Origin of the sequence: Bacillus cereus group sp. BfR-BA-01356, assembly GCF_022663635.1 — a bacterium.
Lineage (GTDB): Bacteria > Bacillota > Bacilli > Bacillales > Bacillaceae_G > Bacillus_A > Bacillus_A cereus.
In genome coordinates, this window is the sequence record NZ_JAKUFX010000009.1 from 1 (window position 1) to 57,671 (window position 57,671).

Here is a 57,671-nt window from a genome sequence, read left to right on the forward strand (position 1 = left end):
TTAGGGTTTATTTGAGATGCTTATTTTTAAGAGTATGCTTTTATTTTAGGAATGTTTTGATCCGATGAGTCGAAAGCTCAGGTTGTGCTCACTCTTAAGTTGATGGGCATGTTCCTAGATCCCTATTTTCATATTTTCCAAATTGGAGGTATAATAGTATCTGGATTGACAAGTTCATTTTGTGGAATTGTCATTGTTTCTATAGTTTACAAAGCAAGGGACTAATTTTATATTCATGAATGATAGCGTTAGGAGAAATGAAATGATGAAAGCATGGAAAAGTATTTTTGTTTTATGTAGTTTTCTTCTTATGTTAAGTGGTTGCTTCCATCAAGAAGAAAAGAAAGCTGAACCGAAGAAGAAAGAATCTATTCCTGAAACGAAAGAATATGGTGGGCGTGAGCTGAAAAAAGTAGGACAAAAAGTGAAAGAAACAGGATGGGGTACTTTCAAGTTAGAGCAGATGCATTCTGTGAATCAAATATTTGAAGTAGCGCCAATGAAAATTCACGTACAAGATGTGAAAGTAATCTCTTTATCACAAATGAGTGAAAAGGCAAAAAATACATTGAAAGTATACACGGCACTAACTCCTGAAGAAGTAAAACGTAGATTAGGGGATAAAGTAAGCCAAGAAGATGCAGAATTATATGCATCGCTAAGTGGAACAGAGATTAGTAATACAATTCGTTACGTTGAGATTACATATAAAGTGGAGAATAGCGGAAATAAAAATATGCAATTTTTCTCTATGAATGATGTTATGATTAATGGTAAGCAACATTTTAAAGTAGCCACTCAAAACTTTTTATATGACGAAGATACGTTAGTTGGTACAAAAAATGTATCAAGAGAAGACTATAAGCCTGGTGAAATAAGAGATGGTATTATTGGTTTAATACTTGACGATGGAAAAGACAAGGTAAAGGATATTCAGTTTACAACTGATGATTTACTTGCAGGAGATTCAGAAACACAAGATGTTGTAAAAGAGCCACAAACGTTTAACATCTCACTAAAATAATGTAAGACAAAACAGTCAGCATACAAATATTATGCTGACTGTTTTTTTATTTCTTTTATGTATGAATCTACATTTTGAAAAGGCACCTTAATTTTAAACGCATCTTTTTGTTCATTAAATTGCTTTTCATTGTAGGGACCGAAACGTTTATTGTGCTTTACATCAATAATCCAATAATGTTCACTTTTTTTATTTGCAATTGCTGCGTCAGGGTTATTTGGATCTGATTTTTCCTCAGTTTGTTTTGCAATAATGTATTTATCATCCCAAGCAATGTCTGTAATTTTTGCAGGGATGTATTGTGTGGCATATACAGCATCTTGCGAGGGGAAAAGTTCAAATGCATTTCCAGAAGTACGTATGAGTTCGTATTCATCGTTAACCATATAAGTTAAGTGACTTGTGTTTCCTGCACAACCAGTTAATAGGAAGGCGACGAATAGGATTATCCATTTTTTCAATATGGGAACCTCCTTTATAATGCTATTGTAACAAATTGTACAAGAAAAGTAAGAGAAACGCTAGTTTACAATGTTTTTTAGAAGTGGTACGATGAGACGGGTAAAGAAGGATATGAAGGAGTCGACATAAAATGAAGTTAAAGATGCATCGTCCAGCGCTTGTAATGAATCGCATAGGTGCTTCCCTAATTGACATGTTTTTAATCTCGGTTATGTATGGTGCAGTAGTAGCTATTATGACCGGAAACTATAGTGCTATGTTTAAGCGCTTTAATATAAGCTTAGGTGATTTTAGATATGATTTTGCAGTAGTTTTCATATTAATGGCGATATATTTTATTGTATTACCCTTTCTTTGGAACGGTGTTACACTTGGAAAAAAGATAACGAGAATAAAACTAATTTCATTGAAGAGTGAAAAGCTAACATTGCAAACATTAATTATAAGATTTTTTGTAGTGTTATTACCGAACGTATTGCTATTAGGAATTCCATTAATATGTAATGTATATATGATGTTGTTCCGCAAAGATAATTGTGGTTTTCAGGATTTAATTACAAAAACGAAAGTAATAAGTCTTGTATAATGAAAAAAAGACCTTTTTATATATAAAAGGGTCTTTTTGATTTTATAAGTATATGGGGAATGTTTACAGTAAGGAAAAGCCAAAATGTATTATTTCTATTTATAATGGATTGAAAATTAAGAAAATAATATAATGATTAAAAATAATATCTTTATTCCGCCATATTGGGGCTGAGTAAAATTTCACTTTATATAATAAGGGGGAAGTTAAAATGACAGGAGGTAGCATAATTTTTTGGGGTATTCTCATTTTTATCGGTCTAGTTTTCGATCAGCGTAATAATAAGAAAAAAGAAGGATAAAAAGTAAACGTTTACAAATTAAATAGCAATTTTTCTTGCTTGCAGATTAATCTTATAAAGGAGTATACTGAATGACGGTAAGACTTATAGAAGGGGTAATGAAAATGAAGCTTGCAGGAAAAGTTGCTATCGTAACTGGCGGTGGCATCGGTATTGGACGTAATACAGCTCTTTTGTTGGCTAAACAAGGCGCAAAAGTTATTGTGACGGACATTGATCAAGAGAGTGGACAAGCAACAGTGGAGGAAATTATGAATCTAGGCGGAGAAGCACTTTTTGTATCCTATGATATGGGAAAGCAAGGAGATTGGCAACGCGTTATTAGCATTACTTTGAATGCATTCAGTCGCATTGATATGCTTTTTCAAAATGCTGGTTTATATAAAATAGATTCTATTTTTTCTCGCCAACAAGAGAACGATTCCAATGTACTTTGTATTAATGACGTTTGGATAGAGATAAAACAATTAACGTCATCTTTTATGAAACAGCAAGAAGAAGTGGTGCTTAGTGATTTACCGATTTTCGGTATTATTAGCACGAAAGGACAATCATTTCATACAGTAGAAGCCCTAGTATAATAATGAAAACCGCCCTCAATATATGTGGACGGTTTTTTGTATGTGTATAGTAAAGATAAATTTTTTAGCGAATACGTTGTTCAGTTTGGTTATCAAAGAAATGCGCTTTATTCATATCAAATGCTAATTTAATTTGGTCACCAGGTGAAAACGTATGTCTTGCATCTACACGTGCCGCAAAATCTTGATTCCCAAGTTTCATATATAAAATGGATTCAGCACCTAATAACTCAGCAACTTCAATTTTTGTTGTGAAGGCAGTAGATTGTGAAGCTTCTAAAAATAGTAGTTCATCATGAATGTCCTCTGGACGAATACCTAAAACAATTTCCTTATTTACATAGCCTTGTTCACGTAGCATCTTCATTTTTCCTTCAGATACTTTAATTTTTATAGTATTGTCTATAACGAAATCGGTTTCAGTCAATTTACCACGGAAGAAGTTCATAGCTGGTGAGCCGATAAATCCACCCACGAAAATGTTTTCTGGTGTTTCATATACTTCTTTTGGAGTTCCAATTTGTTGGATTTTTCCATCCTTCATAACGACAAGACGCGAAGCCATAGTCATTGCTTCTGTTTGATCATGTGTTACATAAATTGTTGTTGTTCCAAGACGATGATGTAGCTTAGAAATTTCTGAGCGCATTGCAACACGGAGTTTAGCATCTAAGTTTGATAATGGTTCATCCATTAAGAAAACTTTTGCATCTCGAACGATTGCTCTACCTAAAGCAACACGTTGGCGCTGTCCACCTGATAATGCTTTCGGTTTTCTATCTAAATATTGTTCAAGTCCTAAAATTTTTGCTGCATCTTTCACACGACGATCGATTTCATCTTTTGGTATTTTTCGAAGTTTTAATCCAAATGCCATATTATCATATACACTCATATGTGGATAAAGAGCGTAGTTTTGGAATACCATAGCGATATCTCGATCTTTTGGAGGAACATCATTCATTAGTTTACCATCAATTGAAAACTCGCCTTTTGAAATATCTTCAAGTCCAGCTACCATTCGTAATGTTGTAGATTTTCCGCATCCAGAAGGACCGACAAATACAATAAATTCTTTATCTTGAATGTGTAAATTAAAATCAGTTACAGCTGTTACGTTATTATCATATATTTTATAAATGTTTTCTAATTTAAGTTCTGCCATGGTATTTCCCCCTAGAAATAATTATGCAAACGTTTTCTTTGAGTTCATTATAAACGAATAGATTCAAAAAATAAATAAAAAAATAAAACGTTTTCATTTATTGGAGATTTATTAGTGGTTTTCATATGTTTTCTTAGAAAAAGAACAATAAAAATTGTAAGCGCTATTTTAAATTGAGATAGAATCTGTTATCATTCATTAATGAAAACGTTTGCGCCTTAAAAAAGAGAAAAATGAATGATGAATGAAATGGGGTAGCATAATGGAAAAACAATGGTGGAAAGAAAGTGTAGTATATCAAATTTATCCTCGTAGCTTTATGGATAGTAATGGTGATGGTATAGGAGATCTTCAAGGGATTATTTCAAAGCTAGATTACTTAAAAGAGTTAGGGATTGATGTGATTTGGTTATCACCAGTCTATGAATCTCCAAATGATGATAATGGTTATGATATAAGCGATTATTGTAAAATTATGAACGAGTTCGGAACAATGGAAGATTGGGATGAGCTATTACATGAAATGCATGAACGTAATATGAAACTTATGATGGACTTAGTTGTTAATCATACTTCGGATGAACATAATTGGTTTATTGAATCACGTAAATCAAAAGATAATAAATATAGAGATTACTATATATGGCGCCCTGGAAAAGAAGGAAAAGAGCCGAATAACTGGGGAGCAGCGTTTAGTGGATCAGCATGGCAGTATGATGAAATGACAGATGAATATTATTTACATCTGTTTTCTAAAAAACAGCCAGATTTAAATTGGGATAATGAAAAGGTAAGACAAGATGTTTATGAAATGATGAAGTTTTGGTTAGAAAAAGGAATTGATGGCTTCCGTATGGATGTTATTAATTTTATTTCTAAAGAAGAGGGATTACCAGCTGTTGAAACAGAAGAAGAGGGGTATGTTTCAGGTCATAAGCATTTTATGAACGGTCCAAACATTCATAAATATTTACATGAAATGAATGAGGAAGTATTATCGCATTATGATATTATGACGGTTGGTGAAATGCCTGGTGTAACGACAGAAGAAGCGAAATTGTATACTGGAGAAGAACGAAAAGAATTGCAAATGGTATTCCAATTTGAACATATGGATTTAGATTCAGGAGAAGGTGGAAAGTGGGATGTAAAACCATGCTCACTTCTTACTTTAAAAGAGAATTTAACAAAGTGGCAAAAAGCATTAGAGCATACCGGATGGAATAGCCTTTATTGGAATAATCATGATCAGCCTCGCGTTGTATCTCGTTTTGGTAATGATGGAATGTATCGCATTGAATCAGCAAAAATGTTAGCGACAGTTCTTCATATGATGAAAGGAACGCCATATATTTATCAAGGAGAGGAAATCGGAATGACGAACGTTCGGTTCCAATCAATTGATGAATATCGAGATATTGAAACGTTAAATATGTATAAAGAAAAAGTGATAGACCATGGTGAAGATATAGAAAAAGTAATGGAATCTATTTATATAAAGGGTCGTGATAATGCTAGAACTCCGATGCAGTGGAATGATCAGAATCACGCTGGATTTACAAAAGGTGAACCTTGGATTACTGTAAATCCTAACTATAAAGAGATTAATGTGAAACAAGCAATCCAAGATGAAGGTTCAATTTTTTATTACTATAAGAAATTAATTGAACTACGCAAAAATAATGAAATAGTTGTGTATGGATCATATGATTTAATATTAGATAATGACCCTTCTATTTTTGCTTATGTAAGAACATATGGAGATGAAAAACTACTTGTCATTGCAAACTTTACTGCGGATGAAAGTGTATTTGAAATGCCTAAGGATATTAGTTATAGTGAATCAGAGTTATTTATACACAATTACGATGTAGAAATCGGATCAATAGATAACATTCCATTACGTCCGTATGAAGCGATAGTGTTCAAATTGAAATAAGAAAAAGCCTTATGCCACTTCAAACTTGGCATAAGGCTTTTTTGGATTACCATTTTAATATGGAGAATCCATATGGAGGAAGTGTAACTTGTAATACACTTGCTTCTGCTGAAAATTCTTCGTTTGTATAAATGTTAATTATTTTTTTACCAGTAACATGAAGAGGGAGTGAAACTGTAACTTCACTATTAGTAGGGTTTAAAACGAAAAAGATAGTTTCATCCTCATATGTTTTCGTATAAGAAATATAATTATGTTCATCATTTGCTTCGATGAATTGAAAAGTACCATGTCCTCCAAATGCTTTATGTTGTTTCCGTAATAAAATCAATGTTTGTATATGGGTAAATAATGCATGATCTTGTTCTTTAGTATCCCAAATCATACATTTACGGCAATCAGGGTCCATGCCGCCATCCATACCAATTTCATCTCCGTAATAAATACAAGGAGAGCCGATGAAAGAAAGATGGAATACATAGAGCAATTTCAACTTATTTTTATCTCCGTTGCATGTTGTTAAAATTCTTGGAGTATCATGGCTGTCTAATAAATGAAATGCTGCTTCATTTACATTCATAGAGTAGGAATGTAGAGATTCTGTAATTTGCTTCATGAATTCACTTGCTTTAATGGAATCGTTAGCAAAGTAAGAAAGTAGAGCGTTTGTAACAGGATAGCTCATGACAGCATCAAATTGATCGCCTTGTAGCCACGGAAGGGCATCGTGCCAAATTTCTCCCAAAATATATACTTCAGGATTTAGTGTCTTTATTTCAGTTCGGAATTCTCTCCAAAAGTTGTGATCGACTTCATTGGCGACATCAAGGCGCCAGCCATCTATATTGAATTCTCGTACCCAATAACGTCCTACTTCAAGTAAGTATTCTTTTACATCTGGATGAGCTGTATTTAATTTTGGCATATACGGTGTAAAGGCGAAAGTATCATAATTTGGAAGTGGTTCTGTTATAATCGGAAATTCATGAATGTGGAACCACTCTTTATATGCGGACTTCTCACCATTCTCTAGTACGTCTTGAAATTTCTCGAAAAAGTATCCACTATGATTAAACACAGCATCGAGCATTACTTTTATACCGTGCTTATGACATTCTTCAACGAGCTCTTTAAAAGTTTCTTTCGTCCCAAATTGTGGGTCAATTTCCATATAGTCAATTGTGTCATATTTATGGTTTGAATGAGCTTTGAAAATAGGTGTGAAATATATTCCGGAAATGCCAAGCTTAACAAGGTAATCAAGGTTTTGAATAACACCAGAAAAATCTCCGCCGAAAAAGTTAGTTGGAGTTGGATTCGCACTTCCCCAAGGGAGGGTGTTTTCTGGATTCAGCTTACTATCGCCATTAGCGAATCGCTCAGGGAAAATCTGATACCAAATGGTGTCTTTAATCCAAGATGGTGCTTTGAATACATCATCTGCATGAATAAATGGAAAACAGAAAAAGTTACCAACATCATCATTTGGAATGCTAGAAAAGAATCCTCGCTCTGCATAAATAAGAGTGTCTGTTTCAGATTTTAATTCAAACCCATAACGTAAGCGCTTAAATTTTGGTTCGATTGAAATGGACCAATAATCAAATAATGCAGTAGAACCCGTTTTTTTCATGGGTGTACTTGCTGATATCCATTTCCCGTCTTTCCATTCGTAAGGATCACCGTAAATAAGATCGGCGCTTTGAATATCATCTCTCTTAGTACGTACTCGGATGTGAATTGTTTGTTCATCATAAGCGTATGCATAATTATCTTTCGGCCTATGATAAATGGCTTCTTTAAACATATAGAAAATCCCCCTTCAATATCTCTATACATAGTATTCCCTTAAGTGTAATAATAAAGCCTATATTGCAAACGATTGCCTTTCTCGTAGCTTTAATATTGCTTATAAGAGTAGTATTCATTTCATATAAAGTCAATGTATAAAGAGTATAATGACATAATTTTTAAATTAATATTTGCAAAATGAATAAAAGAATGTATAATGATAGACAAATAGCGCAAACGTTTTCATAGATTGAGATATTGTTTGCGCTTCAATTAAACTATTAAATGCAAACGTTTTCAGTTACTGAGGTACATAGACAATTTAGGGAGGTTTTTGGGATGAAGAAAGCATTATCATTATTAACGGTTTCAGCATTATCTATTGGTATGTTATCTGCATGTGGGCCGAAAGATTCAGGGAAAAAAGAGGAAAGTAAAGCGAAAAAAGACTATGATCTTCTTGTTTGGGAAGATGATAAAAAAGGTGTTGGTTTAGAACCAGCAGTGAAAAGCTTTGAGGAAAAATATAAAGTAAAAGTAAAAGTTGTTGAAATGCAAATGACAGATCAAGTGAAGAAGTTACGCCTTGATGGGCCAGCGGGGACTGGACCAGATGTTGTAACATTGCCACACGATCAAATCGGAAATGCAGTAACAGAAGGTTTACTTTCTGAAGTGAAAGCAGATGATGCTGTAAAGAGTAAATTTACTAATTCATCAATAGAAGCACAGACATATAATGGAAAATTATATGGTTTACCAAAAGCAATTGAGACACCAGTCTTTATTTACAATAAAAAACTAATGCCAAAAGCGCCAGAAACGATGGACGAGCTGTTTAACTTCTCAAAAGAATTTACGAAAGATGGCAAGTACGGATTTTTAGCATTAGGAGATAACTTCTACTTTGCTAATGCATTCATGGCAGGTATGGGCGGTTATGTATTTGGTGAAAAAGATGGAAAGCCAAATGCAAGTGATGTTGGATTAAATAATAGCGGAGCAGTACAAGGTGCTGAATATCTTCAAAAATGGTACAAGGAAAAATTATTCCCAAAAGGTATTATCGGTGAATCAGGTGGGCCTGCTGCTGATGGACTATTCAATGAAGGAAAAGCAGCTTCTATCATGAATGGCCCATGGGCGTTCCAAGCAATGGAAAAGAACGGGATTGATTATGGCGTTGCTCCAATGCCGAAATTACCAAATGGTCAACCAATGAAAACGTTTGTTGGGGTTAAAGGATGGCATGTAACAAGTTTCTCTAAACAAAATGATTTAGCTACAAAATTCACTGAGTGGGTAACAAATGAAGAAAACGCAAAAATTCGATTTGAGAAAACAAAAGAAATTCCTCCAGTAAAATCAGTAATGGAAGATCCAATTATTAAAGATAACGAAGCTGCAAAAGCAGTTGCAACGCAATCTGAAAATGGAATTCCAATGCCAAACATTCCAGAAATGCAAGAAGTTTGGAAACCAGCTGGAGATGCGCTTCAATTAGTTGTTACAGATAAAGAGGCACCAAAAGCGGCGCTTGATAGTGCAGTGAAACAAATTAAAGGTAATATTGAGGCAAATCATAACAAGAAAAAATAAGGTGAAATTCGTGCCTCTAATATGAGAGGCACGAATTCTCTCCCTTCCATGTAGGAAGAAAAAAGGGGGAAGGAACATGCAAACATCTATGGAACCAGCAAATGGGTTAAACCATTCAAAGCATAGGAAAATGGCAACCATGTTATCAATCATTCCAGGCGTGGGCCAAATGTATAATAAACAATTTGTAAAAGGTCTTATTTTTCTAGTATTAACAGGTTCTTTTATTGTAGCCTTTGCTGATTTATTAAATATGGGATTATGGGGTATTGTAACGCTTGGTACAGAAGTTCCACGTGACCATTCTGTCTTTCTATTAGTAGAAGGAATCTTGGCCCTTATCGTTATCGCTTTTGGGCTAGGCATATATGCATTTAACTTATATGATGCATACCAAAATGGAAAGAAACGTGATAGCGGAACACCGTTAAATTCTGTAAAAGAGCAATATCGTAATTTGTTAGATCAAGGTTTTCCTTATTTAATGGTTTCACCAGGTTTTCTACTACTTATCTTTGTTGTCGTATTTCCAATCATCTTCGTAATTTTAATTGGATTTACAAACTATGATTTATATCATTCTCCTCCAGCTAAATTAGTAGATTGGGTGGGCTTTAAAAACTTTATTGATATTTTCACTTTACCGATGTGGAGAGAGACATTTGTAAGTGTATTCTCTTGGACTGTCATTTGGACATTCGTTGCAACAACATTACAAGTTGCACTTGGTATTTTCTTAGCGATTATCGTAAATCAGCCCGGTATTAAAGGAAAGGCGATTATTCGAACAATCTTCATTTTACCGTGGGCGGTTCCAGCATTCGTATCTATTCTTGTTTTCTCTGGTATGTTTAATGAAACATTCGGAGCGATTAACAATCAAGTATTAGCTTTATTCGGAATTGAAAAGATTGCTTGGATGACAGATCCATTTTGGGCGAAGATTGCTTTAATTATGATTCAAACGTGGCTTGGGTTCCCGTTTATCTTTGCGATGACAACAGGTATACTGCAATCGATTCCGGGAGAATTATATGAAGCGGCTACAGTAGATGGAGCGACAGCTTGGCAACAGTTTCGCAAAATTACATTGCCACTTGTGTTATATGCAACAGCACCAATATTAATTACGCAATATACGTTTAACTTTAATAACTTTAGTATCATCTATCTATTTAATGGTGGAGGTCCTGCTGTAGCTGGACAAGACGCAGGTGGAACGGATATTTTAATTTCATGGATTTATAAGTTAACGATGACTTCAGCGCAGTACGGAAAAGCAGCAGCTCTTACAATGATATTATCGTTAATTGTTATTACAGTTGCGTTATGGCAATTTAAGAGAACAAAATCATTCCAAGAAGAGGATATGATGTAAATGAATATTAAAAGACAGAAGATGTTACGTCTCTCATTAAGTTATTTAGTTATTTTCGTAATGTGTGCCATCATTTTCTATCCGTTATTATGGATTATTGGCTCATCGTTTAATCCGGGTGATAGTTTATCTGGATCAAGTATTATTCCACAAAATGCAACGTTAGATCATTATCGTAAGTTATTAGATCTAGAGAATAGTAATTACTTACTATGGTATAAAAACACATTAAAAGTAAGTGTTTTAACGATGATTTTCTCAGTGTTAGCAATTAGCTTTACTGCTTATGCATTTTCGAGATATCGTTTTGTTGGAAGAAAAAATGGTTTATTAACATTTTTAATTCTGCAAATGATTCCAAACTTTGCAGCGTTAATTGCTTTATACGTATTAGCTCAATTAACAGGATTAATTGATACACACCTTGCATTAATTTTGATTTATGTAGGCGGGGCTATTCCGATGAATACATGGCTTATGAAAGGGTATTTTGATACGATTCCGAAAGAACTAGATGAATCAGCTCGAATGGATGGAGCAGGGCATTTTCGTATTTTTTGGCAAATCATTATGCCACTTGCAAAGCCAATCGTAGCGGTTGTAGCGTTATTTACTTTCATTGGTCCATTTACAGATTTCATTTTAGCGAGTATTATTTTGCGAACACCAGAAAATTATACTTTAGCAGTTGGATTATATGAAATGGTTGCGAAGAAATTCGGTAATGAATTTACAACGTTTGCAGCGGGTTCTGTGTTAATTGCGATCCCAATTTCAATTTTATTCCTATCACTACAAAAATACTTTATTTCTGGTTTAACAGCTGGAGGTACAAAAGGATGAAAAATGGGACATTACGTCCCATTTTTCTTTTCATCTCCCTATAAATAAGTTTATAGGGAGATGAAAAGAGATTTGACATCACATGTGAAAAGAAGTGAAATAAATAGTATATTATAGTATAGGAAAAAATAGCTATATCCCTTACAATACATGAAGAGGGAGAATAGGATTAGTTTTGCAAGATATAAGAAATGAAAGTTTATGACTTGCAATGAGTGCGAGATAAAATATATGAAAAATGGCAGAGAAATGAGAGGAGGGGGATTTTTATGACAGTTACAATTAAAGATGTGGCGAAGCAAGCGAATGTGGCACCATCAACAGTTTCTCGTGTAATTGCTGATAATCCAAGTATAAGTGAAAAGACAAAGCGCCGTGTTAGGAAAGTGATGAGTGAATTAGGGTATCATCCCAATTTAAATGCGAGAAATCTTGCGAACCAAACGACGAAAACACTTGGTCTTGTTATGCCAAGTTCTGCAAGTAAAGCTTTTCAAAATCCATTTTTCCCAGAAGTTATAAGAGGGATTAGTTCATTTGCACACGTAGAAGGTTATGCGCTTTACATGTCGACAGGTGAAACGGAAGAGGAAATTTTTAATGGTGTCGTAAAGATGGTACAGGGACGCCAAATTGGTGGCATTATTCTTTTATATTCAAGGGAGAATGATCGGATTATTCAATATTTACATGAACAAAATTTCCCGTTTGTTTTAATAGGAAAACCATATGATCGAAAAGATGAAATTACATATGTAGATAATGACAATTATACAGCTGCAAGAGAAGTGGCAGAATATTTAATTTCATTAGGGCATAAGCAAATCGCGTTCATTGGTGGTGGATCAGATTTACTTGTAACGAGAGATCGTTTAGCTGGTATGAGTGATGCCTTGAAATTAGCAGACATTGTATTACCAAAAGAATATATTTTACATTTTGATTTTTCGAGGGAAAGTGGTCAACAAGCTGTTGAGGAATTAATGGGACTGCAGCAACCGCCAACGGCAATTATGGCAACCGATGACTTAATTGGACTTGGTGTGTTAAGTGCTCTTTCTAAAAAAGGATTCGTTGTACCGAAAGATGTTTCTATTGTAAGCTTTAATAATGCTTTATTATCAGAAATTGCGAGCCCTCCACTTTCGACAGTTGATGTGAATATTTATCAGCTAGGATATGAGGCAGCAAAAGCTTTAGTTGATAAAGTAGAGAATGCAGAATCCACTGCAAAGTGTATCATTATTCCTCATAAATTACTAAAACGTCAAACTTGTGATCATTATGCATAAAAAAGCTAAGAGTTTAACTCTTAGCTTTTTTCATTAGAAAGGCTTCTAATCGGTCGCAGCCTTCTTTTAAAGTTTCGATACTATACGCATAGGACAAGCGAAGGTAGCCTTCACCGTATTCAGAGAATGCTGTTCCAGGAACTACAGCTAGTCCCGCTTCTTTGACAAGATCAAGTGCAAAATCAAATGATGAAGATGTCAAATGACCAACATATGGGAATAAGTAAAATGCACCTGTTGGCTTTTCAACTGTTAATTCCATTTGAGTGAGTCTATTATATACGTAATCACGGCGTTTTTTATATTGGTGGCGCATCATTTTTGGTGCGTCTTTAGCTGCTGTTAATGCTTCAATTGCAGCGTATTGAGCGATTGAAGTAGCACACGTTACATTGTATTGATGAACTTTTAATATGTGTCCTGCTAAATAGCTTGGTGCAAATAAAAGTCCAACACGCCAGCCAGTCATAGAATGTGATTTAGATAAACCGTTAATGACAATTGTCTTTTCACGCATTTCTGGGAAATGTGCGATAGATGTATGCTTTTGTTCATATACAAGCTCACTATAAATTTCATCTGAAAGGACGAAAATATTTTTATCTTTTAAAACATCTACAATATCTTTTAATTCTTCTGTGGATAAAGTTACACCAGTTGGATTAGAAGGATACGGTAGTACGATACATCTTGTTTTTTCTGTAATAGCATTTTTAAGCGCTTCAGCTGTTAAACGAAATCCAGTTTCACGAACATCTACAAAAATAGGCGTTGCACCGCATAATCGAATAATGGGTTCGTAACCTGGATAAATAGGAGCAGGTAAAATTACTTCTGTTCCTGGCTCTAAAATCGTTCGGAATGCAACATCAATTGCTTCGCTAGCACCGATTGTAACGATGGTTTCGTTTTCAGGTGAGTAATGTAAATCGTAGTTATCTTTTACGAAGTTACAAGCTGCCTTACGTAATTCTAGTAAACCAGCGTTATGTGTATAGCTTGTATAGTTTTCTGTAATAGCCCGTTTTGCCGCTTCTTTCACGAGAGAAGGTGTAGGGAAATCGGGTTGTCCAATTGTTAAAGAAATCAAATTATCATAGTTTTGAATCATGTTAGAGAATTGACGGATTCCAGAAATTTGAATATCCTTCACTCTAGGGTTAATGAATTGTTCCATTGTATCTCCCTTTCTTCCGTTTGAAAATTAAGTTCATTTTATCATATTTTCTATGATTACGCTTTGTATATGTTATTTAGAAAGAGAGAGAAAAGAGAAAAAAAGCCGCTATAAGCGACTTTTTAATATCCGTATTCCCAATCTATTTCATCTTCATTCCAGAGTACAGAGGATACCTTGCCAAGGTGAACAACTGATTCGTTCACAGCACATGTGCAGTTTTCTTCTCCCGCTTTATGCTGTAACTCTTCATATACTGATTTTTCAACATTTTCTAGAACAACCAAATTTTCTTCTTTTAAAACAAGCGTAGTACCCGCCATATTTATCTTCCTCCTACTAAAGTAATGATCACTTATTTGTAAACATAGATAGTATGGATTATATGCTGTATTTTGCTATAGTTGTCCGTCTAAAAAAGTATTTTTATATTTTCTTTGTAATCCGTATTCATTGTATACTGCACGAAGGAAATTTGGTACAGGGTTTACAATCATTTCGAAAATCTGTAACAATTATTATGAGTTGTTAACAAAGAATTAACAAATATGTTAAGAAAAATCAAAATTTTAAAACAAATACACCTATAAAATGATATAATCATATCAAAATACATATAGGGGATGAGAGGTTATGGAGCTTATCCGTGATTTATTGATTCAAATTGCCATCATAATTTTGCCACTATTTTTATATGAAGCGATTCGTTTAAATCGCTATCAAGAAATGCCTCCGAAGCCAAATCGTTACTTTATTATGTTTTTATCTAGCGTTACGCTCGTTCTCTCCATGACATACTCTATTTGTTTTGGCAATGTGTGTGGGTATAACTTTCATCCCATTCCAATTGTCAGTGGTTTTTTATATGGTGGGATTGTTGGTTTAATCCCAGCGGTTATTTTTGTTGCATACGAATGGTTACTAAAGGGAATGAGCTTTCTTCCAGTTTTAGAAGTAATATTTTTATTGATAGTTCCGCTATTTTTATCAAAGAAATGGTCTCTTTTTTCAAGGGATAAGAAATTAATTTTAGCATTTATGATTTCATCATTTTATGTGCTTGTTTCTTTAGTATTAGGCATGATTAATGTTCTTTTGGAAACAGGATTTACACCGTATATTTCGCAAATATATAGCGGATTTATATTTGCCTCGCTTATCATGGTCATGACAATGGTATTCCAGGTGTATTTAACTGAATATTTAAATGAAAATGCATTGCTACGTACAGAGATGCAAAAATCAGAAAAGCTTAATATTGTAAGTGAGTTAGCAGCAAGTGTGGCACATGAAGTTCGAAATCCACTAACTGTTGTTCGTGGATTTATCCAATTGCTAGAAAGTACGGAAGATGTGAAGAATAAGGATTATATGCGTCTCGTATTAGCTGAATTGGATCGGGCGGAACAAATTATTTCAGATTACTTAAATTTAGCAAGGCCGCAAATTGAGAAAAAAGAACACATTTGTTTATCAGCCCAATTAATAGAAATGACCACTCTTATGTCGTCATTTGCAGCGATGCAAGGTGTATATTTACAAGTTGAAATTTCAGAAAGTCTTTATACGATTGGTGATAAGACAAAATTGAAGCAAGCTATTATGAATGTTGTTAAAAATGGTATTGAAGCAATTCAAGGAAATAAAGGATATTTAAAAGTAACAGCTATTCAAAAAGATGAAACAATCATAATAAGAGTTAAAGATAGTGGTGTTGGTATGACGAAAGAACAGTTAGCAAGGCTTGGGCAACCATATTATTCTTTAAAAGAAAAAGGGACAGGATTAGGACTTATGGTAACATTTAGTATTTTACAAGCGCATAATGGTACATTGGAATATAAGAGTGAAAGTGGAAAAGGCACTGAAGCAATTATTATATTACCAGCTGTACAAAATAAGGAATAAAAGTTACCGATGAAAGGTAACTTTTTATTTTATATTGTTTATTCATTTGTTTTTTCTTGTTTTGCTCGGCTAAATAAACTTTTAAATGATTGAAAGAAGCTTTGCTCTTTTGAGGCAGCAACCATTCTTTTTGTTTCTTGAATTTCTCGAATAACTTGCATAAGCTGTGCATCACGGTTACTGTCTTTATTATAAATTTGACTAACAAGTTTATTCATTTTTTCTTCCTGTTTGGATTCTCGTTTATACATATGATTCATTAATAAGTCCATCTTTTCTTTTTGCAGTGCATCTGTTTGAGCGGCGTGATCGACTAACTCTTGAAGCATTTTTTCTTGAGAGCCTTCTTTTACATAAACTTGTTGCATCAATTCGTCTAGTTTCTCATCCTTTAAACGATTTTGTGTAATTAAAGTAGAATTTTGATGAATAATTGCCTCATTTAATTGAGCTAGCATTTCAAGTTTTAACATGAACTCCTCAAAGTTACGCCCATCTTCTTTTTCTTTCGTTTGTATCTCTTGCTTATCTTGTATAACTGGTACAGGTGGGGCCTCTTTTTCTTTTAAAATAATCGGTATCGTTTCTGAAATATCTTCTTGTAATGTAGCAGCTCTTTCGTGTATAGATTTCAATAATTTTAAATCATCAAGTTTATAAATACGAGCATCAGCTGTTTTGGAAATCATATAACCATGTTCCTCTAACAGTTGACTATATTTGCGAACTATATGTTTTGGGATGCCTGTTTTATTCGTGACATCTTTCGTTTTATAGGTAGCTTCCATCATATTTCCTCCCCAAAAAGTATCGTATATATCATTTCAATCTTTTATGAGGACTTCCTTTGAAAAAGAATGTCGGAAGGCTATTAGTTTTCTACAGCATTAGTGAAAAAATGAAAATTTTTGGCGGAATGGCAAGGAATAACTAAAATAATGTCTGAAAACATATACAGGAGAAGTTTGTTATAATAACGGAGGAAAAGAAACTGGTAGAAACATGGAGGTATACATGAAGCAATTAAAAGGTATTATCATTTCAATTATCGCAATTCTGTCTATTTTAGTAGCAGTTTATGAAGTACTTGTGCCAGAGGAAACAAGTGTAAAGAAAACGAATACGTATGATCAAGTGTTAGAATTTCCGAAAGAACGTTATCCAGAGACAGGAAAACATATTACGGATGCTATAAAAGAAGGGCATTCAGAAGTTTGTACAATCGATCGTGGTGGTGCTGCAGATAGAAGGAAATTGTCGTTAGCACCATATCCATCAAAAAAAGGGTATGATCGTGATGAATGGCCAATGGCGATGTGCAAGGAAGGCGGAAAAGGAGCACATATTGAATATATAAGTCCAGCGGATAACCGTGGAGCAGGCTCTTGGGTAGGGAATAAGTTAGATAAATACCCAGATGGTACGCGAGTAAAATTTGAAGTGAAGTAGTAGTTGTATATTTCATAATGAAGGAGAAGGGGAACTATGGAGTTAACGATTTCTTATTCGCAATTAATGTTGATGAACTATGACGGTGAGCAGCCTTATGTAGATTGGACTGATGAAGATTTTGAAAGAGGTTATGCTAAGGCAGATGGAACTGTTATTTTTGAAGCACTTTCTGATTATACTTGTGAAGTGAAAGTGACCCCAGGGAAACATATTGAAAAAGAAGAAGTAGTTAGAACGATTACGGTTCCTTTTACAGTTGAAAATGAAAGTATCGTTATAACGAGTATTCTTTCTAATAAATTTCAAATACCTATTCCAAATGGTGAGTATACAGTTGTATTACAAGCAATTCCTCTTGAAGAGCCAACGGATGATGAATTATATAAAATACAATATGAATTCTTTTTTGAAAGTAAAGAATAAAAAATGGGTTATCCTGAGAAAAGGATAACCCATTTTTGTTATGCGTTTGTTTTTAAAAGGGAACGAGCATCTTTCGCTGCTTGCACCATATGTTCTAAAGCTGGAATAACTTCTTCTGTTCTTCTCGTTTTTAAACCACAATCAGGATTAATCCAGAAATATTTAGGATCACATACTTCTAAAGATTGTTCTACGATTTTATACATTTCATCTTTACTCGGTACACGTGGGCTATGAATATCATATACACCTAGGCCGATGCCTTTTTCATATGTTGTATGTTTTAATGTATCAATAAATTCTCCGTGACTTCTTGATGTTTCGATAGAAATTACATCTGCATCTAATGCGCGAATCGCGTCAACAATATCTTCGAAGTTACTGTAACACATATGAGTATGAATTTGTGTTTCATTTGCTACAGAAGAAGTTGCTAAAAGGAAGGATTGTACTGCCCATGTAATATAAGCATCCCAATCTTTTTCTTTTAGTGGCATTCCTTCACGAAGTGCGGGCTCATCGACTTGGATTACTCTAATTCCGGAAGATTCAAGTAGTTCAATTTCGTGACGAAGAGCTAGTGCAATTTGATACGAAACTTCTTTTCTTGGAATATCATTTCGAACGAAGGACCAATTTAAAATTGTAACAGGTCCGGTTAACATTCCTTTTACAACTTTCTCTGTTAAGCTTTGCGCATAAACTGTTTCCTTAATAGTCATGCCGTTAATAAAGGCTACATCACCATAAATAACAGGTGGTTTTACGCAGCGGGAACCGTATGATTGTACCCAACCGTTTTTAGTGAATGAGAAACCAGCAAGACGCTCACCAAAATATTCGACCATGTCAGTTCTTTCAAATTCACCATGTACAAGGACATCAAGCCCAATTTCTTCTTGGTAACGAATCCATTTTTTTGTCTCTTTTTCAATAAATTGTTCATATTGTTCATTTGAAATAACACCGTTACGCCATTCTTTTCGCGTTTGACGAACTTCAGTTGTTTGCGGGAAGCTACCAATAGTCGTTGTTGGTAATAGCGGTAACTCTAGAGCAACTTGTTGTAATTCGTATCGTTTTTCAAATGGAAGAGGACGTGAAAAATCTTCTTCTTTTAGTGCTGTTCGTGCTGCTTTGACATCTTCTCGGTTACGTGCAGCAGATGAACGAATTGTATGATGTACGTTTCGATATGTTTCCAGCTCATTACTAATGCTTTCTGTACCTTGAGTGAGAGCGGAATGAATAAGAACTAACTCTTCTAATTTTTGATTTGCAAATGCTAACGCATCAAACAGCTCAGTCGATAAGTGAGTTTCTTCTGTTTTATCGATTGGTGTATGCAATAAGCTACAAGAAGGCTGAACGATGATATCTTTCGTTTGGACTTGTTTTTGTAACGTTGTAAATAACTCAAGAACTTCATCAAGGTCAGCTCTCCAAATGTTACGGCCATCTATACAACCGACAGCTAAAGTTTTATCAGCTGGGAATCCATATTTTGAAATAGCATTTAGATTACCTTCTTTACCATGAATGAAATCTAATCCAATACCGGATACCGGGAATGTAATAATTTCTTCATAGTTTTCTTCTACGCTATCAAAATATGTTTGTAAAAGAAGAGTCGCATTTGGAACCTCTTTACGAATAGCTTCATAAATTTCTTTTGCTTGTTGAACTTCTTTTTTAGTTAAAGAAGCGAAAATCGGTTCATCAACTTGAATGGCTGGTGCACCAGCTGCATGTAGTTCTGAAAGCAGTTGTACGTAAGGTGCAACTAACTGTTTTAAAATGGTAGGAAATTGTTCTTGTGTATAGCCTTTAGCTAATTTTAAGAAAGTATATGGTCCTAAAATAACAGGCTTTCCATCTACTCCTAATTCTTGTTTTGCCTCTTCGTATAAGCGAAGTGGACGATTATCTTTTAAAGAGATTTGTAATCCCTCTTCATATTCAGGAACGATATAGTGATAGTTTGTGTTAAACCATTTTGTCATTTCGGAAGCTACGTGATCTTTAGAGCCACGCGCCATTGCGAAATATACATCAAGGTAAGATGTAAACTCAGAAAACCGTGATGGAATAAATCCTAGCATATAGGCAGTATCCAAAACGTGATCATAATATGTAAAGTCGCCAATTGGAATGAGTTCAATCCCTTTTTCTTGCTGTACTTTTACGTGTTGAAGGCGAATTTCTTTCATTGTTGTTAAAAATTGTTCTTCATCGATTTTATTGGACCAAAAAGCTTCCAATGTTTTTTTCCACTCTCGTTGTAGTCCGATACGTGGATAACCTAAGTTACTTGTTTGAATTGCCATTTTAAATTCCTCCCTAATTGAAAGTAAGCATTTCCGTTTACTAGGAAATACCTATAACAAAAAGTACAAAGACATAGAAAATAAGCCTTCCTTTTTGTTTTAACACCTCATCATCATCCGTGAATCTATCAGTGTTGTTAAAACAGGCAGGTCTCCTGACTTATGCTTCATATAATTTCTTTTACCTTCCCGTTTTCACAGTGGCACCAAAAAGAAATCTCAGCATTTACAGTGGCGGGACCGTGTTGGAGTTTCACCAAGCTTCCCTTTTAAACACGAAACAAAACTTTCGTGTACCTATTTTCCTTTTGAAAGGAATTTAACAAGCGATATGATATTGAAACAAATTTTAACATAATTTTCGGAATTTTGTCTACTGTTTTAAAATAAGAAAATTCTAAAGTTTTTATTTCTTAGTATTCTGACTTTAGTATTCTGGAGTAACTAATAATATTACAGTATGAAAAGAGAAATTGAGCTATGAAAGAAGTAGGGATGTCTTCTTTCATAGCTCAATCTTCATCTATAGCAACTTCTGAAAGTCGGCCTGCTATAGCATCTTTAAGGAGGGTGTTTAGCCATTGTAATTCAACTGTAATATGCTCAATTACACTTTGCAAAATATATAGTTGTGCACGTGGAACCTTTCCTTTATTACAATCATATATCGTTTGCATAGTATGTAAATATTGAAGAGTATCGTTTTTCTTTTTTTCTAAAATAGGAACTAATTCGTGATCATTGCTAAAGTGAGCGAAAGATAAGGCTGAATAAATAGGTTTATATATTTGGTTTTTGGCTTCGAATTGTTTTAATAGTAAAGTGTGGAATAGTTTTTTGCCTTCTTCTGTTATATGAAAAATCGTTTTGTCAGGTCGATTTGTGTCTCTAATTACATTTGTAATATGAATTGCCCCTTGCTTTTCTAATTGCTCGAAGGCGTAATAAAGTGATCCTTTAGCATATTTAATGTAACAATCCATTTGTCGTTCTTTCATAATATGCTGCACTTCATATGGATGTTTATCTCCTTCGAGTAGCAAGCCGAGAATGACTAATTTCATGCTCATGCTGTCTCAACTCCTGTATATAAAAACTTTATCCAGTAAGATCCCCACCCAAAAATTCAGCGGAAGCAAAGAAGTTAGGTGGGGATTAACTGCCCGTAAAAGCCCGATTGGTGTGGGCTAATAATCAGTGGGGGATGAACATCCCCCCACTGATTAAAGTTTCACTTTATACATATTATAAACGGCATATCCTTTTTCATAAAGGAATATGCCGCTTCTTTTTTATATTAACTAACTTGCTTTTGTTTTTCTTTCTTTTTAGGGCCTGTAAAGAGGCGTTCATTTCCCATAAGTAAAATACAAATAATACTTAGTACAGCCGGGATGAGTGCCCAGAAGAATGTATTCGCAATAGATGTAGCGAGAGCTTCTTTAATACCCGCTAATATTTCAGCAGGAATTTTTGCGGTAGCGCCTGGTGATAATAAGAAACTTGTGTCTCCGCCTTTTGGAGCTAATTTTGCTAGTTCAGGGGGGAATACAGAGTTTAGTTTATCTGTAAAAATATGATTTTGAATTGTACCGAAAATCGTTACACCAAGGGTCATACCGAGTGATCGGAAGAATGAGTTTGTTGATGTCGCCGAACCACGGTCCCGCATTTCCAACTTGTGAATAGAAGACATACTTAATACTGAGAATGAGAAGCCAACACCAAGCCCAGCGAGAATCATAAATAGTGTTACGAGTAAACGAGGTGTGTCCATTGTTAAAGTACTTAATAAATAAATACCAAGAACGAAGAAGACACCAGATACCATCATAATGTTACGATAGCTTGTTCGAGAAGCTAATTGTCCTCCTGTTTGACTTCCAATTACAGAACCAACCATCATTGGTGTTAAAATTAATCCAGCATTAGAGGCGGAACCTCCAAGAACGCCTTGAATGAAGATTGGAATATAAACTGTACAGATAATAAAAGCGGCACCATAGAAAAAGGCAACTCCTTGACTAGCTGCGAATAAAGGTTTTTTAAATAGATGGAACGAAATAATAGGCTCGGTTGCTTTTCGTTCTACAAAGAAGAAAATAATAAGCGTAATAACTACTGTTGTAAATAAGCCAATAATTACAGTAGAATTCCAGGCATATTCCTTACCACCAAGTTCTAATGCGAACATTAAGCAAACGATACTTATGACAAGTGTAATAGCACCAGCCCAATCAATTTTTTGTTTTCTAAATTCTAGAGACTCACTGTAGTATTTAGTAATGAAGAAAAAGGAGATAAGTCCTAATGGAATATTAATATAGAAGACCCAATGCCAACTTATATAGTCTGTAATATAAGCACCTAATAAAGGACCGAATACACTAGATGTCCCGAAAACAGCACCGAATAGTCCTGTCATCTTCCCGCGTTTTTCTGGTGGGAAGATATCGTACATAATTGTGAAGGCGATAGGCATAAGGGCACCACCACCGATCCCTTGAATAGCTCTATAAATACTTAATTGCTCAATACTTGAAGCTGTTCCGCAAAGAGCAGAACCGAATAAGAAAAGAATGAGGCCCCCAATATAAAAACGTTTCCGCCCGTACATATCAGAAAGTTTCCCGAAGATAGGCATCCCTGCCATTGTTGCTACCATATAAGCTGATGTGACCCAAACAAACTTATCAAATCCTCCTAGGTCTCCAACGATTGTTGCCATTGCGGTTGCAACGATTGTATTATCCATTGCGGCCATTAATATACCAAGCAGTAAACCAGCAACAACAAATTTTGTCTTGTTGGCTTCTTTTTTTAATGGTTGAGTTTCCAAATATAACCCTCCTTTAGAAATAAGTAAACTATATTAAGTTTTGAGTGCAGTGGATAAAAAATTTTAATGTATAGTTGATTTTAATTTCTTTTCCATAAGTGCACTGATATGCCATAAAGAATATTATAGTCAAATTTGACTATAAGGCAAACTTTTTCTTACGCCAAAATATTCTTTCGTATGAGTAGAGAACGAGTGAGCCATACTGAATATTGCTATGAAGGGAATGAAGTAAATTGTAAAAAAATTTCATAAAGAACACCTTCTGTTAATAGATGAAAAATGGTTTTTTCTTCATATTGTCGAATAGGATAAAAGGAAGAGAAATATTAAACATTGCTTGTAGCAAGCTTTAGTAATTTGGGGAATTCATTGTGTGTATGTTACATCTGAAATGAGGTGAATATATATTATGAAAATATGGGGACGAATTTCGGATACAGGAAAGTATTCAATACCGCTACAACCAGTATTGTGGATTGACGGATCGAAAAAGGAAAACGAATTTCCTCAAGTAGCCGTTACATTACAAATTGGTAGTATGTATACAGAACAGTTTTCGTATGAATTGACCTACGATGTAAACGACATACTTATTATGCGAATTGAAGTGGAAAATAAAGGGGTAGAAATGATTTCGAGAGTTGTTGTAAGTCATATGATTCGAGATTACTTTGCTTATATTCCTAATTCTTTAAAAGTTGATAAGGGGATAAGTGAGTTTTTATTCCAGCTTGTTAGATGGCGAATTGATGATTTGTTACCGAATGAGAAGGTGGAACTACGTTGTAAAATAAAAGCTAATAAAGATAAAGCTCTTAAACAAACATTCTTTCAGGCTACATATACATTTCAAGATAAAGAGATATCATATGGCCCACTGCAAACAAATGAAGTTGTTGTGCGTCAATGATAAAAAGGAACCTGTACAAAAGGTTCCTTTTTTAGTGAAGGTTGTGTTTTTTGAGTATTTTCTTTTGCTCCATTCCTTTTTTTCCTACATAGTTATTTTTGTAGCCAAAGTATAGAATAAATAAAAATGAAACAACATTAACAATAGCGTCGATTTGATCGTTTGTAATAAAGTGTATCCCGAAAGAGGTAAATAATAATTTTAATGATAATAGAAAACCAGCTAGTAAACGCATAGCATCTGATAGATTCTCTTTTTGTAGCATATAGATTACTCCTTTCTATAAAAGTTATATATTATATATATGAAATAGAGTAGAAAAGGTATACAAGCTTAAGCAGAAATGTACATTGCATATGTACATTTTTTATTTTGTAGAAAAACATTATTGATATAGAAACATATATTGGTATAAAAGGGGGAAAAGTATGAAACATAAAGGGAAAATTAGTGGATTATTGCTTGGCAATACTGTGGCAGTTACAGAATGGATTGCACTTCAGGATGTAATTGCAAAACTGGATTCACGATCATTTTATACCGTCTTTATTATTTATATATTGCAAATGATACTAAGTTATTATTTTGGACATTGGTACGATAAAAGAGCGAACGAGCGTATGGGTATGGAAGTAGGAGGAATGGCAAGCAATGATTTTGTTGTTGATTTTTTTGGGAAAGTAGCTGCTTTATCTGAAAGAGATTCTCGTAATATTACAGTGTACATTCTTTCTGTAAAAGAATGGGAAGGATTAAAAGACACGTTGCAAGAAAAAAAGTTGGGAGTGTTAGTACAAAAATTAGAGAGTACCATTGTAAAGACAATTCGGAAGGGTGATGTTGTTACAAAGTGGGATGAAAATAAGTACGTTATTGTAGCAATTGATAATGGTCATGAAACATCAACAATAACAAAACGATTAATGAAAAATATTGAAAGTGAAATAGAAGGTGATTTACTCAGTGTCACTCTTTTATTTGGAGCAGCTAGCTATCCAGTAGAAGGAAAAACGTTTGAAGAACTGTTGAGAAAGTCGCAAAATCAATTGTACCAGTATAGAAATTTGCAGGAAAATGAGTGAAGCTTTGATTTGAAGATATATGATAGGAAGATGTTTTATTTGTAACATTTTTTTGACTTTTATTACAAAAAAACGCCGCGTTTGTAATAAAAGTCTTTAAAAATATATGAAATAAGCATATAATTATGATGGTAGTGCCAATGCAATTTGCACAGTGTGTTTTATTTTAAAAGTGTAGAGGAAAGCAAGCTCTACACTTTTCCTTTTTAGGAAATGAAAAGAATATTTGTAAGTTGTTGCGAGATATCGATTGTACTGTGTAAAATGAACAAAGAGATTAATTGATAGAAAGCTGGAAAGGGAATGATAGACGTGAGAGCGGAGCGATCACCTTTTATCAGGTGAACTATTATAGTCTTATTAAGACTGAGGTGAAATTCCGTGGATATTAAAGTAATACATAGTGTGAACAGGCCTTAAAAAACACGAAGTAGTATACTTAAAGATGGATATGGAATTGCTAAATAATTCAAAAAGAATAATGTAATATCAAGTAATAATTTGTACAAACAATATTAATGATCTTCGTAAAAAAGATGCGAGTGTATAGAACAATTACATATTTTATAACTTTTTTATATTACACGATGGTCGTTTATAAGTAGGAGGAAGAGATGTTGAAATATAGTAAATTAGCAATTGTAACTACATTATCAATGATTTTATTAGCCGGTTGTTTCGGCCCGAAACCAGAAGAAGAATTATATGTAGCGTTTGAAAACGCTGCTAAACAAGAAAAAACAATGTTTGAAGATGCAAAAAAACTTGAGACTTTAGAGAAAGAAGGACAAGAATTATATAACCAGATTGTTCAAGAAGGAAAAGATAATAATCAAACTGTTAAAGAAAAACTGAATCAAGCAGTGAAAAATACAACTGAACGAGAAAAAGTGCTTACAAAAGAAAAAGAAGTTTTAAATAAAGCGCAAGAAGAAGTGAAGTCAGCTGATAAGTATGTGAAGAAAATTGAAGATAAGAAATTGAAAGATCAAGCTGATAAAGTGAAAAGCACGTATGAGAAACGCCACGATTCATTTAATAAAATGTATGACAGCTATAACAAATCTTTAAAACAAGAAAAAGAGTTATATACAATGTTACAAGATAAAGGTACTAAATTAAAAGATATTAGTGAAAAAGTAAAAGTAGTAAATCAATCTTATAAGGATATTGAGTCAGAAAAAGATAAATTTAATGAATTTACAAAGTCTTATAATACAGAAAAAGTAGCTTTTTATAAACAAGCAAATATTAAAATTAAAGAAGAGAAAAAATAAAACAGTTTGGCCTACACTTGGCCAAACTGTTTTATTTTTTTGTATAAGTACGACTATACCATGGAACAGGCTCACTTAATTTTTTTTCTTGTTTTAATGCTTCAGGACCAATATAATCTTGAAGTGTTTTTTTTGCTACTGTTAAAGATAAGGTTGTTTTCGGATTTCGATAGGAGGATTCAAGATGACCAAGATGCGGTAGAATTCGAAAATCTTCTTTCGTAGGAGGGATGTGGAAAAAATAATCGCCTAAACGTATAAGGACATCAGATTGTTGTTGGCTAAAACGTGGGTTTCTAGAAAAATGCAATCCTTCTTTAATTGCTTTTTTTTCAGCGATCAAACGTTCTAAAGCTGTCTTTTTTAACCAGTATAAATATTTAGGATTAGTAGCTGCTTTAGCATGACGATTCACAACGAAAATAGATTGAGCTAGTCGATTAATAGAATGTTGGTTTTGTAATTGAGATTGTGGTTGTGAAGGTTTCATATTGAATCTCCTTTCAATTTTTCATTATTATACCATAAATAAAATAGGTATTTATTATACGCAAAAAGTGATTGTATATATTTTCAATATTAAAGCAATATTGTTACAAAAAACAACTATTTTGTATAATAGTAATAGAATATGTTTTTGAAATTTGATAATGAAAGAGTGAGAAGATTGAAAGAAATATTAAAACAACAGTATGCCATTATAGATATTGGATCTAATACAATGCGTTTAGTTATTTATGAAAAGCAAAATGGAGGTTTTTATAAAGAGATTGAAAATACGAAAGTTGTTGCTAGGTTAAGGAATTACTTAATTGATGGTGTATTGAATGAAGAGGGAATAGAAGTATTATTACAGACATTATTTCAATTTCAAGAAAGTACAAGATTCCATCAGTTGCATCATGTACTTTGTGTTGCAACAGCAACAATTAGACAGTCGGAGAATCAAGAGGAAATTAAAAAGCTTGTTGAAGGACAAACGGACTTTACTCTTAGAGTATTATCAGAGTATGAGGAAGCGCGTTACGGATACTTGGCGGTTATGAATTCTACATCGTTTTCAGAAGGAATAACGGTAGATATTGGTGGGGGAAGTACGGAAGTTACATACTTTAGAAATAGAGAGATTTTAGAGTACCATAGTTTTCCTTTTGGGGCACTTTCTTTAAAGCAACAATTTATTAAAGGTGATATTCCTACTAAAGATGAGTTAGAGGGAATGCAACAGTATTTAGAGTTTCAATTTCGAAAGTTACCATGGTTAATCAATAAGAAATTGCCTCTTATTGCAATTGGTGGTAGTGCTAGGAACTTAGTAAAAATCCATCAAAATTTAATATGTTATCCTATAGCAGGATTACATTTATACAAGATGAAAGAAGAAGATATTGAAAGTGTAAAAGAGGAATTGGAAAAATTGTCGTTCATAGAACTTCAGAAATTGGAAGGATTAGCAAAAGATCGAGCAGATACGATTATTCCAGCGGTTGAAGTATTTCATACACTTGTTAATGTTATAGAGGCACCGGCATTTGTATTAAGTAGAAAAGGGTTAAGAGAAGGTGTTTTCTATGAAGAGTTGACAAAAGATTTGGGGATTTCATATTATCCGAACGTAGTTGAAGAAAGTTTGCATTTACTATCACATGAATACGAAATGGACATGGAATTTGTTATTCAACTTATTAAACATGGAAGATTAATTTGCAAACAACTTGAGGAAATAGGGCTTATTTCTATGACAGTAAAAGACTGGGAAGTGTTCCATCAAGCTGCGAAAGTATTTAATATAGGCAAATATATAGACGAAGAAGCGAGCCGTTTACATACGTTTTATTTATTAGCGAATAAGACAATTGATGGCATGATGCATAAAGATCGAGTAAGGCTAGCGCTTATTGCATCGTATAAATCAAAAATGTTATTTAAACAACATTTATCTCCATTTGAAGGTTGGTTTGATAAAAGCGAACAAAAAAAAATCCGCCTGTTAGGAGCTGTTTTACAATTTTCAGCTACTTTAAATGTAAGGCAACGATCGCTTATTGATACCATATCTATAACAGAAAGCGAAGAGGGATTAACGTTTAAAGTTTTATGTGAACAATCGGCATTAGCAGAAAAAGTACAAGCTGAAAAACAAAAAAAACAGTTAGAAAGAGTATTAAAAACGAATATTAATTTATTATTTGAACTAAAACATTAGGTTGTACGGATGTCTTTACGAAAAATTTACACTTTGTAATATTGTAATTTGATAAAATGAAATTAACTAAATTATAGTAAAAAAGTTTCAAGGGGAAGTGTGAAGAGAATGGAATTATTGAAGGGGAATGCAGTAAATTTAAATGATACAGCTTATTACAATAATCGAGAGTTAAGTTGGTTAGCATTTAATGAACGTGTCTTACAAGAAGCGCAAGATGCAAATAATCCACTTTTGGAAAGATTGAAATTTATTAGTATTTTTAGTTCGAATTTAGATGAATTTTTTATGGTACGTGTAGCGGGATTAAAGGATCAAGTGAGTGCTGGATTTAATCAACCAGAAAATAAAGCTGGCTTAACACCGAAAAAGCAATTAAATAAAATTGCGATAAAAGCCCATGCACTAATGACAGTACAATATGATACATTTAAAAATTATGTATTACCAGCGCTTGAGTTAGAGGGAATTGAACGTTTAACATTCAATGATTTGACGAAAGAGCAGCGAGAATTTATAGAAGAGTATTTTGACGAGCAAATTTTTCCGGTGTTAACTCCTGTAGCTATTGATGCATATCGCCCATTTCCAATGTTATTAAACAAAAGTTTGAATTTGGCTACTCTTTTATATGATGAGAAGCAAGCGGAAGAAGAAAACAGGACGAAGTTAGGGATTGTACAAGTTCCTTCATTACTTGAGCGCTTCATAATTTTACCGAGCGAAGGGCAAAAGCATAAATTTATTTTATTAGAAGACGTAATTAGTAGCTTTACTCATAAATTATTTACGGGATATACAGTATCATCTGTTACTCGTTTCCGTATTACACGCAATGCAGATTTAACGATTCATGAAGAAGGTGCGAGAGATTTATTAAAGGTAATTGAAAAAGAATTAAAAAAGCGTAAGTGGGGGGCTGCTGTACGTTTAGAAGTTGGGAAAGAACACATTGATGAAAGAGTATTAGCGTTATTATATGAGGTTCTGGAAGTAAAAGATGAAGATGTATATATAATGGATGGCCCATTAGATTTGACATGTTTGTTTTCTTTATATAAAAAACTAGCTCCTTTATATGAACATCTTGTATATCCAGCTCTTATTCCGCAACCGCCTCAAGATTTAGGTGATGAAGAAGATGTATTTGAAAAAGCAATTGAGCATGATATTTTATTACATCATCCTTTTGAATCATTTCAGCCGGTAGTTGATTTTGTCCGTGATGCGGCAGACGATCCGAATGTACTTGCGATTAAACAAACGTTATATCGTGTAAGTGGTGATTCACCGATTATTCAGGCGTTAAAGATAGCGGCTGAAAAGGGAAAACAAGTGACGGTATTAGTTGAATTAAAGGCAAGGTTTGATGAAGAAAACAATGTTCACTGGGCTAAAGAATTGGAACAGGCAGGCTGTCATGTTATTTACGGTGTCAGTCACTTGAAAACACATAGTAAAATTACGCTAGTTGTAAGGAGAAAAAACGGAAAAATCGAAAGGTTCGTACATCTGGGAACTGGGAACTATAATGATGCAACAGCGAAGTTATATACTGATTTTGGATATATTACATCAAGAAAAGATTTTGGGGTCGATGCAACCAATTTCTTTAATTATTTAAGTGGTTATACAACAAAGCCACATTTTCATCATTTATCGGTTGCTCCATTTGATATAAGAGAGCAATTTATGGATTTAATAGATGAAGAAATCCGTTATCATAGGCAATATGGAAATGGATATATTATCGCTAAGATGAATTCATTAACAGATAAACCGTTAATAAAAAAAATGTACGAAGCATCACAAGCTGGAGTAAAGGTAGAGCTCATTGTTCGAGGAACATGTTGCCTACGACCTGGTATTCCAAATGTAAGTGAAAATATTCGTGTAGTTAGTGTTGTTGGAAGATATTTAGAACATAGCCGTATTTATTATTTCCATCATAATGGGGAGGAGAAAATATATTTATCTTCAGCTGATTTGATGACGCGAAATATGGAGAAGCGAGTGGAAATATCTTTCCCGATATTAGATATTGAAATGAAGGCACGAATTAAGGCGATTTTACAGCTTACATTAGCTGATAATGTGAAAACACGTGAACAAAATAAAGATGGTGATTACTATTATGTTATTAATGGTAGTACAGAAGAAATTGATAGCCAAGTGAAGTTGTTTAAGATGGCGTATCAAAATACAGACGCTGAATAATGAAAAAAAGTAAAAACCTCTTATGTCCATAAGAGGTTTTTACTTTTTTCTACTCATATGCTCCAAAAATGGAAGGATGAGTAGAAACAATAGTTTTATTATAAGCGTGTAATGAGATGGCTCGTTGAGAGAATAATATTTGAAAGAATCGTTACTTTAACCTAGTAATAGTATGGTTGCTGACATGGTCCACCGTAACAAGGATAAGGTGCTGGCGGCGGGAAAGGTGGTGGATAAGGTGGATAAAATGGTCGAGGGCCGAAAGCTAATGCTCCGCCGAGCAATCCACCAGCAATTCCAGCTAGAAAGGGAACGCCAAAAAACGGGAAGAAGCGTGAGTCGCCTACTGGACCAATAGGTGCTGAACGGACTGGAATTGGTTGATAATATGAATACATGAACATACCTCCTTTATTGGACTCACTTTTATCATATGGTAAACGAAACATGGATGAGCGCGTACAAGAAAGGATATGTAAGAAAATAGGCGAATTATTACGAATGTTGGAGTGTGAAAATTGTGATTTCAGGTTTTGACATGAAACGAAATGGGACACGTGTTCTTCCAAGACCTCGATTGACATAGAGAGTTAAATCCTGCATCGTATAGAAGCCTTCAATATAGTCTTTGGCGAGTGATGGTGTAATAATAGCACCTAAAAAAGGAATTTGTACTTGTCCGCCATGGCTATGACCAGAAAGTTGCAAGTTGATTGGATATTTAGAAATTTGCGGCGCGATATCTGGCTCGTGAACAAGAACGATGTTATAAGTATTTTGCCGTGCATGTTGTAATGTTTTCTCTATTTTTGGTTTGCCTAGTAGTATATCATCGAGACCGAAAATAGAAATTTCACTATTATCCATTAGACGAATTCTTTTTTCACTATTTAGCAATAGTTCAAATCCTGATTCACGCATGATGTGCTCATAGTATTCAGTTCCATATCCACCGTGATCATGGTTACCATAAATAGCGAATTTACCGAAGGGGGCTTGTATATTTTTTAAAATGGATGCGACAAAAGGAGTATCAGTATACGTTTGATAATTATCAATGAGATCTCCGGTAAAAAGGACAATATCTGGATTTACAGCATTAATTTTAGAAACAACTTGAGATAAATGTTGAAGCGAGAAATAGTATCCGAGATGTAAATCGCTGAATTGAAGAATTTTCATACCATGAAAACTTTTTGGGATGAGTTGTGATTTTAATGTGTGCTGTGTAAAAGAAATGAAATGGGGTTCTATATATTTAGCATAGTAGTATCCGATGCCACTGGTTATAAATGAATAGAGACAAGTACGCATACCAATTTTCAAAAAATTTCTTCTTGTAATGTGCGTCATAAAAATATGAGTATACCTCAATGTTTTTATTCCATTTACAGGCTACTCAAATCTCCTTTCAGTTTATTTAAAAATATATTTTACATAATAAAAAATTAGTATAGATTACGAAAAAAATGAATAAAAAGAAAGTTCTTTACATTAAAATATCAGAAAAGTTTAAAAATATAAAGATTTCTATTAAATAAAGTGATAAAATGAATGTGTATTCATTTTTTGGAGGGGATGTATGTGAAAGAAAAGGTAGTTATTATAACAGGTGGATCGAGTGGAATGGGAAAAGGAATGGCGACTCGCTTTGCAAAAGAAGGGGCACGAGTTGTTATTACAGGACGTACAAAAGAAAAACTAGAGGAAACAAAGTTGGAAATTGAACAATTTCCAGGGCAAGTATTACCTGTACAAATGGATGTAAGAAATACGGATGACATTCAGAAAATGATTGAACAGATTGATGAGAAGTTTGGTCGAATTGATGTTTTAATAAATAATGCAGCTGGAAACTTTATTTGTCCAGCAGAAGATTTATCCGTGAATGGCTGGAATTCGGTCATTAATATTGTATTAAACGGTACATTTTACTGTAGCCATGCTGTCGGAAAATATTGGATTGAAAAAGGTATAAAAGGGAATATCATTAATATGGTAGCAACATATGCATGGGATGCAGGTCCAGGAGTTATTCATTCGGCTGCAGCGAAGGCAGGAGTATTAGCGATGACGAAGACGCTCGCTGTTGAGTGGGGACGTAAATATGGAATACGAGTTAACGCTATCGCTCCAGGACCAATTGAACGTACGGGCGGTGCTGATAAATTATGGATTTCAGAAGAAATGGCTAAGCGTACGATACAAAGTGTTCCGCTTGGAAGGCTGGGTACGCCAGAAGAAATCGCTGGTCTAGCTTATTATTTATGCTCAGATGAAGCTGCGTACATAAATGGAACTTGCATGACAATGGATGGAGGACAACATTTACATCAATATCCATTTTAAAAGGGATAAAAAAATGAATGTTTGATTCATTTTTTTACGGTTAAATGTGACGGAATTGTGACATATGAAAGAAAAGTGTTTACAAGAGGTCATATATACGTTATATTTAAGACCTCTTTTTTCTTCATAGTAGAATTGCTAATTCCCCTTAGCATTTTACCCCTCTAATCCCTTCAGGAAAACTGAAGGGATTTTTTATTATTTTTCCGTAAATATCATGTTATAATTTTTGAAAAGTAAAGGGAGGGAAGCACGTTGATAGATGCATTAGATGTAATGAGTAACTTGGATAAAGTCCTTCCTTATTATCAAGCTATTTTTAGTGCTGATGAGCATACTGTAATTGGATATGAAGTAGTAGGACGTATTCAAACAGAAGAGGGCATACAAAGTTTAGCTTCTTTCTTTCACGATGATTCGATTCCAAGTGAATTTCAACTGGAAGCGGATAATATTATAGTAGAAAAAGCTTTAAATCGTTATTTAGAAAGCGATCAAAAATTATTATTATTTATACATCGGAATGCTAATGTATTAATGAATGATGATGATGAAAGCTTGCTTCAACTTTTATTGAGGTATGAAGAACAAGGTTTAAATTTAAAACAAATTGTTTTAGAGATTACAGAGCATGAATGTAAAGAAGATATAGAGCAATTTAATCATTTGCTTATGTATTATCGTACATATGGTATTCAAATTTCGATTAATAAAGTCGGAACGGGTACAAGTAATTTAGAGCGTATTAGCGTGTTAGCACCTGATATTTTAAAAGTAGATTTAACGAACTTAAGGCAAACAGCACTTTTACAATCTTATCAAGATATTTTATATTCTTTATCATTACTTGCTAGAAGAATTGGTGCAACTTTATTATATGAAGAAATAGATGCTTTTTATCAACTGCAATATGCTTGGAAGAACGGCGGAAGATATTATCAAGGTAATTATTTAAAAGAATGTTTACCTGATTTTATTGAAACGAATGTTTTGAAAGAGCGACTAGGTAATGAATGTCATCAGTTTATTCAGCATGAAAAGAAGAAGTTACAAAAAATTTATAATTTAACAGAGATGTTACGCGATCGCATTGGCGATGTTTTATCAAAACAAAAAAAGAATGAAGATATAAATGATTGGTTATTACAATTTAGTCAAAGTGTATCACAGTGTAGTTTTCGTATATTTATTTGTAATGAAGATGGTTTCCAACAATCAGGAAATGTTATGAAAAAAGATGGAGAATGGATTGTGATGCCGGATTATTATATGAAGAACTGGAGCTGGCGCCCGTATTTTCTCGAGAATATAATGAAAATGCGTTTTGAGAATAAGGCGAGGCTTTCAGATTTATATGCAGATATTGAAACGGGAGAAATGGTACGAACATTTTCTTTCCCGATTGATGATGACAACTTTTTATTTATAGATTTATCTTATGAATATTTATATGAAGAAGATGTTTTATTTTAATGCACGAAGAAATTCGTGCATTTTTTGTTTGTTTTTATCATAAATTGGTAATAGTGAAAATGGTGATGAAAATGCTGTCTATCGTTGTAAAGATTTTACGAACGAAATCTGTCCTTTCTTTGCATAATCATTGTTACAATGAATACTACAAAGACAAGTTCTTTTAAAAGGAAGGTGAAAAAATGAGGAAATATGGAATATGGCTTGTTCTATTTGTATGTGTTGCCTTTCTAGTTGGTTATAGTGTTACGACTGTTTTAGGAAAAGAGGAAGTGGAAGTCGATCGGAAAGAAGTATTTACAACGATACAAAAAGGCTATGAAACCCAGTTTTCAATTCGTGGGAAGCATTTGCCGATGAATAAGATGATAGAGACGTTATCACCGTATTTTACAGATAATTTCCTTCAAGTATTTACAGATGAAAATAGCAGAAGTGATAAACAAAGTGGTGAATATTTACTTCCGGCAAAAGAAGCACCGTTTTCTTTTAATTCAGAAACGAAAATGTCGTATGATGAAGAACATAAAAATTTATATGTATATGAGCGGACAAAAAGTGGACAATATCAAATTGTAACATTGAAAAGGGATCAAGATAAATGGAAGTTAGCAGGATATCATGAAAGTCAGGAACTTTTAACTGAAATAAAAAGGTTACAACAATTATAAAGTGAAACTTTTAATCAGTGGGTGGGAGTTTTACTACCTACAAATAGCGGGATAAGAATAGGAATAGGTATTTACCTATTCCTATTCTATATTGAGTAGTTGTTGTAACTTTTCAATTTGAAAACCTGCAACTACTTCGCCATCAATTACGACTGTTGGAGTTGAATAAGAATCATAGTCGTATAAAAGACGATTGCGAGCAGCAGCGTCTTTTTTTACGTCAAATTCTTCATATGCAACGTTATTATGCTTCAAAAATTCTTTTACAATAACACATGGCGGACAATCGGGTTGTGTATAAACCTCAATTTTTTTCATTGTAATTCCTCCTTTTTTCTGTTTTTTATTATATTCTTCCAGTATAAAAACCGCAATAATGAAGGAGAAATATGTTCTTTCTGTTTTTTCCTTCGCATTTCGACAAATTTTTAGTTGAGTTTCTGGCCAATAACCTTTATCCTAGAGTGTGGAACATTTTTTCTGTTATGACGGATAGAATGAGTATAGCTGTAAAACCTATTGGTAGGAAGATCAGAGAAAGGAGAGATTTCATGTCTCTACTCCAAGGAATTTTAACTCGACTTGTTAGTCTACAAGAACAAGCTGAAAGCGGTGAAGTAGCACAACGCTATTTTGAAGTGAACGGTGAGCGCAAATGTAGCGTGAAATTTTTCGATAAAAGTGAAATGTATGAGTTAGAAGTGTATCAACAAGGTGAAAAACCTCAAGTATATCAATTCGATAATATCGACATGGTTGCAATTGAGATTTACGATATCATTTCTTGATACATATAAAAAAGGTACTGCCACATGGCAGTACCTTTTTTAGTTCTATTACTTTCTAGCATAATGTATAGAAGTTTTTTATTTTTCCTACAATGGTATTAAAATGAAAATTTAATCCGTGCAAGTTTGCTTATCCATGTGGATAATTAGTCCCGTCAACCGGGTGAATATGTGAAGCTAAACTTCTCACTATTGCTGGGTTTTGCAAATAGCGGGAGAAATATAACTAGGAGGTTATCGTATGGAACGTTTACCAGTTGTGATTTGTCCTAATTGTCAAAGTTCTGCTGAGATTATTCATGTATTAACGGCTCAATCTAATCAAAATGTAATTTATACGTGCCAAGTTTGTCACTTTGTAATTCGAAATATTGAAACGAATAAAGGATAGGAAGTTATAATTTTAGTTTTTGTCCCATACAATGAGAATACGAAAAGTCTGTCTAATTGAAAGGACGTGACTCTGTGGACGGTGCACATAAATTTTACAATGTTTCAGAGAGACATTTAAATTTTGATATGGTCTTTAACCGTATTTGTAGTTTCATTGAAAAGGATCCGCGAAATTTGTATCGATTATCCATTGGGACAGACTCGCAAGCGCATCAAAAGGATACGAGGTTTATTACAGCAATCCATATTCATCGTGTTGGAAAAGGTGCCTGGGGTTGTTTACACCATAGATCAGTAAAAGATAAGCCAGCGACCTTACGTGAGAAAATATATTTAGAAACGCAGTTTAGTCAAGAAATCGCATGTCTATTTACGCCTACTCATATACAAACAATATGGGAGTTATTGCATCCTTATGCTCAAGATGGGGCTGGATTCATAATGGAAATTCATTTAGACATTGGGAATGATGGCTTAACAAAAGAATTTATTTTAGATATGACAGAAAAAATTCGAGCGATGGGATTAACTGCAAAAATTAAGCCGGATGCTTATGCGGCGTTTAGCTATGCAAATCGATATACGAAATGATTTTTTTGTATGTGTACGATTGTTACATATCTTTTAATAAAAACTGAATATTACATCTATTAAATAGGTTGAATTTTTTATATAATAAGAGTAACGATGCGAGTGTAAGGAGAGGGGTATATGCAAAGGGAAGTTGTTTTAACGAAGGAAGAAGAAAGTTTACTACTAGATATTTTATTTCAGCAAAATTACGCAAGTGAAATTTTAGCTGTGGAACTTACAGATATTGAGAATGGTTTGAAACAGACAGATGTGATGCAATATAAAAAAATCACAAGGTTATTTTACAGATTAAAAAATAAAGGGTATTAAGCGCTACCGGAATGGTAGTCTTTTTTTTGTGCGGTATGCTAAAATATCTGTGTGATTGTATTTTTATTGAAATAAATTTAGGACAAAATAATAATATGAAAACGCTGTCATAAAATGTGAATAGAGTTGTGAACATAAGCAGGAAAAAGGGAAAATGGGGGATGTAATATGATTAGTATTCCGAAAGACGAATTTCAACAAATTCTTGTGAAGGATTTAATGATTTCATCGGAAAAAGTAGCTCATGTCCAAATTGGAAATAGTTTAGAACATGCTTTACTTGTTCTTGTAAAATCTGGATATTCAGCGATACCTGTCTTAGATCCAATGTATAAACTACATGGTTTGATTAGTACTGCCATGATATTAGATGGTATGTTAGGATTAGAACGTATTGAGTTTGAAAGGCTCGATGATATGAAAGTAGAGCAGGTGATGAAAGAAGATATACCTGTTCTTAAATTAGACGATTCATTTGCAAAAGCTTTAGAAATGACAATTGATCATCCTTTTATTTGCGCTGTTAATGAAGAAGGCTATTTTGAGGGGATTTTAACACGTCGGGCTATTTTAAAATTGTTGAATAAGAAAGTAAGGCAACATAATCGATAAAGTGAAAAAAGTGACTTCATAGAAACGAAGAAGTCACTTTTTTTCGTGCATATCACTTGTGTATGTATTATATTTAAAAAGACATAAAACATAAGGAAAGTTTGCGCTGGACAATTGTATTTTCTGAATGAAAGCATTCGGATAAATTAAGGATGAAAAGCTTATTGAAATAAGGTGTATGGAAGCTAAGGAAAGAGGGAGAAAGTTGCAAATTGATGATTTTCAAATGATGGTTGTGTTAGCTCAGGAATCAAATATGAGAAAAGCGGCGGAACGTTTATTTGTTTCCCAACCTGCGCTGAGTCAACGATTACAATCTATGGAGAAACAATGGGGAATGAAGTTTTTTATTCGCTCACAAAAAGGATTGACAATTACACCTGAAGGGGAAAAAGTTGCAAATTATGCCAAAGAAATGTTGCAAAGGGAAGAAGATATAAAAAGTGAGCTGGCTGTTTTCAGAACGGAAACTCATGGAACGTTAAAAATAGCTGTTGCATCAGTTATTGGTCAATATTGGCTCCCTCCTGTTTTGAAAAAGTTTGTGCATAAATATCCTTCTGTAAAGATATCGCTGTTTACTGGATGGAGTAGTGAAGTGCAAAAGCAGTTTTATGAAGGAGACGTGCATGTTGCTATACTGAGGGGAACACAAGAATATAAAGGTCAGAAGCAACAATTATTTGAAGATGAACTGTATTTAGTTGATAAAGAAATAAAAGATATTTCGATGTTAAAAGAAACAAATAGGCCGTTCATTCAATTTAAAAGTGACTCGACTTATTATGGACAAATACAAAATTGGTGGTATGGTTTATTTTCTAATCCGCCTAAGCGAACGATTGTAGTTGACCAAATTGAAACATGTAAACAACTTGTTTTAAATGGTATAGGTTATGCCCTTTTACCTTCTACTGTTTTAAAGGAAGTACAGGAAAATATGTATAAAACACCTGTTCAACTGACGAGAGAAACATGGTTGTTAACAAGTGACTCGGCAAGGCAGTTGAAGCAAGTACAAGCATTTTTAGAAATTATAGAAGAAATTCAAAGGGAAAAATAAGATTATTATCTTGCTACTCGCTCTTTCGTTTGGTAGAGTAACATTATAAATGGATTTAGGAGGCAACAAGAATGAAAATGATGGACGCTAACGAAATTATTTCGTTTATTCAAAAAAGTGAAAAGAAAACTCCTGTAAAGGTATACATAAAAGGGGATTTAAAAGAAGTAACATTCCCTGAAACAGTACAAGCATTTGTGAATAAAAAATCAGGTGTATTATTCGGAGAATGGTCTGAAATTAAGACAATTCTTGATGAGAATAATAAGCACATCGTTGACTACGTTGTAGAAAACGATCGTCGTAATTCTGCAATCCCAATGCTTGATTTAAAAGGTATTAAAGCTCGCATCGAGCCAGGTGCTATTATTCGTGACCATGTTGAAATTGGTGACAACGCTGTAATTATGATGAATGCAACAATTAACATTGGTGCTGTAATTGGTGAAGGTTCTATGATCGACATGAACGCAGTACTTGGTGGACGTGCAACAGTCGGTAAAAACTGTCACGTAGGTGCAGGTGCTGTACTTGCAGGTGTTATTGAGCCACCTTCTGCAAAACCAGTTATCGTTGAAGATGATGTAGTAATCGGTGCAAATGTAGTTGTTTTAGAGGGTGTTACAGTAGGTAAAGGTGCAGTTGTAGCAGCGGGAGCTGTTGTAACAGAAGATGTACCTCCATACACAGTTGTTGCAGGTACTCCAGCACGTGTAATCAAAGAAATTGATGAGAAGACAAAAGCAAAAACAGAAATTAAACAAGAGCTTCGTCAATTAAACCCAGAGAAATAAAAAGTAAAAAAAGCGTAAGAGCGTAAATGGGCTCTTACGCTTTTTATAGATAGAGGTGCAAAAATGACAGTAAGCAAATTTGTCCAAATTCGTAGAGATCTACATAGAATTCCAGAAATCGGATTTAAGGAATGGAAAACACAACAGTATATTTTAGATTATATAGGAACACTTTCTCATGAATTTGTGGAAGTGAAGACATGGAAAACGGGTGTAATCGTTAAAGTAAATGGAAAAAATCCCGAAAAAATAATAGGTTATCGTGCAGATATAGACGGTTTACCAATTACAGAGGAAACTGGATACGAGTTTGCTTCTATTCACGAAGGAATGATGCATGCATGTGGCCATGATGTACATACAACAATCGGTTTAGGCCTTCTAACGAAAGCTGTGAGCGAAAGAATAGATGATGACCTTGTATTTCTATTCCAGCCAGCAGAAGAAGGACCAGGCGGTGCTCTTCCTATGTTAGAAAGTGAAGAGTTAAAAGAATGGAAACCGAATATAATTCTTGGTCTTCATATTGCACCAGAATACGCTGTGGGGACAATTGCAACGAAAGAAGGACTGTTATTTGCCAATACTTCAGAATTATATATTGATTTAAAAGGGAAAGGTGGCCATGCTGCCTATCCGCATACTGCAAATGACATGATTGTTGCAGCGAGTCATCTTGTTACACAGCTACAATCCGTTATTAGTCGCAATGTAAATCCTCTTGATAGTGCAGTAATTACAATCGGGAAAATTACTGGTGGTACGGTTCAAAATATTATTGCAGAAAAATCTCGTTTAGAAGGAACGATTCGAACATTATCAGTGGAATCAATGAAGCGTGTGAAAAGCAGAATTGAGTCAATTGTTGCAGGTATCGAAGCTTCTTTCCAGTGTGAGGCGATTATAGATTACGGAGCAATGTATCATCAAGTATATAACCATGAAGAGTTAACGAGAGAGTTTATGGAATTTGTACATAAACAAACTGATATGAATGTTATTACATGTACTGAGGCAATGACGGGTGAAGATTTTGGTTATATGCTTCGAGAAATCCCTGGATTTATGTTTTGGCTTGGAGTAAATTCAGAATATGGTTTACATCATGCAAAATTAAAACCAGACGAAGAAGTGATTGAAAAGGCAATTACATTTTTAAGCCAATATGTAAAGTGGAAAGGGAATAGAAAATAAAACTTCCACTTTCTTGAAGGTTCCAAAAAACTTTTTGTTCTGAGGTGTAAGTAACGCTCGTATAGATTGATTTTAGACATTTATATACAAATGGAAGAATTAAAGTTAATTGTACTGTTTTAATAATGAGCAGGGGGTTTAGCCACTGCTCATTATTAATTATTTGACTAACTTATATATGTTTACTTTTAGTATGAAAAGTGTGTAAAATCAATGTGAAACATAGAAAAAAGGGTGGGGAATTACGTGCAAATTAGCAGTGCGATTTTATGTTTCGTCTTATATGCGTATGTTATTATTGCGGCGGTTTATTTTGGGATAAGTTTTTATGCCTATCGTCTAGTAGATAATAATGAATATGACGAAACATACAAATGGGTGAAGAGATATTTATCACCTGTACTAGAAATTATGAATGGGTTTGTGCTCTTTTTATTTATTGGATTAATTGCTTTTTCAACGAGTTTAGTAGGGAATAAAACTACGTTATTTGTATTGGGTATCATTATTTTTATGTTGTTAGGAATAAGGATTGGTAATACGGTCTTTTGGAATGAAAGAAAAGTAGATGGTTGGACGGGAATGTTAATTCCGTGCATGTTAGCTGCAATCGTGACAAATATAGAGCATGAATATTATCAATTACATTTTTGGCTTATTATCGTTTTAACAATTCTTTCTGTTTTGTATATAAGCACAGTAGTACTAACATATATTGCACATGAAAAAGGAGATGTTAAAGGCACTCGTTTCTTTAGAGGACGGGCATTATTTTGGAGTGTGCCGACGATGGTAGTTATCGCGCTTATTGCGATATTAGTAAATGGATATCAATTTTCTAATTGGCAACTATTTTTAGAAAATTGGTGGATCTTTATCTTTTCGTTTATTGCTTTTTTAGGTGCAACGCATTATTTATTCCATCAACATCATTACATATGGGCGTTGTTATTTGCATTCACACAGCTTCTATTTGCCTTTTTTGGTCAAGAAACATTATTATTCGTTTTTGAAACATTTAGTTCTTTTGGAAATATATTTGTATTTGCTATGCTACTTGTTGGTATCGCTTTTTACTTGCAACAATATTTTTATATACAAAAACAAAAATAAGAGCTAATCATAGTTTTTGTGACGCATATAAAGTGTGTTACACTGAAAATAAATAGTACTTGAAGTTATTGGAGGAATTCCCGTGGGTGAGAAAGAAAAAGAATTTGCTGTCATTGGACTTGGTCGCTTTGGTGGAAGTATTTGCCGAGAACTAGCTCAATTAGGTATGGAAGTAATGGCAATCGATTCAGATGAGGATAAAATTAATGAATTTGCAAATATAGCTTCGCATGCTGTAATTGCAGATTCAACAGATGAGATGGTATTAAAAAGCCTTGGTATTCGAAATTTTGATCACGTAGTCGTTGCTATTGGAGATAATTTAAATTCAAGTATTTTAACGACTTTGATTTTGAAAGAGTTGGGTGTAAAAAATATTACTGTAAAAGCTCAAAATGATTATCATGAAAAAGTGTTAAGTAAAATAGGTGCAGATCATATTGTGCATCCAGAACGTGATATGGGAAAAAGGATTGCTAATAATATTGCATCAAGCAATGTGCTAGACTACCTTGAGCTTTCAGATGAGCATAGTATTGTAGAGATTATTGCGAATAAAAAAATTGATGGGCACTCTTTAATTGAATTAGATATTCGTGCGAAGTTTGGATTGAATATTGTAGCAATTAAACGAGGCAAAGAAGTTATCGTATCCCCTCGAGCTACGGAGAATATTCAAGCAGGAGATATATTAATTGTCATTGGTCATGACGATGAAGTGGATCGATTTAAACACTTTTTAAGATAAGAGAAAAGAAAAGGACAATGCCTTCATGGCATTGTCCTTTTTCTTATATTTCCATAATGATTGGTAAAATCATTGGACGGCGTTTCGTTTTCTCATATAGGAATGGAGCTAATGTGTCTGTAATTTCATTTTTAATTTCAGACCATTGTGTTGTTTTACGCTCCATTACTTTTTCTAAATGAGTTGTAATTAATGTTTGTGCATCATTGATTAAATCGCTACTTTCACGCATGTAAACGAAACCGCGTGAGATGATATCAGGTCCTGCTGCAACTTTAAATTCTTTCATATCAATGCTTACAACTACAATTACAAGTCCTTCTTCAGAAAGGATACGACGATCGCGTAATACGATATTGCCAATATCTCCAATACCGTTTCCATCAATGTAGACCGAACCAGATGGGATTTTTCCAGCTACGCTAGCTTCATCCGAACGTAAAGCAAGAACATCGCCATTATCCATAATGAAGCAATTTTCTTCAGGGATGCCACAATCATTTGCTATGTTCATGTGCATACGCTGCATACGATATTCACCATGAATTGGCATGAAGTACTTCGGTTTAATTAGACGTAACATTAATTTTTGTTCTTCTTGTCCACCGTGTCCACTTGTATGGATATTTGAAAGTTTCCCATGAATTACATCAGCGCCAGCGCGGTACAACATGTTAATTGTACGACTTACGCTAATTGTATTTCCTGGAATTGGTGAAGAAGAGAAAACAACTGTATCTCCAGGAATAATTTGAATTTGGCGGTGTGTACCGTTTGCAATACGTGAAAGTGCTGCCATCGGTTCACCTTGACTACCTGTACATAAAATAACAACTTTATTAGCTGGTAAGCGGTTTAGTTGAGATGCATCTATGAATGTATCTTTCGGGCAACGAATATAACCAAGGTTTTGTCCAATTTCAATCGCTGCTTCCATACTTCGACCAAACACAGCTACTTTACGGTTGTTTTCAACAGCAGCTTCAACAACTTGTTGTAAGCGGTGAATATTTGATGCAAAGGTTGCGAATATAATCCGTCCTTCTACTTTACGGAAAATGTCTTGAATGCTATCACCAACGCGACGCTCAGACATAGTAAAGTTTGGAACTTCACTGTTCGTACTATCAGATAATAGACATAGTACGCCATCTTTACCGATTTCAGCCATTTTTGTTAAATCAGCTGGTTCACCAACTGGTGTGAAGTCAAATTTGAAGTCACCTGTATGAACAACTTGACCTTGAGGTGTTTTCACAACAACGCCGTACGAATCTGGAATACTGTGAGTTGTACGGAAGAAGGATACAGACGTTTTTTTGAATTTAATAACGTCATCTTCTTGAATCTCGTAAAGTTTTGCTTTACGAAGTAAGCCGTGTTCTTCTAATTTGTTTTTGATGAGTGCAATTGCTAATTTTCCGCCGTAAATTGGAATGTTCACTTGACGTAATAGGTAAGGGATTCCGCCGATATGATCTTCGTGACCATGTGTAATGAATAACCCTTTAATTTTATCTTCGTTTCGCACAAAATAAGTGTAGTCTGGTATTACATAATCGATTCCGAGAAGTTCGTCCTCTGGAAATTTAATTCCAGCATCAATTATAATAATTTCATCTTGAAATTGAACAGCGTATGTATTTTTACCGATTTCACCAAGCCCACCGAGAGCAAATACAGCAACTTGGTCGTTTTTTAGAAATTTCATATCGCTATACGATTTCCGCTAATGTTAAATCAGCGTTTTCTTTTTCATATTCAAGATGAGCGCCAGTAACAGACTGAACAAACTCGATATTATATGCGAACTTATTTAATTTTGTACGAACATCCTTTTCAGACGTAGCCTCTAAATATAAAACTTTTGTATTTTCACGTACTGGAACCTCAGTTAATTTTTCTTGATAAAATACTTTAAAAATCATTTGGAAAACCTCTCCTTGTCTATGTTTTGCATTATCTGTTACTTATTATAAAGCAAACAGTCACGATTTTCATGTTTTTTCGAATGAGAATGAAGAAAAAGCCCGAAATGGGCACAATTTAAGCGACTGTCTTTTTACGGACTAGACCATTTAAATAACGCTTGAGCTTTTTCTTCAGCTTCTTCAGCATGATTACTCCTTCCTTTCCTTATTTTAAACATGCCTATTACTAGTGAAAACTCTATCTCTGATATAAGAGATAGGACAAAAGTGAATGGTGAATCTTGTCCTTTCCCATACAGTGAAAGTTATTCTATAGTAACGATCAGTAGCCGTTAGTTATAGGTATAGTATGAGGAAGAATGGAAAAGAAAATTCATCCGAACAAGTATCTACATGTTTTACTAATATATATATGCAAAGTTTACAAATAAGGTCAGAAAGGGAACGCTTTCTTCACAGATGTTTAATATGTTATACTTTTTTTTAGAATTTGAAAAGTGATATTCAAAATAGGAATATAGAGTCTCAGAAAGGATTTTGACAAATGAATGATAAAATTGTCTTTTTTGATATTGATGGAACATTATTAGATCATGATAAAAAAATTCCGCAATCTACACGAGATGCAGTAAAACAGTTACAAGAAAAAGGTGTACATGTAGCAATTGCGACAGGGCGCGCGCCATTTATGTTCGAAGATATTCGTAAGGAACTTAATATACATAATTATGTTAGTTTTAATGGACAATATGTTGTCTTTGAAGATGAGGTAATATTTAATAATCCGTTACATCCAGATGCTTTACATAAGTTTACTCAGTTTGCAAAACAAGAAGGATATCCACTTGTATATCTTGACCATCAAGATATGAGAGCATCAGTGGAATATCATGATTATGTGAAAGAAGGCTTTGGAAGCTTAAACTTTGAGCATCCAGCATATGAGCCTAATTTTTATGAGGAACGTAATATTTATCAAACACTACTTTTTTGTGAAGTAAATGAAGAGGAAAAGTTTATTAATCATTATCCAGATTTCCATTTTATTCGTTGGCATGCATATTCAATGGATATCATTCCGAATGGTGGTTCTAAGGCAAAAGGAATTGAGAAATACATTGAAAAGTTAGGTTTTAATCGTGATCAAGTGTATGCATTTGGAGATGGCTTAAATGATTTAGAAATGATCGAAGCCGTTGGCACAGGTATTGTGATGGGAAATGGCCATGAAGACTTGAAAAAACTTGCAAATCATGTGACAAAGGATGTTAATGAAGACGGTATATATCATGGACTAAAGTGGGCTGGATTGCTATAAGTGAATATGGAACCCATTTAATAATAAAAAGGCGGAAGATTAACTTCCGCCTTTTTATTATTATCGCTCTAGAGGTTTGGAATCATCAGGAGCGGCAAAAGGATTTTCTTTATTGATATGGTCATAGAACATAACGCCATTTAAATGATCAATCTCGTGTTGGAATACGATTGCTGGTAAACCTTTTAAACGTAATTTTACTTCTTCTCCGTTAATAGAAGTTGCTTTTACTGTAATTCTTGTATAACGAGGAACATAACCAGGTACTTCGCGGTCTACAGATAGACAGCCTTCACCACCCTGTAAATATGTACGTTCAACAGAATGGCTAATGATTTTTGGATTGAATAATGCATGGCTATATAATGTACCATCCGCATCGGTTACATGAACTGCAATCATTTTTTTTGAAACACCGATTTGCGGAGCCGCTAATCCGATTCCAGGGCGTAAACTATATTTTTCAGCCATTTCAGGATCTTGGCTATTTATTACGAATTCAATCATTTCTTTTAAGGTAGTTGTATCTTCTTCGCTTGCCGGTAAGGACACCTCTTCTGCAACGTTGCGCAAAATAGGATCTCCTTCGCGAATAACATCTTTCATTGTAAGCATATGTAATCTCTCCTTTCCTCTTTAGTCTACCAAAGGAGATGGAAAAAGTCATCGGCAAGAAAGGGAAGGCATTTTGGAAATCGTTCTATTATAGAGTAGTTATGTATGTGATAAACAGAAAAAGACGGCAAAGCCGTCTTTTTCTTTCCATAGTTGTTTCGTTTTACAATTAGCGAATGCAAGCAGCACCAACGATAATTAAAAGAATAAACAACACAACGATTAAGGCGAAGCCGCGTCCAGACCCGCCACAAGAACCGCCATAACCGTAGGAAGGATATGAACAAGTTGGATAGCAATATGAGTATCCGTACATGAGATGACCTCCTTTATCATTTCCCGCTAATACTGCGGTTACTATAATGTATGGAAGAGAGGGTAGAAATGTATAGGTATTTACCTAAAAAAGGAAGAGTAGTTTGTATATTTTTGTTACGAAGAGAGAAAAACTAAAGAGAATTAAATCGTTTACATATTATTCTAAGAGAAAAAATAAGTGAAAAAGGGAATAATATAACAGTAGGTCAATGCTTACTAATACAGATGTAAAAAATAAAAACACGTTTGTGTAGTAGAAACCTGCATATTATTTATAAAAAAACGTATTCAAAGTAATTGACATCGTAATTAGAATAGTTGTAAACTAAAAAACGTGATCAAGATTGTATTAATATGTTTCTGAAAAAACATTAGTACAGATTGTTAGGTACACAAAATTATTCTCAACCGACATACAAACATGTTGGTTTACATCGTTGCGCTTTTTAAACTGGAAAATAGCCAGTGAAAGCGTTTCAGAATATGGTTCAAGAGAGGAAGAGGTGAACGGAATGGGTACTAAAACAAAAAAGACCCTATTTAATGTTGATGAGCAAATGAAAGCTATCGCAGCTCAATTTGAAACATTACAAATTTTAAATGAAAACGGTGAAGTTGTGAATGAAGCAGCTATGCCTGAATTATCTGATGATCAATTAAAAGAATTAATGCGTCGTATGGTGTATACTCGCGTATTAGATCAACGTTCTATTTCTTTAAACCGTCAAGGACGTTTAGGTTTCTACGCACCTACAGCTGGACAAGAAGCTTCTCAATTAGCAAGTCATTTCGCACTTGAAGCAGAAGACTTCATCTTACCAGGATACCGTGATGTACCACAATTAGTATGGCACGGATTACCATTATACCAAGCATTCTTATTCTCTCGTGGACACTTCATGGGTAACCAAATGCCTGAGAATGTAAATGCATTAGCTCCACAGATCATTATCGGTGCGCAAATCATCCAAACTGCTGGTGTTGCGTTAGGTATGAAACTACGTGGTAAAAAATCTGTTGCAATTACTTACACTGGTGACGGTGGTGCTTCACAAGGTGACTTCTACGAAGGTATGAACTTTGCAGGTGCATTCAAAGCTCCAGCAATCTTCGTTGTTCAAAACAACCGTTATGCAATCTCTACTCCAGTAGAAAAGCAATCTGCAGCTAAAACTGTAGCACAAAAAGCAGTAGCAGCAGGTATTTACGGAATTCAAGTAGACGGTATGGATCCATTAGCTGTATACGCAGCAACTGCTTTCGCTCGTGAGCGCGCAGTAAATGGCGAAGGCCCTACTTTAATCGAGACTTTAACATTCCGTTACGGTCCACATACAATGGCTGGTGATGACCCAACTCGTTACCGTACAAAAGATATCGAAAACGAATGGGAACAAAAAGACCCAATCGTACGCTTCCGTAAGTTCTTAGAAGCTAAAGGCCTATGGTCTCAAGAAGTTGAAGAGACAGTAATCGAAGAAGCAAAAGAAGATATCAAACAAGCAATTGCTAAGGCTGACCAAGCTCCAAAACAAAAAGTAACTGATTTAATGGAAATCATGTACGAAAAAATGCCTTACAACTTAGCTGAACAATATGAAATCTACAAAGAAAAGGAGTCGAAGTAAGCCATGGCTCAAATGACAATGATTCAAGCAATCACTGATGCTTTACGCGTTGAAATGAAAAATGACCCTAATGTACTTGTATTTGGTGAAGACGTTGGTGTAAACGGCGGTGTATTCCGTGCTACTGAAGGTTTACAAGCTGAATTTGGTGAAGATCGTGTAATGGATACTCCACTTGCAGAGTCTGGTATTGGTGGACTTGCAGTTGGTCTTGCACTTGAAGGATTCCGTCCAGTTCCAGAAATCCAATTCTTCGGTTTCGTTTATGAAGTAATGGATTCAATTTCTGGTCAATTAGCTCGTATGCGTTACCGTTCTGGTGGACGTTGGACTGCTCCAGTAACAGTTCGTTCTCCATTCGGTGGTGGTGTTCATACTCCTGAACTTCATGCTGATAGCTTAGAAGGATTAGTGGCTCAACAACCTGGTCTAAAAGTTGTTATTCCATCTACTCCATACGATGCTAAAGGTCTTTTAATCTCTGCGATTCGTGACAACGATCCAGTTATCTACTTAGAGCATATGAAATTGTACCGTTCATTCCGTCAAGAGGTACCAGAAGGTGATTACACAATTGATTTAGGTAAAGCTGATATCAAACGTGAAGGTACAGATGTATCTGTTATCGCTTACGGTGCTATGGTTCACGCTGCATTAAAAGCTGCTGAAGAACTTGAAAAAGAAGGTATCTCTTTAGAGGTTGTTGACTTACGTACAGTTCAACCATTAGATATCGAAACAATCATCGCTTCTGTTGAAAAAACAGGTCGCGTAGTTGTAGTTCAAGAAGCTCAAAAACAAGCTGGTATTGCAGCTAACGTTGTAGCGGAAATTAACGACCGTGCAATCTTAAACTTAGAAGCTCCAGTTGTACGTGTTGCAGCTGCTGATACAGTATTCCCATTCTCTCAAGCAGAGAGCGTATGGTTACCAAACCACAAAGATATTGTTGAAGCTGTAAACAAAGTAATGAACTTCTAATTTTTAGCTTTTCATGTGCAAAAGAAATCAGCACATGCTGGTTTCTTTTGTACATATTCCATAATAATGAAATGAATCAGGGGGCTGAATTCCGTGGCATTTGAATTTAAACTACCAGATATCGGTGAAGGTATCCACGAAGGTGAAATCGTAAAATGGTTTATTAAACCAGGCGATGAAGTAAACGAAGACGATGTACTTCTTGAAGTACAAAATGATAAAGCAGTAGTAGAAATCCCTTCTCCTGTTAAAGGTAAAGTACTTGAAGTACTTGTAGAAGAAGGAACAGTTGCAATCGTAGGAGATACATTAATTAAATTTGATGCTCCTGGATACGAAAACCTTAAATTTAAAGGTGACGATCATGATGAAGCTCCAAAAGCTGAAGAAGCAGCAGTAGAAGCTCCAGCAGCGGAAGCTACTCCAGCAGCAACTGCAGAAGTAGTAAATGAGCGCGTAATCGCTATGCCATCTGTTCGTAAATACGCTCGTGAAAAAGGTGTAGACATTCATAAAGTAGCTGGTACTGGTAAGAATGGCCGTATCGTAAAAGCTGACATCGATGCATTTGCAAATGGTGGACAAACTGTAGCAGCAACTGAGGCTCCAGCAGCAGTAGAAGCTACTCCAGCAGCAGCGAAAGAAGAAGCACCAAAAGCACAACCAATCCCAGCTGGTGAATATCCAGAAACTCGTGAGAAAATGAGTGGTATCCGTAAAGCGATTGCGAAAGCAATGGTTAACTCTAAACACACAGCTCCTCACGTAACATTAATGGACGAAGTAGATGTAACAGAACTTGTTGCTCACCGTAAGAAGTTCAAAGCAGTAGCAGCTGACAAAGGTATTAAATTAACTTACCTTCCGTACGTTGTTAAAGCTTTAACATCTGCATTACGTGAATACCCAATGTTAAACACTTCTTTAGACGATGCATCTCAAGAAGTAGTTCATAAACATTACTTCAATATCGGTATCGCAGCTGATACAGACAAAGGTCTATTAGTACCAGTTGTTAAAGATACAGATCGTAAGTCTATCTTCACAATCTCTAACGAGATCAATGATCTTGCTGGTAAAGCACGTGAAGGTCGTCTAGCTCCAGCTGAAATGAAAGGTGCTTCTTGCACAATTACAAACATTGGTTCTGCAGGTGGACAATGGTTCACTCCAGTTATCAACCACCCAGAAGTAGCAATCCTTGGTATCGGCCGTATCGCTGAAAAACCAGTTGTGAAAAACGGTGAGATCGTTGCAGCTCCAGTATTAGCATTATCTCTAAGCTTTGACCATCGTTTAATTGACGGTGCAACTGCTCAAAAAGCGTTAAACCAAATTAAACGTCTATTGAATGACCCACAATTATTAGTAATGGAGGCGTAATAACAATGGTAGTAGGAGATTTCCCAATTGAATTAGATACAGTCGTTGTTGGTGCAGGTCCTGGTGGATACGTTGCGGCAATTCGTGCAGCACAATTAGGTCAAAAGGTAGCAATCATTGAAAAAGCTAACCTTGGTGGCGTATGCTTAAACGTTGGATGTATTCCTTCAAAAGCGTTAATCAATGCAGGTCATCGTTATGAGAATGCAATGCATTCTGATGACATGGGTATTACTGCAGAAAACGTAAAAGTTGACTTTACAAAAGTTCAAGAATGGAAAAACGGCGTAGTTAAGAAATTAACTGGCGGTGTTGAAGGCCTTCTTAAAGGTAACAAAGTTGAAATCATTCGCGGTGAAGCTTACTTCGTAGATGCTAATACATTACGCGTTATGACTGAAGATGCAGCTCAAACTTATACGTTTAAAAATGCTGTTCTTGCAACTGGTTCTACACCAATCGAAATTCCAGGATTCAAATACTCTAAACGTGTTATCAACTCTACAGGTGCTTTAAGCTTACCTGAAATTCCTAAAAAACTTGTTGTAATCGGCGGCGGTTACATCGGTATGGAATTAGGTACTGCATATGCTAACTTCGGTACAGAAGTTACTGTAGTAGAAGCTGGCGACGAAATCTTAGCTGGTTTCGAAAAAGCTATGAGCTCTGTTGTTAAACGCGCTCTACAGAAAAAAGGTAACGTAAATATCCATACAAAAGCTATGGCTAAAGGCGTTGAAGAGACAGAAACTGGCGTAAAAGTTAGCTTTGAGGTTAAAGGTGAAATCCAAACTGTAGAAGCAGATTACGTATTAGTAACTGTAGGTCGTCGTCCAAACACTCAAGAAATCGGTCTTGAGCAAGTTGGAGTTAAAATGACTGACCGCGGCATCATCGAAATCGATGAGCAATGTCGTACAAATGTACCAAACATCTATGCAATCGGTGATATCGTTCCTGGACCACCATTAGCTCACAAAGCTTCTTACGAAGGTAAAGTAGCTGTAGAAGCAATTAGTGGCCATGCATCAGCTATCGATTACATCGGAATTCCTGCAGTATGCTTCACTGATCCAGAATTAGCATCTGTTGGTTACACTAAAAAACAAGCTGAAGAAGCTGGAATGACTGTAACTGTATCTAAGTTCCCATTCGCTGCTAACGGTCGTGCATTATCATTAAACAGCACTGACGGTTTCTTACAACTTGTAACACGTAAAGAAGATGGTCTTCTTGTAGGTGCTCAAGTTGCAGGTGCAGGTGCTTCTGATATTATCTCTGAGATTGGTTTAGCTATCGAAGCTGGAATGACAGCTGAAGATATCGCTCAAACAATCCATGCTCACCCAACATTAGGTGAAATCACAATGGAAGCAGCTGAAGTTGCTCTTGGAATGCCAATTCACATTGTAAAATAATTTAAGTAATGTAAATAGCCCTTCTCTTATTGTAAGAGAGGGGCTATTTTTATTTTCATCAAATGACTTGCAAGGTCTTTAAACGTACTTGTCGAATGAATATATAATACTTTAACAAATGATTCCGGCTTAACTTACTTCAAAGGTAATATATATCATCCTATAATATGTAATTGATTCAAACGTAACCCCATATATTAATAAAATAGAGCATGTCAAAGGAGAAGGTTCCATGAAAATATTACATGTTATATTTTATCATTTACTACTATGGAGTGGCTTTTCCACTGTATTAACATTATCGAATGGTGATAAGTTTCATTATAAAGTTATTCTTTTTTTCGTATTTCTATATTTAGCCTATGTAATAGCATATTTTGTATTGCACGTAAGAAAGCAAGCTTTATTTCTTACATGTTCGAATTGTATATTATTTTTAATCATATTATCTATTTTTTAAATTAGCGTTTATAAAAATACATTGTTCTTCCATTAAATAATTGTAACTCTCCTTCTAATTTCTTCGCTAAAAAACGGCAAAATTCATTTGCTTTCCCTTTGTCACCAAATGTTGCATTAGGTGGTAAAGAAACTTGGATGAAAGATTGTTCATTTTCTATACCAACACCAATATAAATTGAGTCATACCGGTCGTGATTGGATTGAAGTTTTAATGTTGTTGTAGATGTATCTAAAATTTCATAAGGAAAAGCGGTATTTGTATACGTGTAATTAATTTGGGCACCAGTTTTAGAAGTAACTGTTTTATAATAATGAAAAAGTTGTTTTATATCATCTATTGAAACTGATTGTTGGTTGGATTTCGGTACAAGCGTAATAAAGGCGTGTTGCATATAAGTTCCCCCTAACTTAGTAGAATACTATCATTCTACATCCTACTGAATTTTTTGACAATTAAAAGGAGTATTACATGTTTTGTTTAATATACTATTAATGAAACGTGATGTAGAAAGGTGGAAACCAATGTTTGAAAAGTTGTATGATGAGCATGAAAGTGTGAAGGTACGATTTTTAGGGTTTATGACACATGATACACGTTATGATTTTGGTGTTATTTATACAAATATGTTTTTTGGAAAGCCGCTCATTGTTTGTATGCAAACAGGAAGGTCTACTTTACTCGGACGAGATGATGTAGAGAATGTTCAATATATACAGGAGATTTTTAAATTAGGATCAGAAGAGGAAGCAAAGGAGTTAGCTCAGTTTTTCAAATTTCTAGTTCCGTCAACTTCTTTACATGCGGAATATGAAGAATAATTAATGTGAAACAGTCGTACTTATAAATATGGCTGTTTTTTATTTGAATATCGCATACTAATTTAAATTTAAAATATTTAATGTGTTATACTAAAAACCTATTGACGTAAAAAGTATAACATATTAAAATAAAGACAGAAAGTTAAGCGGTTACAAAAAGTTTTTGGGATTATAAACTTAGGGGGAAATGAAAAATGGGAACAATCGTATGTCAAGATTGTGAAGGTACAATTGCACACTTCGAAGATGAGAAAGTAACGGTACTTTACGGGAAATGTGGATCTTGCGGATGTGATCACACAGAGCATACAAAAGCCCAATAATTGATAGGAAATGGACAGCTAAAAGTTTTTAGGACCATAAACTTAGGGGGAAATGAAAAATGGGAACAATCGTATGCCAAGTATGTCAAGGAACAATCGGACATTTTGAAGATGAGAAAACGACGGTACTTTACGGAAAATGCGGAACAAATTGTGACTGTGCTAGAAAAGATAATGCGAAAGCTTAATGATAAATAAATAGATTACTATTGAAACTCAGGGGGAAATGAAAATGGGAACAATCGTATGCCAAGTATGTGAAGGAACAATTGGACATTTTGAAGATGAAAAATCAACAGTACTATACGGGAAATGTGGATCTCATTGCGAATGTGACCATAAAGAACATACAAAAGCTTAATAATAAGAAAAAGCGCCTACATGTGTAGGCGCTTTTTTTAATAAATTGTAGTTGTATGACCAACTGTTGCAACGATTGCATCATCCCTAATCGGAATAAAGCTTATGGAGGTCTGTGGTGTACTAGAAGAAGCGTATTGGCTCATTATACGACTATCGATACGGGTAATAGTATCGGTCAAGAAAGCTGAAATAAAAGCGTAAGGGACTCGTCGTTCATTTAATGAATAAATAATTTCTTCTTTTGTTTTTACACCTACGCCATGCCCGTAAAAAAAGAAATTTCCTAAATAGATTGTATTTTCTCCTTGCCATTCAATCGTAGCTGGATTTACTTGTGGGTTTTTAAAGTAAACGAGGTCACCTGGAACAAGATCGCCACCGTTTTTTGTTATAAGCCTTAGATCTTGGTCGTAGTCCCATGTATAAAGTAAAAGGTTTGCAAATAGACGATTGAAAGTTTCTTCCTCATACAATGATAGTAAAGCTTTATAAAAAATAATGATCATAGCGGTTGCGCATTCAGTTCCATATAGTTTTCCGTTTTTGAAAATATCCTGTATGGCAATAGAAGGTGGTATGTTTGGAAGAAGCTCGAATCCCCCAAGAGACGTTCTTTTCCAATACTGGGGGTTGCAAAAGGATTGTTGAAATGTACGAAACTGAAATCCACTTTGAAAAAGCTCTAGTGCAGAGATAATAATATTAACTCGTAAATTGAGATCAAAGCTGAGTTCATCAGCTGTTCGGAAGGAATAAACTTCTTGATTTCCTGCCATTATTGATAAAATTTGTTGTTTCTCTGCTGCAAATGGCTCATATTCATTTGTAATATAAGGATGTACAATAGAACGGCCTATTACAATCATAATAGTATCCCCACCTATACGTTACATTCTTAAGTATCGTATGAAGAAAAGGAAAAAAGGTGAAAAAAAAGCCTATCAACTGATAGGCTTGTACTCTTTAATAACACGTAATGTTTGTAATGTCATATCTTCAGGACCTTGTACAGGTAAACCTGCTTCTAAGTTTTTACGAATATACTCTAAGTTTTCTTGTGTAATAATTTCCCCCGGAGTAAAGATTGGAATCCCTGGCGGATAAACCATAACAAAATCAGCTATAATACGACCCGCTGCATTTTCAAATGGAATGACTTCTGTTTCCGAATAAAAAGCATCTCGAGGAGAAAGTGCTAGCACTGGAATTTCTGGAATCTCTACTTGTACTTGAACACCTTTATCTGCCCTATTTCTAAATGTTGCTGCTAAATCTTGTAATGCTGCAATAAGTGTATTTGTATCACTTTCTGTATCTCCCAAAGTGATAAGACATAGTATGTTGTATAGATCTGAGAGTTCTACTTCAATGTTATATTGCTCTCTAAGCCATACTTCAGCTTGGTGGCCGGTAATACCTAAATCTTTTACAGATACAATTATCTTTGTAGGATCATAGTTAAAGGTAGCATCTGTACCTAACATTTCTTTTCCAGGACAGTAAAGATGCTCAATAGAATTTATAGCATCACGAACATGCTCAGCTAATTGTATTGTTTGTTCTATGAGTGCTGTTCCTTCTGTAGCAAGACGTTTTCTCGCAACATCAAGGGATGCTAACAAGATGTAAGAAGTTGATGTAGTTGTAAGCATGCTAATAATAGATTGGACATGCTTTACATTCACTAAGCCTTCTTTCACATTAAGAATAGAACTTTGAGTTAAAGAGCCTCCTAATTTGTGAACACTTGTTGCTGCCATATCCGCACCAGCTTGCATCGCTGACATAGGTAATTCATCGTGAAAATGAATATGAACACCATGAGCTTCGTCGACTAGTACAGGGATGTCATAAGAATGTGCTAATTGTACAATCTGTTCTAAGTCTGCAGCAAACCCAAAGTACGTTGGGTTAATAACAAGTAAGCCCTTTGCATCTGAGTGCTCTTCAAGTGCTTTTTTGACAGATTGAATTGTGATTCCATGAGAAATACCGAGCTTCGGATCGATTTCAGGATGCATGAAAATCGGTTTTGCACCTGAGAAAATAATAGCTGACATTACTGATTTATGCACGTTTCGTGGTACTAGGATTTTGTCACCAGGACCGCAAACGCTCATCACCATTGTCATAATAGCGCCACTTGTACCTTGAATAGAAAAGAAAGTATGATCTGCACCGAATGCGGCTGCTGCTAAATCTTGTGCTTCTTTAATCATACCTTTTGGATGATGTAAATCATCGAGTGGCGCAATATTAATTAAATCAATTGCTAATGCATTATGCCCAATAAATTCGCGAAATGTAGGATCCATGCCCTGTCCTTTTTTATGACCAGGAATATGGAATTGAATTGGATTTCGCTTACTGTGCTCAACTAAAGCGGTAAACAATGGTGTTTCGTATTGGGACAATCTATACACCCCTTCTTCTTCATAATATTTAGTGTAATTTGTTTTATATAATCCTGCTCTAAAAAAGTGTAGCCCTTTTTAGAATAAGGCTTGTTTTTCTGCCATTCAAAAAATCGTTTTTGAGATGGTAGCTTCACTTTATTTTCTATAAAACAAAAGCATTATATCACCAATAATTATAGATGTATAGAAAAAAATCTTTTTAAGGTGAGTATGTTTAATAGTTAGCCTCAACTAATGAATAGAGGAAGACAATTCCATTAAAATGAATAAATAGTGTATAATGCAGAGTGGCTATAATGAAGAATAAAATATTCTCTTTAAGATAGCATAATGAAACAAGAAGAAATGATAAATGAGGTGCGAAATGGAATATCAATATCCGTTAGATTATGATTGGTCAAATGAGGAAATGGTTACAATGGTGAAGTTTTATGAAGCGATTGAGAAAGCTTACGAAAAAGGAATTATAAGAGAAGAGTTAATGGGTTTATATCGTCGTTTTAAAGAGATTGTTCCATCGAAAGCAGAAGAAAAGAAAATTGATAAAGAATTTCAAGAAGTAAGTGGATACTCTATATATCGTGCTATTCAAAGGGCAAAAGAAGTCGAAGAACAAAAGCTTGTGAAAATGTAAAAAATATTTTGAAAAATAAAAACTGAAGTGATATAATGTGATAACAACTAAAAACGGACAATATAAATTGTCCGTTTTCTACTATCGATTACAAAGTGCATATAAAGGAAGGAGTGATTGCATCGTAGATTCAATCTTAGCAAGGAATTGTTCGTTGGTCATTGCTGAAAACTCCTCT

Annotated in this window: 64 protein-coding genes, 1 pseudogene and 1 riboswitch (1 of these 66 running past the window's edge); of the genes and pseudogenes, 43 read left to right on the plus strand and 22 right to left on the minus strand. The window is 34.5% G+C overall.

Features of this window, described 5'->3' with window-relative positions:
* Positions 1-111: 111 nt before the first annotated feature.
* Together MR168_RS05415 and MR168_RS05420 are read left to right on the plus strand one after the other, a co-directional pair.
* Positions 112-225: pseudogene (locus tag MR168_RS05415) on the plus strand (DUF4184 family protein); the annotation flags it as partial.
* Positions 226-262: 37 nt separating this feature from the next.
* Entirely contained in the window at positions 263-1,024 is a 762-nt protein-coding gene (locus MR168_RS05420) for a hypothetical protein (RefSeq protein ID WP_000973893.1), read from the plus strand.
* A gap of 29 nt (positions 1,025-1,053) precedes the next feature.
* On the opposite strand, the gene MR168_RS05425 is transcribed toward MR168_RS05420, so the two are convergent.
* Complete coding sequence (locus MR168_RS05425) at positions 1,054-1,485, minus strand: DUF3997 domain-containing protein (protein ID WP_000758787.1); 432 nt, start codon at positions 1,483-1,485, stop codon at positions 1,054-1,056.
* Positions 1,486-1,616: 131 nt separating this feature from the next.
* Between MR168_RS05425 and MR168_RS05430 the strand changes: the two genes are divergently transcribed.
* From MR168_RS05430 to MR168_RS05440, 3 genes are all read left to right on the plus strand, one after another.
* On the plus strand, positions 1,617-2,072 hold the full coding sequence (locus MR168_RS05430; protein WP_000769082.1) for an RDD family protein: 456 nt from the start codon (positions 1,617-1,619) through the stop codon (positions 2,070-2,072).
* A 211-nt stretch (positions 2,073-2,283) separates the two neighbouring features.
* Positions 2,284-2,373 (plus strand): hypothetical protein, encoded by a 90-nt coding sequence (locus MR168_RS05435; RefSeq protein ID WP_000145636.1) that lies wholly within the window; start codon positions 2,284-2,286, stop codon positions 2,371-2,373.
* 71 nt (positions 2,374-2,444) lie between these two features.
* Entirely contained in the window at positions 2,445-2,954 is a 510-nt protein-coding gene (locus tag MR168_RS05440; protein ID WP_000218410.1) for an SDR family NAD(P)-dependent oxidoreductase, read from the plus strand.
* Positions 2,955-3,018: 64 nt separating this feature from the next.
* Here MR168_RS05440 and MR168_RS05445 read toward each other — a convergent pair whose 3' ends face one another.
* A complete protein-coding gene (locus MR168_RS05445; protein WP_000818931.1) occupies positions 3,019-4,119 on the minus strand; it encodes an ABC transporter ATP-binding protein in 1,101 nt (366 codons plus the stop codon).
* A 262-nt stretch (positions 4,120-4,381) separates the two neighbouring features.
* Between MR168_RS05445 and malL the strand changes: the two genes are divergently transcribed.
* A complete protein-coding gene (gene malL / locus MR168_RS05450) occupies positions 4,382-6,058 on the plus strand; it encodes an oligo-1,6-glucosidase (RefSeq protein ID WP_000415178.1) in 1,677 nt (558 codons plus the stop codon).
* 46 nt (positions 6,059-6,104) lie between these two features.
* Here malL and MR168_RS05455 read toward each other — a convergent pair whose 3' ends face one another.
* The gene (locus tag MR168_RS05455) at positions 6,105-7,865 is read right to left on the minus strand and encodes an alpha-glycosidase (RefSeq protein WP_000471780.1); all 1,761 of its coding nucleotides are present in this window, start codon (positions 7,863-7,865) and stop codon (positions 6,105-6,107) included.
* A 323-nt stretch (positions 7,866-8,188) separates the two neighbouring features.
* Between MR168_RS05455 and MR168_RS05460 the strand changes: the two genes are divergently transcribed.
* The 4 genes from MR168_RS05460 to malR all read left to right on the plus strand — a co-directional run bounded on the left by MR168_RS05460 (position 8,189) and on the right by malR (position 12,961).
* Entirely contained in the window at positions 8,189-9,448 is a 1,260-nt protein-coding gene (locus tag MR168_RS05460) for an extracellular solute-binding protein (protein WP_000709923.1), read from the plus strand.
* A 76-nt stretch (positions 9,449-9,524) separates the two neighbouring features.
* Entirely contained in the window at positions 9,525-10,826 is a 1,302-nt protein-coding gene (malC, locus tag MR168_RS05465; RefSeq protein ID WP_001194996.1) for a maltosaccharide ABC transporter permease MalC, read from the plus strand.
* Complete coding sequence (gene malD / locus MR168_RS05470) at positions 10,827-11,669, plus strand: maltosaccharide ABC transporter permease MalD (RefSeq protein ID WP_001022608.1); 843 nt, start codon at positions 10,827-10,829, stop codon at positions 11,667-11,669.
* Positions 11,670-11,938: 269 nt separating this feature from the next.
* Positions 11,939-12,961, plus strand: coding sequence for a maltose operon transcriptional repressor MalR (gene malR / locus MR168_RS05475; RefSeq protein WP_000219053.1), 1,023 nt, complete (start codon positions 11,939-11,941; stop codon positions 12,959-12,961).
* A gap of 13 nt (positions 12,962-12,974) precedes the next feature.
* Here the strand turns inward: malR and MR168_RS05480 are convergent, their stop codons facing one another.
* Positions 12,975-14,138, minus strand: a complete 1,164-nt coding sequence (locus MR168_RS05480; RefSeq protein ID WP_000434577.1) for an aminotransferase A — start codon at positions 14,136-14,138, stop codon at positions 12,975-12,977.
* Positions 14,139-14,260: 122 nt separating this feature from the next.
* Positions 14,261-14,461 (minus strand): hypothetical protein, encoded by a 201-nt coding sequence (locus MR168_RS05485; RefSeq protein WP_000929280.1) that lies wholly within the window; start codon positions 14,459-14,461, stop codon positions 14,261-14,263.
* Between the two features lie 310 nt (positions 14,462-14,771).
* On the opposite strand from MR168_RS05485, the gene kinB reads away from it, so the two are divergent.
* The gene (gene kinB / locus MR168_RS05490; protein ID WP_000420369.1) at positions 14,772-16,046 is read left to right on the plus strand and encodes a sporulation sensor histidine kinase KinB; all 1,275 of its coding nucleotides are present in this window, start codon (positions 14,772-14,774) and stop codon (positions 16,044-16,046) included.
* A gap of 38 nt (positions 16,047-16,084) precedes the next feature.
* Here kinB and MR168_RS05495 read toward each other — a convergent pair whose 3' ends face one another.
* A complete protein-coding gene (locus tag MR168_RS05495; RefSeq protein WP_000388471.1) occupies positions 16,085-16,834 on the minus strand; it encodes a DUF3967 domain-containing protein in 750 nt (249 codons plus the stop codon).
* A 226-nt stretch (positions 16,835-17,060) separates the two neighbouring features.
* On the opposite strand from MR168_RS05495, the gene nucA reads away from it, so the two are divergent.
* Together nucA and comJ are read left to right on the plus strand one after the other, a co-directional pair.
* Positions 17,061-17,495 (plus strand): DNA-entry nuclease, encoded by a 435-nt coding sequence (gene nucA, locus MR168_RS05500; RefSeq protein ID WP_000811494.1) that lies wholly within the window; start codon positions 17,061-17,063, stop codon positions 17,493-17,495.
* 36 nt (positions 17,496-17,531) lie between these two features.
* Positions 17,532-17,921, plus strand: a complete 390-nt coding sequence (gene comJ / locus MR168_RS05505) for a competence protein ComJ (protein ID WP_000424030.1) — start codon at positions 17,532-17,534, stop codon at positions 17,919-17,921.
* Positions 17,922-17,959: 38 nt separating this feature from the next.
* On the opposite strand, the gene metE is transcribed toward comJ, so the two are convergent.
* The 3 genes from metE to MR168_RS05520 all read right to left on the minus strand — a co-directional run bounded on the left by metE (position 17,960) and on the right by MR168_RS05520 (position 23,087).
* A complete protein-coding gene (gene metE, locus MR168_RS05510; RefSeq protein ID WP_086412205.1) occupies positions 17,960-20,248 on the minus strand; it encodes a 5-methyltetrahydropteroyltriglutamate--homocysteine S-methyltransferase in 2,289 nt (762 codons plus the stop codon).
* A 128-nt stretch (positions 20,249-20,376) separates the two neighbouring features.
* Positions 20,377-20,564: riboswitch (cobalamin riboswitch) on the minus strand.
* A gap of 196 nt (positions 20,565-20,760) precedes the next feature.
* Entirely contained in the window at positions 20,761-21,318 is a 558-nt protein-coding gene (locus MR168_RS05515) for a PadR family transcriptional regulator (RefSeq protein ID WP_000062062.1), read from the minus strand.
* Positions 21,319-21,545: 227 nt separating this feature from the next.
* On the minus strand, positions 21,546-23,087 hold the full coding sequence (locus tag MR168_RS05520; RefSeq protein ID WP_000449912.1) for an MDR family MFS transporter: 1,542 nt from the start codon (positions 23,085-23,087) through the stop codon (positions 21,546-21,548).
* A 412-nt stretch (positions 23,088-23,499) separates the two neighbouring features.
* Between MR168_RS05520 and MR168_RS05525 the strand changes: the two genes are divergently transcribed.
* On the plus strand, positions 23,500-24,000 hold the full coding sequence (locus tag MR168_RS05525; RefSeq protein WP_000708120.1) for a hypothetical protein: 501 nt from the start codon (positions 23,500-23,502) through the stop codon (positions 23,998-24,000).
* A 31-nt stretch (positions 24,001-24,031) separates the two neighbouring features.
* Here MR168_RS05525 and MR168_RS05530 read toward each other — a convergent pair whose 3' ends face one another.
* On the minus strand, positions 24,032-24,265 hold the full coding sequence (locus MR168_RS05530; RefSeq protein WP_000939448.1) for an SPP1 phage holin family protein: 234 nt from the start codon (positions 24,263-24,265) through the stop codon (positions 24,032-24,034).
* 163 nt (positions 24,266-24,428) lie between these two features.
* Between MR168_RS05530 and MR168_RS05535 the strand changes: the two genes are divergently transcribed.
* Together MR168_RS05535 and MR168_RS05540 are read left to right on the plus strand one after the other, a co-directional pair.
* On the plus strand, positions 24,429-25,082 hold the full coding sequence (locus MR168_RS05535; protein ID WP_000680811.1) for a diguanylate cyclase domain-containing protein: 654 nt from the start codon (positions 24,429-24,431) through the stop codon (positions 25,080-25,082).
* 614 nt (positions 25,083-25,696) lie between these two features.
* Positions 25,697-26,359, plus strand: coding sequence for a YkyA family protein (locus MR168_RS05540; RefSeq protein WP_000922498.1), 663 nt, complete (start codon positions 25,697-25,699; stop codon positions 26,357-26,359).
* Between the two features lie 31 nt (positions 26,360-26,390).
* Here MR168_RS05540 and MR168_RS05545 read toward each other — a convergent pair whose 3' ends face one another.
* A complete protein-coding gene (locus MR168_RS05545) occupies positions 26,391-26,849 on the minus strand; it encodes a YkyB family protein (RefSeq protein WP_000804864.1) in 459 nt (152 codons plus the stop codon).
* Positions 26,850-26,990: 141 nt separating this feature from the next.
* Here MR168_RS05545 and ppx point away from each other — a divergent pair, with 141 nt between their 5' ends.
* Both ppx and MR168_RS05555 read left to right on the plus strand, forming a co-directional pair.
* A complete protein-coding gene (ppx, locus tag MR168_RS05550) occupies positions 26,991-28,565 on the plus strand; it encodes an exopolyphosphatase (protein WP_242291202.1) in 1,575 nt (524 codons plus the stop codon).
* 108 nt (positions 28,566-28,673) lie between these two features.
* Positions 28,674-30,782 (plus strand): polyphosphate kinase, encoded by a 2,109-nt coding sequence (locus tag MR168_RS05555; protein ID WP_000421680.1) that lies wholly within the window; start codon positions 28,674-28,676, stop codon positions 30,780-30,782.
* Positions 30,783-30,943: 161 nt separating this feature from the next.
* On the opposite strand, the gene MR168_RS05560 is transcribed toward MR168_RS05555, so the two are convergent.
* Both MR168_RS05560 and MR168_RS05565 read right to left on the minus strand, forming a co-directional pair.
* Positions 30,944-31,180: a hypothetical protein gene (locus MR168_RS05560; RefSeq protein WP_140159388.1), complete on the minus strand. Its 237-nt coding sequence runs from the start codon at positions 31,178-31,180 to the stop codon at positions 30,944-30,946.
* Between the two features lie 97 nt (positions 31,181-31,277).
* Positions 31,278-32,135: a metallophosphoesterase gene (locus tag MR168_RS05565; RefSeq protein WP_002024756.1), complete on the minus strand. Its 858-nt coding sequence runs from the start codon at positions 32,133-32,135 to the stop codon at positions 31,278-31,280.
* Positions 32,136-32,366: 231 nt separating this feature from the next.
* Between MR168_RS05565 and fadH the strand changes: the two genes are divergently transcribed.
* From fadH to MR168_RS05585, 4 genes are all read left to right on the plus strand, one after another.
* The gene (gene fadH / locus MR168_RS05570) at positions 32,367-33,131 is read left to right on the plus strand and encodes a 2,4-dienoyl-CoA reductase (RefSeq protein WP_000660913.1); all 765 of its coding nucleotides are present in this window, start codon (positions 32,367-32,369) and stop codon (positions 33,129-33,131) included.
* A 255-nt stretch (positions 33,132-33,386) separates the two neighbouring features.
* Positions 33,387-34,604, plus strand: a complete 1,218-nt coding sequence (locus tag MR168_RS05575) for an EAL domain-containing protein (RefSeq protein WP_000564306.1) — start codon at positions 33,387-33,389, stop codon at positions 34,602-34,604.
* Positions 34,604-34,771, plus strand: a complete 168-nt coding sequence (locus MR168_RS05580) for a hypothetical protein (RefSeq protein ID WP_003279784.1) — start codon at positions 34,604-34,606, stop codon at positions 34,769-34,771. Before MR168_RS05575 ends, MR168_RS05580 begins: the two co-directional genes overlap by 1 nt.
* Before the next feature lie 15 nt (positions 34,772-34,786).
* The gene (locus MR168_RS05585) at positions 34,787-35,275 is read left to right on the plus strand and encodes a DUF3993 domain-containing protein (RefSeq protein ID WP_001233804.1); all 489 of its coding nucleotides are present in this window, start codon (positions 34,787-34,789) and stop codon (positions 35,273-35,275) included.
* Positions 35,276-35,356: 81 nt separating this feature from the next.
* On the opposite strand, the gene MR168_RS05590 is transcribed toward MR168_RS05585, so the two are convergent.
* Positions 35,357-35,593: a glutaredoxin family protein gene (locus MR168_RS05590; protein ID WP_000717875.1), complete on the minus strand. Its 237-nt coding sequence runs from the start codon at positions 35,591-35,593 to the stop codon at positions 35,357-35,359.
* A 233-nt stretch (positions 35,594-35,826) separates the two neighbouring features.
* Here MR168_RS05590 and MR168_RS05595 point away from each other — a divergent pair, with 233 nt between their 5' ends.
* The 10 genes from MR168_RS05595 (at position 35,827) to MR168_RS05640 (ending at position 42,883) form a co-directional block, all read left to right on the plus strand.
* Positions 35,827-36,063 carry a YkuJ family protein gene (locus tag MR168_RS05595; RefSeq protein ID WP_000055151.1) on the plus strand — a complete coding sequence of 79 codons (237 nt, stop codon included), beginning with the start codon at positions 35,827-35,829 and terminating at the stop codon, positions 36,061-36,063.
* 241 nt (positions 36,064-36,304) lie between these two features.
* Positions 36,305-36,454, plus strand: a complete 150-nt coding sequence (locus tag MR168_RS05600) for a hypothetical protein (RefSeq protein WP_000440540.1) — start codon at positions 36,305-36,307, stop codon at positions 36,452-36,454.
* Positions 36,455-36,528: 74 nt separating this feature from the next.
* Positions 36,529-37,047, plus strand: coding sequence for a ribonuclease H-like YkuK family protein (locus MR168_RS05605; protein WP_000348489.1), 519 nt, complete (start codon positions 36,529-36,531; stop codon positions 37,045-37,047).
* Between the two features lie 120 nt (positions 37,048-37,167).
* The gene (gene abbA / locus MR168_RS05610; RefSeq protein WP_001188692.1) at positions 37,168-37,359 is read left to right on the plus strand and encodes an antirepressor AbbA; all 192 of its coding nucleotides are present in this window, start codon (positions 37,168-37,170) and stop codon (positions 37,357-37,359) included.
* A 168-nt stretch (positions 37,360-37,527) separates the two neighbouring features.
* The gene (gene cbpB / locus MR168_RS05615) at positions 37,528-37,971 is read left to right on the plus strand and encodes a cyclic-di-AMP-binding protein CbpB (protein WP_000623579.1); all 444 of its coding nucleotides are present in this window, start codon (positions 37,528-37,530) and stop codon (positions 37,969-37,971) included.
* A gap of 178 nt (positions 37,972-38,149) precedes the next feature.
* The gene (locus MR168_RS05620) at positions 38,150-39,034 is read left to right on the plus strand and encodes a LysR family transcriptional regulator (protein WP_001987174.1); all 885 of its coding nucleotides are present in this window, start codon (positions 38,150-38,152) and stop codon (positions 39,032-39,034) included.
* 71 nt (positions 39,035-39,105) lie between these two features.
* The gene (gene dapD / locus MR168_RS05625) at positions 39,106-39,828 is read left to right on the plus strand and encodes a 2,3,4,5-tetrahydropyridine-2,6-dicarboxylate N-acetyltransferase (protein WP_000783241.1); all 723 of its coding nucleotides are present in this window, start codon (positions 39,106-39,108) and stop codon (positions 39,826-39,828) included.
* A 63-nt stretch (positions 39,829-39,891) separates the two neighbouring features.
* Positions 39,892-41,022, plus strand: coding sequence for an N-acetyldiaminopimelate deacetylase (locus MR168_RS05630; RefSeq protein WP_000218672.1), 1,131 nt, complete (start codon positions 39,892-39,894; stop codon positions 41,020-41,022).
* Positions 41,023-41,268: 246 nt separating this feature from the next.
* Positions 41,269-42,135: a cytochrome c oxidase assembly protein gene (locus MR168_RS05635; RefSeq protein WP_001167324.1), complete on the plus strand. Its 867-nt coding sequence runs from the start codon at positions 41,269-41,271 to the stop codon at positions 42,133-42,135.
* Positions 42,136-42,217: 82 nt separating this feature from the next.
* Positions 42,218-42,883, plus strand: a complete 666-nt coding sequence (locus MR168_RS05640) for a potassium channel family protein (RefSeq protein ID WP_000504032.1) — start codon at positions 42,218-42,220, stop codon at positions 42,881-42,883.
* A 43-nt stretch (positions 42,884-42,926) separates the two neighbouring features.
* Here the strand turns inward: MR168_RS05640 and rnjA are convergent, their stop codons facing one another.
* The gene (rnjA, locus tag MR168_RS05645; protein ID WP_000670377.1) at positions 42,927-44,594 is read right to left on the minus strand and encodes a ribonuclease J1; all 1,668 of its coding nucleotides are present in this window, start codon (positions 44,592-44,594) and stop codon (positions 42,927-42,929) included.
* 4 nt (positions 44,595-44,598) lie between these two features.
* Positions 44,599-44,811: a DNA-dependent RNA polymerase subunit epsilon gene (locus MR168_RS05650; protein WP_000576435.1), complete on the minus strand. Its 213-nt coding sequence runs from the start codon at positions 44,809-44,811 to the stop codon at positions 44,599-44,601.
* 547 nt (positions 44,812-45,358) lie between these two features.
* Here MR168_RS05650 and MR168_RS05655 point away from each other — a divergent pair.
* Positions 45,359-46,132, plus strand: coding sequence for a Cof-type HAD-IIB family hydrolase (locus MR168_RS05655; RefSeq protein WP_000998275.1), 774 nt, complete (start codon positions 45,359-45,361; stop codon positions 46,130-46,132).
* A gap of 60 nt (positions 46,133-46,192) precedes the next feature.
* On the opposite strand, the gene def is transcribed toward MR168_RS05655, so the two are convergent.
* Positions 46,193-46,747, minus strand: a complete 555-nt coding sequence (gene def / locus MR168_RS05660; RefSeq protein ID WP_000957048.1) for a peptide deformylase — start codon at positions 46,745-46,747, stop codon at positions 46,193-46,195.
* A gap of 169 nt (positions 46,748-46,916) precedes the next feature.
* Entirely contained in the window at positions 46,917-47,063 is a 147-nt protein-coding gene (locus MR168_RS05665) for a YjcZ family sporulation protein (RefSeq protein WP_000274562.1), read from the minus strand.
* A gap of 514 nt (positions 47,064-47,577) precedes the next feature.
* Between MR168_RS05665 and pdhA the strand changes: the two genes are divergently transcribed.
* The 5 genes from pdhA to MR168_RS05690 all read left to right on the plus strand — a co-directional run bounded on the left by pdhA (position 47,578) and on the right by MR168_RS05690 (position 52,935).
* Positions 47,578-48,693 carry a pyruvate dehydrogenase E1 component subunit alpha gene (gene pdhA, locus MR168_RS05670; protein ID WP_000536895.1) on the plus strand — a complete coding sequence of 372 codons (1,116 nt, stop codon included), beginning with the start codon at positions 47,578-47,580 and terminating at the stop codon, positions 48,691-48,693.
* A gap of 3 nt (positions 48,694-48,696) precedes the next feature.
* The gene (gene pdhB / locus MR168_RS05675) at positions 48,697-49,674 is read left to right on the plus strand and encodes a pyruvate dehydrogenase complex E1 component subunit beta (RefSeq protein WP_000068168.1); all 978 of its coding nucleotides are present in this window, start codon (positions 48,697-48,699) and stop codon (positions 49,672-49,674) included.
* 93 nt (positions 49,675-49,767) lie between these two features.
* On the plus strand, positions 49,768-51,057 hold the full coding sequence (pdhC, locus tag MR168_RS05680; RefSeq protein WP_000863419.1) for a pyruvate dehydrogenase complex dihydrolipoyllysine-residue acetyltransferase: 1,290 nt from the start codon (positions 49,768-49,770) through the stop codon (positions 51,055-51,057).
* 5 nt (positions 51,058-51,062) lie between these two features.
* Complete coding sequence (lpdA, locus tag MR168_RS05685; RefSeq protein WP_000260104.1) at positions 51,063-52,475, plus strand: dihydrolipoyl dehydrogenase; 1,413 nt, start codon at positions 51,063-51,065, stop codon at positions 52,473-52,475.
* 232 nt (positions 52,476-52,707) lie between these two features.
* Entirely contained in the window at positions 52,708-52,935 is a 228-nt protein-coding gene (locus MR168_RS05690; RefSeq protein ID WP_000697469.1) for a hypothetical protein, read from the plus strand.
* A 1-nt stretch (position 52,936) separates the two neighbouring features.
* Here the strand turns inward: MR168_RS05690 and MR168_RS05695 are convergent, their stop codons facing one another.
* A complete protein-coding gene (locus MR168_RS05695) occupies positions 52,937-53,329 on the minus strand; it encodes a DUF1885 family protein (RefSeq protein ID WP_001163299.1) in 393 nt (130 codons plus the stop codon).
* Between the two features lie 130 nt (positions 53,330-53,459).
* Between MR168_RS05695 and MR168_RS05700 the strand changes: the two genes are divergently transcribed.
* The 4 genes from MR168_RS05700 (at position 53,460) to MR168_RS05715 (ending at position 54,440) form a co-directional block, all read left to right on the plus strand.
* Positions 53,460-53,756, plus strand: a complete 297-nt coding sequence (locus MR168_RS05700; RefSeq protein ID WP_000462038.1) for a DUF3055 domain-containing protein — start codon at positions 53,460-53,462, stop codon at positions 53,754-53,756.
* A 194-nt stretch (positions 53,757-53,950) separates the two neighbouring features.
* Complete coding sequence (locus MR168_RS05705; RefSeq protein ID WP_000536778.1) at positions 53,951-54,079, plus strand: GapA-binding peptide SR1P; 129 nt, start codon at positions 53,951-53,953, stop codon at positions 54,077-54,079.
* A 59-nt stretch (positions 54,080-54,138) separates the two neighbouring features.
* Complete coding sequence (locus MR168_RS05710; protein WP_140159389.1) at positions 54,139-54,267, plus strand: GapA-binding peptide SR1P; 129 nt, start codon at positions 54,139-54,141, stop codon at positions 54,265-54,267.
* 44 nt (positions 54,268-54,311) lie between these two features.
* Positions 54,312-54,440 (plus strand): GapA-binding peptide SR1P, encoded by a 129-nt coding sequence (locus MR168_RS05715; RefSeq protein ID WP_000536796.1) that lies wholly within the window; start codon positions 54,312-54,314, stop codon positions 54,438-54,440.
* A 37-nt stretch (positions 54,441-54,477) separates the two neighbouring features.
* Here MR168_RS05715 and MR168_RS05720 read toward each other — a convergent pair whose 3' ends face one another.
* Together MR168_RS05720 and speA are read right to left on the minus strand one after the other, a co-directional pair.
* Complete coding sequence (locus MR168_RS05720; RefSeq protein WP_000635337.1) at positions 54,478-55,308, minus strand: protein-glutamine gamma-glutamyltransferase; 831 nt, start codon at positions 55,306-55,308, stop codon at positions 54,478-54,480.
* Positions 55,309-55,383: 75 nt separating this feature from the next.
* The gene (gene speA / locus MR168_RS05725) at positions 55,384-56,856 is read right to left on the minus strand and encodes an arginine decarboxylase (protein ID WP_000084899.1); all 1,473 of its coding nucleotides are present in this window, start codon (positions 56,854-56,856) and stop codon (positions 55,384-55,386) included.
* Positions 56,857-57,223: 367 nt separating this feature from the next.
* On the opposite strand from speA, the gene MR168_RS05730 reads away from it, so the two are divergent.
* On the plus strand, positions 57,224-57,493 hold the full coding sequence (locus MR168_RS05730; RefSeq protein ID WP_000456562.1) for a UPF0223 family protein: 270 nt from the start codon (positions 57,224-57,226) through the stop codon (positions 57,491-57,493).
* Positions 57,494-57,574: 81 nt separating this feature from the next.
* On the opposite strand, the gene MR168_RS05735 is transcribed toward MR168_RS05730, so the two are convergent.
* Positions 57,575-57,671, minus strand: partial view of a YktB family protein gene (locus MR168_RS05735; protein ID WP_000155317.1) — the 3' end only. 530 nt of this gene lie beyond the right edge of the window; the window shows 97 of its 627 coding nt (coding positions 531-627); the start codon falls outside the window, past its right edge — the gene reads right to left on this strand; it ends in the stop codon at positions 57,575-57,577.

Coding starts and splice junctions, on each gene's coding strand:
- MR168_RS05665 (WP_000274562.1), bottom strand. CDS start 47,063: ATGTACGGATACTCATATTGCTATCCAACTTGTTCATATCCTTCCTAC.
- abbA (WP_001188692.1), top strand. CDS start 37,168: ATGCAAAGGGAAGTTGTTTTAACGAAGGAAGAAGAAAGTTTACTACTA.
- MR168_RS05595 (WP_000055151.1), top strand. CDS start 35,827: ATGTCTCTACTCCAAGGAATTTTAACTCGACTTGTTAGTCTACAAGAA.
- MR168_RS05430 (WP_000769082.1), top strand. CDS start 1,617: ATGAAGTTAAAGATGCATCGTCCAGCGCTTGTAATGAATCGCATAGGT.
- MR168_RS05435 (WP_000145636.1), top strand. CDS start 2,284: ATGACAGGAGGTAGCATAATTTTTTGGGGTATTCTCATTTTTATCGGT.
- malC (WP_001194996.1), top strand. CDS start 9,525: ATGCAAACATCTATGGAACCAGCAAATGGGTTAAACCATTCAAAGCAT.
- MR168_RS05650 (WP_000576435.1), bottom strand. CDS start 44,811: ATGATTTTTAAAGTATTTTATCAAGAAAAATTAACTGAGGTTCCAGTA.
- MR168_RS05440 (WP_000218410.1), top strand. CDS start 2,445: ATGACGGTAAGACTTATAGAAGGGGTAATGAAAATGAAGCTTGCAGGA.
- MR168_RS05590 (WP_000717875.1), bottom strand. CDS start 35,593: ATGAAAAAAATTGAGGTTTATACACAACCCGATTGTCCGCCATGTGTT.
- MR168_RS05420 (WP_000973893.1), top strand. CDS start 263: ATGATGAAAGCATGGAAAAGTATTTTTGTTTTATGTAGTTTTCTTCTT.
- MR168_RS05455 (WP_000471780.1), bottom strand. CDS start 7,865: ATGTTTAAAGAAGCCATTTATCATAGGCCGAAAGATAATTATGCATAC.
- rnjA (WP_000670377.1), bottom strand. CDS start 44,594: ATGAAATTTCTAAAAAACGACCAAGTTGCTGTATTTGCTCTCGGTGGG.
- malL (WP_000415178.1), top strand. CDS start 4,382: ATGGAAAAACAATGGTGGAAAGAAAGTGTAGTATATCAAATTTATCCT.
- pdhB (WP_000068168.1), top strand. CDS start 48,697: ATGGCTCAAATGACAATGATTCAAGCAATCACTGATGCTTTACGCGTT.
- MR168_RS05540 (WP_000922498.1), top strand. CDS start 25,697: ATGTTGAAATATAGTAAATTAGCAATTGTAACTACATTATCAATGATT.
- nucA (WP_000811494.1), top strand. CDS start 17,061: ATGAAGCAATTAAAAGGTATTATCATTTCAATTATCGCAATTCTGTCT.
- def (WP_000957048.1), bottom strand. CDS start 46,747: ATGCTTACAATGAAAGATGTTATTCGCGAAGGAGATCCTATTTTGCGC.
- MR168_RS05560 (WP_140159388.1), bottom strand. CDS start 31,180: ATGTATTCATATTATCAACCAATTCCAGTCCGTTCAGCACCTATTGGT.
- MR168_RS05720 (WP_000635337.1), bottom strand. CDS start 55,308: ATGATTGTAATAGGCCGTTCTATTGTACATCCTTATATTACAAATGAA.
- MR168_RS05535 (WP_000680811.1), top strand. CDS start 24,429: ATGAAACATAAAGGGAAAATTAGTGGATTATTGCTTGGCAATACTGTG.
- pdhA (WP_000536895.1), top strand. CDS start 47,578: ATGGGTACTAAAACAAAAAAGACCCTATTTAATGTTGATGAGCAAATG.
- MR168_RS05480 (WP_000434577.1), bottom strand. CDS start 14,138: ATGGAACAATTCATTAACCCTAGAGTGAAGGATATTCAAATTTCTGGA.
- MR168_RS05705 (WP_000536778.1), top strand. CDS start 53,951: ATGGGAACAATCGTATGTCAAGATTGTGAAGGTACAATTGCACACTTC.
- MR168_RS05460 (WP_000709923.1), top strand. CDS start 8,189: ATGAAGAAAGCATTATCATTATTAACGGTTTCAGCATTATCTATTGGT.
- comJ (WP_000424030.1), top strand. CDS start 17,532: ATGGAGTTAACGATTTCTTATTCGCAATTAATGTTGATGAACTATGAC.
- MR168_RS05445 (WP_000818931.1), bottom strand. CDS start 4,119: ATGGCAGAACTTAAATTAGAAAACATTTATAAAATATATGATAATAAC.
- lpdA (WP_000260104.1), top strand. CDS start 51,063: ATGGTAGTAGGAGATTTCCCAATTGAATTAGATACAGTCGTTGTTGGT.
- MR168_RS05555 (WP_000421680.1), top strand. CDS start 28,674: ATGGAATTATTGAAGGGGAATGCAGTAAATTTAAATGATACAGCTTAT.
- MR168_RS05530 (WP_000939448.1), bottom strand. CDS start 24,265: ATGCTACAAAAAGAGAATCTATCAGATGCTATGCGTTTACTAGCTGGT.
- MR168_RS05485 (WP_000929280.1), bottom strand. CDS start 14,461: ATGGCGGGTACTACGCTTGTTTTAAAAGAAGAAAATTTGGTTGTTCTA.
- malD (WP_001022608.1), top strand. CDS start 10,827: ATGAATATTAAAAGACAGAAGATGTTACGTCTCTCATTAAGTTATTTA.
- ppx (WP_242291202.1), top strand. CDS start 26,991: ATGTTTTTGAAATTTGATAATGAAAGAGTGAGAAGATTGAAAGAAATA.
- malR (WP_000219053.1), top strand. CDS start 11,939: ATGACAGTTACAATTAAAGATGTGGCGAAGCAAGCGAATGTGGCACCA.
- MR168_RS05565 (WP_002024756.1), bottom strand. CDS start 32,135: ATGACGCACATTACAAGAAGAAATTTTTTGAAAATTGGTATGCGTACT.
- MR168_RS05690 (WP_000697469.1), top strand. CDS start 52,708: ATGAAAATATTACATGTTATATTTTATCATTTACTACTATGGAGTGGC.
- metE (WP_086412205.1), bottom strand. CDS start 20,248: ATGGCAATTCAAACAAGTAACTTAGGTTATCCACGTATCGGACTACAA.
- MR168_RS05580 (WP_003279784.1), top strand. CDS start 34,604: ATGCACGAAGAAATTCGTGCATTTTTTGTTTGTTTTTATCATAAATTG.
- MR168_RS05545 (WP_000804864.1), bottom strand. CDS start 26,849: ATGAAACCTTCACAACCACAATCTCAATTACAAAACCAACATTCTATT.
- MR168_RS05715 (WP_000536796.1), top strand. CDS start 54,312: ATGGGAACAATCGTATGCCAAGTATGTGAAGGAACAATTGGACATTTT.
- MR168_RS05730 (WP_000456562.1), top strand. CDS start 57,224: ATGGAATATCAATATCCGTTAGATTATGATTGGTCAAATGAGGAAATG.
- cbpB (WP_000623579.1), top strand. CDS start 37,528: ATGATTAGTATTCCGAAAGACGAATTTCAACAAATTCTTGTGAAGGAT.
- MR168_RS05710 (WP_140159389.1), top strand. CDS start 54,139: ATGGGAACAATCGTATGCCAAGTATGTCAAGGAACAATCGGACATTTT.
- MR168_RS05495 (WP_000388471.1), bottom strand. CDS start 16,834: ATGGAAGCTACCTATAAAACGAAAGATGTCACGAATAAAACAGGCATC.
- kinB (WP_000420369.1), top strand. CDS start 14,772: ATGGAGCTTATCCGTGATTTATTGATTCAAATTGCCATCATAATTTTG.
- MR168_RS05515 (WP_000062062.1), bottom strand. CDS start 21,318: ATGAGCATGAAATTAGTCATTCTCGGCTTGCTACTCGAAGGAGATAAA.
- MR168_RS05655 (WP_000998275.1), top strand. CDS start 45,359: ATGAATGATAAAATTGTCTTTTTTGATATTGATGGAACATTATTAGAT.
- MR168_RS05700 (WP_000462038.1), top strand. CDS start 53,460: ATGTTTGAAAAGTTGTATGATGAGCATGAAAGTGTGAAGGTACGATTT.
- dapD (WP_000783241.1), top strand. CDS start 39,106: ATGAAAATGATGGACGCTAACGAAATTATTTCGTTTATTCAAAAAAGT.
- MR168_RS05620 (WP_001987174.1), top strand. CDS start 38,150: ATGGAAGCTAAGGAAAGAGGGAGAAAGTTGCAAATTGATGATTTTCAA.
- MR168_RS05525 (WP_000708120.1), top strand. CDS start 23,500: ATGAAAATATGGGGACGAATTTCGGATACAGGAAAGTATTCAATACCG.
- MR168_RS05585 (WP_001233804.1), top strand. CDS start 34,787: ATGAGGAAATATGGAATATGGCTTGTTCTATTTGTATGTGTTGCCTTT.
- MR168_RS05630 (WP_000218672.1), top strand. CDS start 39,892: ATGACAGTAAGCAAATTTGTCCAAATTCGTAGAGATCTACATAGAATT.
- MR168_RS05695 (WP_001163299.1), bottom strand. CDS start 53,329: ATGCAACACGCCTTTATTACGCTTGTACCGAAATCCAACCAACAATCA.
- MR168_RS05600 (WP_000440540.1), top strand. CDS start 36,305: ATGGAACGTTTACCAGTTGTGATTTGTCCTAATTGTCAAAGTTCTGCT.